Annotated in this window: 37 protein-coding genes and 2 pseudogenes; 12 read left to right on the top strand and 27 right to left on the bottom strand. The window is 67.9% G+C overall.

The window, feature by feature from the left end; all coding sequences use genetic code 11:
• Positions 1-646: pseudogene (locus tag N1F91_RS26945) on the top strand (hypothetical protein); the annotation flags it as partial.
• A 386-nt stretch (positions 647-1032) separates the two neighbouring features.
• Here N1F91_RS26945 and N1F91_RS26940 read toward each other — a convergent pair.
• From N1F91_RS26940 to N1F91_RS26910, 7 genes are all read right to left on the bottom strand, one after another.
• Entirely contained in the window at positions 1033-1380 is a 348-nt protein-coding gene (locus tag N1F91_RS26940; protein ID WP_289996760.1) for a DUF1491 family protein, read from the bottom strand.
• A gap of 86 nt (positions 1381-1466) precedes the next feature.
• Positions 1467-2186, bottom strand: a complete 720-nt coding sequence (locus tag N1F91_RS26935) for an SDR family NAD(P)-dependent oxidoreductase (RefSeq protein WP_354670567.1) — start codon at positions 2184-2186, stop codon at positions 1467-1469.
• Between the two features lie 63 nt (positions 2187-2249).
• Complete coding sequence (locus N1F91_RS26930; RefSeq protein WP_289996756.1) at positions 2250-2744, bottom strand: DUF427 domain-containing protein; 495 nt, start codon at positions 2742-2744, stop codon at positions 2250-2252.
• Positions 2741-3103, bottom strand: a complete 363-nt coding sequence (locus N1F91_RS26925) for a DUF393 domain-containing protein (RefSeq protein WP_289996755.1) — start codon at positions 3101-3103, stop codon at positions 2741-2743. Before N1F91_RS26925 ends, N1F91_RS26930 begins: the two co-directional genes overlap by 4 nt.
• Positions 3104-3294: 191 nt before the next feature.
• Entirely contained in the window at positions 3295-5058 is a 1764-nt protein-coding gene (locus N1F91_RS26920) for an iron ABC transporter permease (RefSeq protein WP_289996754.1), read from the bottom strand.
• Positions 5059-5086: 28 nt separating this feature from the next.
• On the bottom strand, positions 5087-6073 hold the full coding sequence (locus tag N1F91_RS26915; protein WP_289996753.1) for an ABC transporter substrate-binding protein: 987 nt from the start codon (positions 6071-6073) through the stop codon (positions 5087-5089).
• A gap of 200 nt (positions 6074-6273) precedes the next feature.
• A complete protein-coding gene (locus N1F91_RS26910) occupies positions 6274-6534 on the bottom strand; it encodes a type II toxin-antitoxin system RelB/DinJ family antitoxin (protein WP_289996751.1) in 261 nt (86 codons plus the stop codon).
• 251 nt (positions 6535-6785) lie between these two features.
• Here N1F91_RS26910 and N1F91_RS26905 point away from each other — a divergent pair, with 251 nt between their 5' ends.
• Entirely contained in the window at positions 6786-7061 is a 276-nt protein-coding gene (locus tag N1F91_RS26905; protein ID WP_289996762.1) for a type II toxin-antitoxin system YafQ family toxin, read from the top strand.
• Positions 7062-7176: 115 nt separating this feature from the next.
• On the opposite strand, the gene N1F91_RS26900 is transcribed toward N1F91_RS26905, so the two are convergent.
• From N1F91_RS26900 to N1F91_RS26890, 3 genes are all read right to left on the bottom strand, one after another.
• Positions 7177-10536, bottom strand: a complete 3360-nt coding sequence (locus N1F91_RS26900) for a caspase family protein (protein WP_289996749.1) — start codon at positions 10534-10536, stop codon at positions 7177-7179.
• 254 nt (positions 10537-10790) lie between these two features.
• A complete protein-coding gene (locus N1F91_RS26895) occupies positions 10791-11690 on the bottom strand; it encodes a peptidoglycan-binding protein (protein ID WP_289996746.1) in 900 nt (299 codons plus the stop codon).
• The gene (locus N1F91_RS26890; protein WP_289996744.1) at positions 11665-13455 is read right to left on the bottom strand and encodes a HAMP domain-containing sensor histidine kinase; all 1791 of its coding nucleotides are present in this window, start codon (positions 13453-13455) and stop codon (positions 11665-11667) included. The genes N1F91_RS26895 and N1F91_RS26890 overlap by 26 nt, the downstream gene beginning before the upstream one ends.
• 441 nt (positions 13456-13896) lie before the next feature.
• Between N1F91_RS26890 and N1F91_RS26885 the strand changes: the two genes are divergently transcribed.
• Both N1F91_RS26885 and N1F91_RS26880 read left to right on the top strand, forming a co-directional pair.
• A complete protein-coding gene (locus tag N1F91_RS26885; protein WP_289996743.1) occupies positions 13897-14199 on the top strand; it encodes a DUF5330 domain-containing protein in 303 nt (100 codons plus the stop codon).
• A gap of 197 nt (positions 14200-14396) precedes the next feature.
• Positions 14397-14825, top strand: coding sequence for a SufE family protein (locus tag N1F91_RS26880; RefSeq protein ID WP_289996742.1), 429 nt, complete (start codon positions 14397-14399; stop codon positions 14823-14825).
• Positions 14826-14942: 117 nt separating this feature from the next.
• Here the strand turns inward: N1F91_RS26880 and N1F91_RS26875 are convergent, their stop codons facing one another.
• Both N1F91_RS26875 and N1F91_RS26870 read right to left on the bottom strand, forming a co-directional pair.
• Positions 14943-15749, bottom strand: a complete 807-nt coding sequence (locus tag N1F91_RS26875) for a DUF6456 domain-containing protein (RefSeq protein ID WP_289996741.1) — start codon at positions 15747-15749, stop codon at positions 14943-14945.
• The gene (locus N1F91_RS26870) at positions 15746-16057 is read right to left on the bottom strand and encodes a helix-turn-helix domain-containing protein (protein ID WP_289996740.1); all 312 of its coding nucleotides are present in this window, start codon (positions 16055-16057) and stop codon (positions 15746-15748) included. The genes N1F91_RS26875 and N1F91_RS26870 overlap by 4 nt, the downstream gene beginning before the upstream one ends.
• A 424-nt stretch (positions 16058-16481) precedes the next feature.
• Between N1F91_RS26870 and N1F91_RS26865 the strand changes: the two are divergent.
• Positions 16482-16649, top strand: a pseudogene (locus N1F91_RS26865) (cytoplasmic protein); the annotation flags it as partial.
• 118 nt (positions 16650-16767) lie between these two features.
• Here the strand turns inward: N1F91_RS26865 and N1F91_RS26860 are convergent.
• From N1F91_RS26860 to N1F91_RS26820, 9 genes are all read right to left on the bottom strand, one after another.
• Positions 16768-17196 carry a MucR family transcriptional regulator gene (locus N1F91_RS26860; RefSeq protein ID WP_289996738.1) on the bottom strand — a complete coding sequence of 143 codons (429 nt, stop codon included), beginning with the start codon at positions 17194-17196 and terminating at the stop codon, positions 16768-16770.
• A gap of 299 nt (positions 17197-17495) precedes the next feature.
• A complete protein-coding gene (gene mnhG / locus N1F91_RS26855) occupies positions 17496-17846 on the bottom strand; it encodes a monovalent cation/H(+) antiporter subunit G (protein WP_289996737.1) in 351 nt (116 codons plus the stop codon).
• Positions 17843-18184, bottom strand: a complete 342-nt coding sequence (locus N1F91_RS26850; RefSeq protein ID WP_289996736.1) for a cation:proton antiporter — start codon at positions 18182-18184, stop codon at positions 17843-17845. The genes mnhG and N1F91_RS26850 overlap by 4 nt, the downstream gene beginning before the upstream one ends.
• Positions 18181-18654: a Na+/H+ antiporter subunit E gene (locus N1F91_RS26845; protein ID WP_289996733.1), complete on the bottom strand. Its 474-nt coding sequence runs from the start codon at positions 18652-18654 to the stop codon at positions 18181-18183. Before N1F91_RS26845 ends, N1F91_RS26850 begins: the two co-directional genes overlap by 4 nt.
• Positions 18651-20219 (bottom strand): Na+/H+ antiporter subunit D, encoded by a 1569-nt coding sequence (locus N1F91_RS26840; RefSeq protein ID WP_289996731.1) that lies wholly within the window; start codon positions 20217-20219, stop codon positions 18651-18653. Before N1F91_RS26840 ends, N1F91_RS26845 begins: the two co-directional genes overlap by 4 nt.
• Before the next feature lie 7 nt (positions 20220-20226).
• Positions 20227-20604: a Na+/H+ antiporter subunit C gene (locus N1F91_RS26835; protein WP_289996729.1), complete on the bottom strand. Its 378-nt coding sequence runs from the start codon at positions 20602-20604 to the stop codon at positions 20227-20229.
• Entirely contained in the window at positions 20604-21023 is a 420-nt protein-coding gene (locus tag N1F91_RS26830; RefSeq protein WP_289996728.1) for a Na+/H+ antiporter subunit B, read from the bottom strand. The genes N1F91_RS26835 and N1F91_RS26830 overlap by 1 nt, the downstream gene beginning before the upstream one ends.
• 1 nt (position 21024) lies before the next feature.
• The gene (locus N1F91_RS26825) at positions 21025-23370 is read right to left on the bottom strand and encodes a putative monovalent cation/H+ antiporter subunit A (RefSeq protein ID WP_289996727.1); all 2346 of its coding nucleotides are present in this window, start codon (positions 23368-23370) and stop codon (positions 21025-21027) included.
• 223 nt (positions 23371-23593) lie between these two features.
• Positions 23594-23962, bottom strand: a complete 369-nt coding sequence (locus N1F91_RS26820; protein WP_289996725.1) for an SH3 domain-containing protein — start codon at positions 23960-23962, stop codon at positions 23594-23596.
• Positions 23963-24069: 107 nt separating this feature from the next.
• On the opposite strand from N1F91_RS26820, the gene N1F91_RS26815 reads away from it, so the two are divergent.
• Positions 24070-26187, top strand: a complete 2118-nt coding sequence (locus N1F91_RS26815; RefSeq protein ID WP_289996724.1) for a S9 family peptidase — start codon at positions 24070-24072, stop codon at positions 26185-26187.
• 259 nt (positions 26188-26446) lie between these two features.
• Here N1F91_RS26815 and N1F91_RS26810 read toward each other — a convergent pair whose 3' ends face one another.
• The 5 genes from N1F91_RS26810 to N1F91_RS26790 form a co-directional block, all read right to left on the bottom strand.
• On the bottom strand, positions 26447-26674 hold the full coding sequence (locus tag N1F91_RS26810; RefSeq protein WP_289996761.1) for a DUF433 domain-containing protein: 228 nt from the start codon (positions 26672-26674) through the stop codon (positions 26447-26449).
• Between the two features lie 137 nt (positions 26675-26811).
• A complete protein-coding gene (locus N1F91_RS26805) occupies positions 26812-27735 on the bottom strand; it encodes a cytochrome c (RefSeq protein WP_289996723.1) in 924 nt (307 codons plus the stop codon).
• Positions 27736-27748: 13 nt separating this feature from the next.
• Positions 27749-28183, bottom strand: coding sequence for a cytochrome c (locus N1F91_RS26800; protein WP_289996720.1), 435 nt, complete (start codon positions 28181-28183; stop codon positions 27749-27751).
• A gap of 197 nt (positions 28184-28380) precedes the next feature.
• Positions 28381-28980, bottom strand: coding sequence for a superoxide dismutase (locus tag N1F91_RS26795; protein ID WP_289996719.1), 600 nt, complete (start codon positions 28978-28980; stop codon positions 28381-28383).
• Between the two features lie 108 nt (positions 28981-29088).
• On the bottom strand, positions 29089-29964 hold the full coding sequence (locus tag N1F91_RS26790) for a branched-chain amino acid aminotransferase (RefSeq protein ID WP_289996717.1): 876 nt from the start codon (positions 29962-29964) through the stop codon (positions 29089-29091).
• A gap of 146 nt (positions 29965-30110) precedes the next feature.
• Between N1F91_RS26790 and N1F91_RS26785 the strand changes: the two genes are divergently transcribed.
• From N1F91_RS26785 to N1F91_RS26770, 4 genes are all read left to right on the top strand, one after another.
• The gene (locus N1F91_RS26785; protein ID WP_289996716.1) at positions 30111-30773 is read left to right on the top strand and encodes a haloacid dehalogenase type II; all 663 of its coding nucleotides are present in this window, start codon (positions 30111-30113) and stop codon (positions 30771-30773) included.
• A 96-nt stretch (positions 30774-30869) separates the two neighbouring features.
• The gene (locus N1F91_RS26780) at positions 30870-31571 is read left to right on the top strand and encodes a L,D-transpeptidase (RefSeq protein ID WP_289996713.1); all 702 of its coding nucleotides are present in this window, start codon (positions 30870-30872) and stop codon (positions 31569-31571) included.
• Between the two features lie 149 nt (positions 31572-31720).
• Positions 31721-32734 (top strand): nucleotidyltransferase domain-containing protein, encoded by a 1014-nt coding sequence (locus N1F91_RS26775; protein ID WP_289996711.1) that lies wholly within the window; start codon positions 31721-31723, stop codon positions 32732-32734.
• Positions 32735-33428: 694 nt separating this feature from the next.
• Positions 33429-34064: a hypothetical protein gene (locus tag N1F91_RS26770; RefSeq protein WP_289996710.1), complete on the top strand. Its 636-nt coding sequence runs from the start codon at positions 33429-33431 to the stop codon at positions 34062-34064.
• 5 nt (positions 34065-34069) lie between these two features.
• Here N1F91_RS26770 and N1F91_RS26765 read toward each other — a convergent pair whose 3' ends face one another.
• Positions 34070-35770 (bottom strand): helicase HerA-like C-terminal domain-containing protein, encoded by a 1701-nt coding sequence (locus N1F91_RS26765; RefSeq protein WP_289996708.1) that lies wholly within the window; start codon positions 35768-35770, stop codon positions 34070-34072.
• Positions 35771-36452: 682 nt separating this feature from the next.
• Between N1F91_RS26765 and N1F91_RS26760 the strand changes: the two genes are divergently transcribed.
• Together N1F91_RS26760 and scpA are read left to right on the top strand one after the other, a co-directional pair.
• Positions 36453-37892, top strand: coding sequence for a methylmalonyl-CoA mutase family protein (locus tag N1F91_RS26760; protein ID WP_289996706.1), 1440 nt, complete (start codon positions 36453-36455; stop codon positions 37890-37892).
• Entirely contained in the window at positions 37889-40009 is a 2121-nt protein-coding gene (gene scpA, locus N1F91_RS26755) for a methylmalonyl-CoA mutase (protein WP_289996705.1), read from the top strand. The genes N1F91_RS26760 and scpA overlap by 4 nt, the downstream gene beginning before the upstream one ends.
• The last annotated feature ends 1229 nt before the right edge of the window (positions 40010-41238 follow it).

Genomic DNA, 41238 nt, shown 5'->3' with positions numbered 1-41238 from the left:
TGCGGCACCGGTCGCGCCGGCGCATGCCGCAGGCCCCGTCGCCGCGTCCGCGGGCGCCGGCGCGTCCCCTGCCCCGGCCGCATCCGGCCAGGCCGCGGGCGAGCCCGCGACCGGCTCTGCTGCGGGCCTGGTGCCGGACGCCGTGCGTGACGCCGCCGAGGCCGTCCGCCGCGACCTGCGCGCGATCATGGCCGGCCAGCGGCCGCGGCGGACGTCGACCGTCCGCTCCGCCGAGCGGCTGGCGCACGAGGACGACTATCAGCGGCTGAAGGCGACACTGCTCTCAGGCAGCGCGCTGACATTCCGCGAGGCGCTGGCGCAGGCGCTCGGCATCGGCGCCGAGACTGCCCGCTCGATTGCCGCCTCGCGCAGCTACGACGACATGATCGCCGCCTTCCGCCACATCGACCTGTCGGAGGAGGAAGCCTTCCTGCTCGTCTGCGCCGCCTGCCCGGAACGGTTCTCGCGCACCAGCGCCATCCGCCTGTTCCTCGAGCGCTACCGCGCCTTCCCGGCCGCCGCCGCCACCGGCATCGTGCTGGCCTGGCGCACCGACCGCCTCTCGCCCCGCTCGACCCCCTCCCGCGCCACCGGCCAGGCCTCCATCCACCCGCTCCCGCCGCGCGGCGACATCAGGGCGTCGTAGGCGCGGCCCGGGCACCCGATCCGGTTCATGCACGGCGCATCGACGCCGCCCCTGCCCGAGGAGCGGACGGGCGGCAACGCTGCGGCCGGGCGGATTCCTTCACGCGGACTTTGGCGTCGTCGGACAGGAAGGCTCGCCGCTTGTCGTCACCAACACGAGCGCCGCGACACCCATCCAGCTTGGTATCCTCTCCCCCGGGCAGGGGGAGAGGTGTCGTCGCGAAGCGATGACGGAGAGGGGGTGCTGCCTCGCGCCGCGCAGCGGCGGGAGGATGAGAGCAAACCGAGAGCGTTGGAAGAAGTGCCGAGAGTTCTGCACATTCCTCGGGAATGACGCAACCCGACGTCTCTCTTTCCCGGGCGTCGGCCCCGGCCCGTCCAAAGGCCTCAGGCCGCCACGATTTCCACCAGCTCTTCGGCGGGCGTCGCCGTGTCCAGTTCCACGAACCAGACGTCGCCGTCGAACCGCGCCTCGCGCTCGATGCGCCTCGCCAGCGCCTCGTCGTCCAGCCCCTCGGCCACGACCGAAAACCGACGGCCCGAACCACCCTCCTCGCCATAGCCCGACTGCGGCGCCGGGCCGACCAGCTGGCCGAGCCCGTCGCGCCCGCGAAACACCAGGAACACCGCCCCCGCCTCCGCCGCCCCCTTGCGCATCACCGCCGCGAACCCGCCTGCGTTGAACACGCGGCGCGTCAGCGCGGAGACGAAGAAATCGGAGGTCAGGCGTGGCACGGCAGGTCTGGCTCGCGTGGAAGGGTCGAGGCCGTTGTAGCGGGCGGGCGGGGATGGGGGAAGGCGGCGACCGAAAGAGCGATCCGCTACGGCGTTATCCTGGACCCGTCCCAGGCCAGGATGCTGCCGCTTTCCGCCGCACTCAGGTCGGCGATGACGTCGAGCAGGTGCTTTGCCGCGATGTCGGGCAAAAAGCGCCTGTCGGCCGGCACGCCTCGGAGGAACGGCTGGCTGAGGTCGGTCGCGACGGTGCCGGGATGCAGCGCGACGCAGGCGGCCTGCGGATGAGTCCGCGCCAGTTCGACGGCGAGCGTCTTCACGATCATGTTGAGCGCCGCCTTCGAGGCGCGGTAGCCGTACCAGCCGCCCAGCCGATTGTCGCCGATGCTCCCGACCCTGGCGGACAGGGCGGCGAACACGGATGGGCGGTCGCTGCGCAGAAGCGGCAGGAAGTGCTTGGCGACCAGCGCCGGCCCGGTCGCATTGATCGCGAAATACCGCTCGAACGATGCGGCCGAGAGCTGGCGATGGCTCTTCTCGGGCGCGATCCTGTCGGCGTGCAGCAGCCCGGTCGCGACGAGCACGAGGTCGAGCGGCCCCTCGGCGCGCAGGGCCGCAGCCGCATCGGCGATGCTGGTCTCGTCCTCGATGTCGATGATCCCGGCCGCAAGCCGCGCATCCGCCGCCACGCCGCGGCGCGACAGGGCATGGACCCTGGTGCCGCGGTCGGCCAGCGCCACCGCAAGCGCGCCGCCGATGCCGCCGGACGCACCGACGACGACCGCCCGTTCCAGACGCATCGCCATGGTCATGCGTCCCGCACCGGATGAGCGGAGGATCCCCGGCGACGACGCTCGACCGTCATCGGGTCACCATCCCATGGTCCCAGGCCCGCCCTTGAACGGGCCGACGACCCGGCTGGTGATCCATCCGCCGTAGAAACGGCCGGCCTGGGGCGTCACCGTCTCGCCGTCCACGCTGCACCGGTCGAACGGCCCGGCATAGAAGGCGACGTGGTCGCGCAGGAGCGCAAAGGCCGGCGTCGGGCTGGGGTAGCTCCAGCCGACCCTCGGCAGCACGATGTCTCCCGCCACCACGTCCCAGTAGACGGCGGCGCCCTTCCACTCGCAGAGCGAGGTTCCTTCCGCCCTGCGAAGCACGCCGGGCGCGATGTCGGCCGGCGGGATGTAGTAGGATGGCGGGTGGCTGGTCTCGAGCGTCCGCACGGCCGACCGGGTGTCGGCGATCCGTCGCCCGCCATGCTCGATGACGATGTGGCAGGGGCTCGGCTCGGCGATGGCCGGGCGAGGATAGGCCCACACGCTTTCCTGGCCGGGACCGACCGGTTCGCCCCTGCGCATCATGCAGCCTCCGGCGAGCGGGCCAGGCGCTGCAGCCTCGGTCGAACGCGCAGGAAGGCCACGTAACACCGCTCCATGAGGGCCAGCACCAGCGGGATGCGTGCCAGAAGGCCGATGGGACGCAAAAGCGGGATCGCCCGCCACATGGCCGCGAAGGCCCCGGCACCCGACAGCAGCACGCCGTTCTCGCGAGCGTGAAACCGGGCGAGCAGTTCGCCGCGGTCGACGGGGCAGTCGACGGCGTCGGATGCCGCGACGTCTATGAACTCGATCGCACCCCGGCGGTCGAGGCGCTTCATCAGCCTGATCTCGCGCGTGCAGAGCGGGCAGGAACCGTCGAACCAGATGGTGAGCGTGTGCATGACATGGATATGGGGCACCGTTCCCGAACGTCACCGCCTCAGAACGTCGCACGTCGCACGGCCGCCCCGTGCAGGCATCCGCAGTGGCGAATGCGGGCGGCCGGCAAGCGTTTCGACCCCGGGATGTCGCGAACCGTCCGAGGGAAGCTCCGGTCCCGCGCCGCGGGCACACGCAACCCTCGTCCCCTCCCCTATCCGCCATCCTTCCCGCCACACAGCTGCCGCCACGGCAGTGCGTTTTCCGGAAAGTATCTGCTCGTCGCTTCCAGCAGCAGCATCAGCGCGGCGATGACGGCGGTCGCGACCACGGCGAGCGCGGCCGATTCCGCGCCGAGGCCGGCATCCTCGAGGTTGAGCAGCGCCACGCCCAGCGTCTCCGTGCCCGCCGACCAGAGCAGGGCCGAGATGGTGAGTTCGTTGAAGGCGAGCAGGAACACCATCAGGCCGCCGGCCACCACCGAGGGCAGGACGATCGGCAGGATGATGGTGGCGATGCGCTTGGCGATGCCCGCACCGTCCATCAGCGCCGCTTCCTCCACATCACGCTCCAGCGAGGCGACCGCCGCCAGCACCGGCTTCAGCGCGATGGCGAGGAAGGAGGCGAGATAGGCAAAGAGGATGATCCAGGCGGTGCCATAGATCGAGACGCCCACCAGTGGCAGCGGGTTGACGAAGAGCAGGATGCAGGCAATGGCCACGACGACGCCGGGCAGCGCATAGGGCATCTCCACCACCGGCAGGATCACCATGCGCGCGAAGGCCAGCCGCCGGTCGAGCGCGTAGGCTGCGAGCAGCGACAGCACCGCCAGGATCAGCGCGGCGCCGCCGGCATAGGTCAGCGAATTGGCGAAGGCGCGGCGGATCAGCGCCTGGCCCCACATCGTCTCGGTGTACTGCGCAAAGGTCAGCGTCTCCCAGGTCAGCGTCACGCCATAGGCGGGCACCAGCGACTTGGCGACGAGCGAGGCCAGCGGCAGGAGGATGGTCGCGGCGAAGACGAGCCACAGCAGCGCCTCTGCGGGCAGCGTGATCGCGCGGCGATGGACGAAGGGTTCCAGGCCGCGCTCCATGTCGGTGCGCACGGCGCGCCGCGCGGTCGCGACGGTCGAGGCCACGACGGCCACGCCGGCGATCAGCGCGATCAGCAGCGAGACCAGCGCGGCGTCGTTGATGGCGCCGCGGCCGAAGCTCGCCAGCTGCCGGTAGACGGTGGTCGGCAGCGTGGTGACGCCGACCGGCAGGCCGAGCAGCGCCGGAATGCCGAAATTGCCGACGCCGGCCACGAAAGCGAGCAGCACGGCCGACAGGATGTTGAGCCGGATGACGGGCAGGATCACCTGGCCGACGATCGCCAGCGGCCGGGCGCCGTCGAGCCTTGCCGCCTCGATCAGCGCCTGGGGCACGCGCACGAGGCCCGACGCCAGGATGATGGCGACGAGCGGCGCGTGGTGCAGGCCCATGACGAGGATGACGCCGGCAAAGCCCAGCATCGGATTGGCGGTGCCGGGCGGCGGGGCGAGCCCCACGGCATTGAGGATCGGCGAGGACGGGCCGGCCAGCGTCTTGAAGGCGAGCGCCGAGACCTGCGGCGCGACCATCAGCGAGAGCACGAACAGGAAGGCCAGCGCGCGCCGCGTCGGCAGCGCCATCGTCGCCAGCACCAGCGCCACCAGGCCGCCGAGCACCACCGCAAGCGCCGTCGAGCCTGCCGCGATGATCAGGCTGTTCACGGTCGCCCGGGTGACCGAAGGTCCGGTGAGAAGACCGATTGCGGCAGCCGGGTCTTCCCGGACGACGCTTGCGCCGACCGAGACGAGCTGGACGACCGGCAGCAGGCAGAAGACGAGGACCGCGACGACGACGAGGGCGGCCATGAAGCCGCCCTCGTTGTCGGACCAGAGGCGCGCCTCGCCGGAGGACGTGGCACGGCGGGACGCGAAAGGTCGAAATGTCACGTTGGTCTGACGCGCGGCGGCCCCGGGATCAGTTCTGGCCGAACATGCCGGCGAAGGTCGCCTTGTCGGCTTCGGCCGTCTCGAGAGCCTTCGCCGGATCGAGCGGCAGGATCTCGATGTCGGCCAGCGCGGGGAAGCCCGCCGGGGCGGCAACGTCGGGATGCGCCGGCATGTAGCCCTGCGCAGCGGCCATCTCCTGGCCCTCGCGCGAGACGAGGAAGTCGACGAACGCCTTTGCGGCCTCGGCATTCTTTGTGCCGGCCATGATGGCGACCGGCTCGGAAATCGCCGAGACGCCCTCGGCCGGGAAGACGAACTCCACCGGCGCGCCCTTGGCCTTCTCGCGGATCGGCAGGAACTCCACGATCATGCCGTAGAGCTTCTCGCCGCCGGCAACGGCCTGCAGCACGCCGCCATTGCCGCCCGACGCCTGCGCGCCGTTGGCGGCCAGCTGCTCGTAATAGTCCCAGCCCTGTTCCAGGTTGGCGACGATCGCCTGCGTGTGGATCAGCGCCGCGCCCGAGGTCAGCGGCGACGGCATCGCCACCTGGCCCTTGGCCTCCTCCTTCAGGAGATCGCTCCAGGACGTCGGCTTCATCGGGGCGCTGGTGTTGTAGACGATGCCGGTGGTGATCAGCTTGGTGGGAAACCACATCCGCTCCGGATCCTGGATCGCCGGGTCGTAGGCCGATACGTCGGCCTGCGGATAGGCCATCAGCCGGCCGGCTTTAGCCATGTCTTCCATCGTCACGCTGTCGGCGATCAGGAGCAGGTCGGCCGGCGAGGCACCGGCTTCCAGCTCGGCCTGCAGCCGCGCCATCAGCTTCGTCGTGCCGTCGCGCACGAAGGTGACCTTCACGTCCGGGTGCCTGGCCATGAAGGCGTCGATGGTCTGCTGGGCGTCGTTGTTCGGCTGGCTGGTGTAGAGGGTCAGGCTGCCTTCGAGCGCCAGGGCGCCGGTCGCCGCGCCGAGCAGGGCCGCGCCTGCCACGAAAGCCTTCAGAATCGTCTTCATCGCGTGCTCCTTGGAACCGGGGAAACTCGGCCCCGCCTAGTGAAGCTGTGTTACCACACTGTGACAGGCCCGATGGCGTGGTTCGCGTCGAACATGACGCGGGAGGACCTCGCAGCGCGCCGATCATCTGCTCTGGCTGCACAAAGCTCGAAGCCGCCGTGCGTTCGTCCCGAAATCAGTCGATGCGCGTGGTCGGGTCTTCAGTCGTCGTTGAGGTCGGCCAGCAAGTCGCCGAGCGTGTCGAACCGCTTTACGTCGCCCTCTTCTGTGGCGCGCATCGCCGCTTTCGTCTCGCGGTTGGGAGTCTTGACCTCGAAGGGAAGCGCTCCCTCGGCGGCGACACGCACGAGCATCATGCGAATGGCATCGGAAACGGACAGACCCATGCCGGCGAGAACGGCGGTCGCTTCCCTCTTCAGGTCCGGATCAATCCTGGCGCGGACGACTTCAGCAGCGGACATCGGCACACTCACGTTCGTTTTGGGCTACATTGTAGCTACACCGGATATGATGCGTCCTGCCTCTTCGGTCAAGCTCCTGAACCGCCTCCTCTGCCAGAGAGAAGAACTACGAGAGCTGAAATCACTCCGAAGTCAGACGCCCCCGAATCCGCGCGACCGACTGATTGACACAGATCCTTCAAATAGACTGATATCGTCGATGACAAACCGATCGTCGAAATCTCTCCTTCGACCGAAGGGGAGGCAAGATGATGCGCAGGATCGAGCGGACCAACCAGTTCAAGCGCGACTTCAAGCGCGAGAAGAAGTCAAATCCGCGACTGGACGACATGCTCGTCCCGGTCATTGAACTGCTTCTCAGGGACGAGCCGCTCCCCGAGCGCTTGCGGGATCATGGTCTCTCAGGCCCATGGTCAGGCTTCCGGGACTGCCATGTCAGACCCGATCTGGTACTGATCTACGCCAAATCCACGCCGGAAACGCTGACGCTGACGCGGCTGGGCTCGCACGCCGAGCTGTTCGACTGACGCAAAAAGTCCTGCTTGCGGCTCGCTCTGCCTGATGACGCACCGAAGGCGCATCATCCATCTCCACGTGCCGCGCTGCGGTACGACAAGGCAGCAGCGCCGCCCCGCCTTCCCCTCAATACAGCGGCACCGGCCCCACGAAGCCCGACTGGGCGATCCAGGGCGTCTGCTTGGCGTCGGTCGCCCGCACCACGTCGGCCTTCACCTGCGCATAGAGCTCGTCCAGTTCGACGACGCCGTTGCCGTCGAGGTCGCTGTCGGGGCGGGCAAGAGCGGCGACCACGGCGCCGGTGAAGGCACCGCCGCGCAGGACCGCACTTTCGTAGCTGAACTGGCGGCCCTTCGAGGCGGCGAGCACGGCGATCGGCCGGTCCTTGCGCAGCAGCGCGTCCACGGCGTCGTCGTTGCTCGGAGCGCCGGCCGCACCCGAATGGCAGGCGTCGAGGAACACCATGACGCGGCCGGGCAGCGCCGCCAGCCGGTCGGCGAGCGCGTCGAAGGACAGCGCGGTCGCCGCCAGGTCGGCGACGCGCGTTGTCCGGTGCGCGAGGTACAGCCGGCCGGTCTCGTCGGTCAGGCCGTGGCCGGCGATGTGCAGGAACAGCGTGTCCTGCGGCTGCATCCGCGCGGCGACGGCATCGAGCCGCGCAGCCAGCGCGGTCGCCAGGTCGGGATCGTCGGCCAGCACCTCGACCGCGACGTCGCCATAGCGGCCGGGCTTGTCGAACGCCGCGGCGAAGGCCTGCGCGTCGGCCACGGCGAAGCGGAGCGGCGAGATGCCGGGATCGTCGAAGCGGTCGGTGCCGACCGCAAGCACGAACAGGCGCCCGGTCGCCGGGCCGGCTGCCGGGGTCGTTGCCGGGCTGGCCGAGGCGGCTGCGCGCGGCAGTGTCACGGTCCGGCTGGAGAGGCCCTGGCGGTCGCTTGCCTGAAGGGCGAACCAGCGCGTCTCGGGCAGCGCCGGCAGGTCGACGTCCAGTTCGGCGCGGTCGCCCGAGAGCGGCGTCTGCGCGATCCGCATGCCGTCGCGGAAGACGGACAGGCCGGCGAGCCCGCCCGCGGCAGAGAGGCGCAGGCGGGCGCGGCTTCCCTCCTGCGACACCAGTTCCACCTGCGGCGGCCGGCCGATGGCCGGCGGCGCTGCGAGGGCTGCCCGCCGCCCGAGACGCGCCTCGACCAGGCGGTCGGTCTGCAGCGGCGCGGCCAGGTTCTGCAAAGAATAGAGCACCGGGTCGCCGGGAAACTTGACCTGGACGTAGCGTGCGCCCTCGGGCGTCGCCTGGTAGCGCAGGTCGGGATCCATCACCACCAGCTCGTCGTCGACATAGAGGCCCGACAGCGTCTGCGCGCCGTCGGCGAGCGCATAGACGTAGAAGCGGCCGTCGCGGTCGAGCTGCAGCACGTGCGCGCCATCCTCGAGCAGGCCGATCAGGTCGATGTCCTCGGCCGAGGAGGGCGAGCGGATGGTGGTGACCACGTCCATCGTCGCGGGATCAACAACGAGGATGCGCCGGTCGCGGCCGGCGATCGCCAGCCGGTTGGACGCAAGCGCCTGGACGATGAGCGGCGCCTCGGCAAAGAGCGGCAGGCTGCCCTTCAACGCCGGCTCGGCGTCGCCCGCCTCGTCGTCGAAGGCGTCGTCGGTGAGGAACAGGTACGGATGCCCCGACAGGAGTTCGGCACGCTGTCCGTCGCGGTCGTGGCGCAGGAACGTGACCAGCCCGTAGGCCGCCGACGAGGAGCCCAGGCGGCAGACGCGCTGGTAGACGATCGACACGCCGTCGGCAGCGGCCAGCGTCCAGACATAGGCCTCGGTGTCGATGCAGTTGTCGAGCCGCTCCTCCAGCAGCGCGGTCGCCTCGCGGGCGCAGAGCGTGCGCGCCTCGTCCAGCGTCAGCCGGCGCGCCACCATGGCGGGCATGGCCGCCCAGCAGTTCTGCGGCCGGGCGGCGAGCGCCCGCAGGTTTTCCATGATGGGCTCGCCGTCCTCGTCGTAATAGTCCAGCTCGTCCCAGGACGGATCGTCTTCCGGCAGGTCCAGCGCGTCGTACTGCTCGTCCGTCAGCGCCGGCACCAGCCGCGGCGGCTGGCGCAGCACCACGCCGAATTCGGCCAGACGCACCAGCGCGCGGCGCTGCGCGCCGATGCCGACGGTCTTCGACAGCGCCATGGCGCCGCGGGTCAGGCCGCTGCCGTCGTCGACCAGCGCCAGGGTCGGACCCGATCCCGCCCGGTCCTGGATGCGGTGGCTGGCGACCACCTCGCGCGGCTCGTCGTCTTCAGGATTGAACAGCACCCAGCTGCGGGCTTCCGACGCCGCGAGGTCCAGCGTCTCGACCAGCGCCGCACCGTCGAGCCCGAAGCCCGGCACCGCGGGCGGGCCGTCGGCGTCGAAATCATAGCGCTGATGCCGGGAGGGATCGACGAGGTCGACGAGGTCGTATGTGTCGCCGGTCGGGCCGTGGCCGAGCTTCATGGCACCGTCGGCCGCCCGCAGTTCCGCGACGCCGCCGTTCTGGAAGGTGCAGGCGCCGCAGCCATGGGCATTGGCGAAGGGCTCGCGGTCGTCGTGCAGCATCTGCTTGAAGGTCACCGCGCCCGCACCGACATGGCCGACGAACAGCAGGCTGTCGTTCCAGGCCCAGTGCAGCGCGTGGACGAAGCCGCTGCGCGATCCGCCGCCGCCGTCGAGTTCGAGCACCGGGCGCTCGGCATAGAGATCGACGACGATGAGGTCGCTGCGCAGATGCGAAACTCCCTCCTCCAGCTCGATCGTCGGGCCGACCGCATGGACGTAGCGCGAGCCGGGCGAGAAGTTCGGCTCGAAGCCCGGCCCCGCATGGACGAGCGCGCCGGTCTGCGCGTTCAGCACGCGAAACGATTCGGCCCGCACCTCGAGCAGAAACCGCCCGTCGTTCGACAGGATGGTCTCCTTCGGCTCCTCGACGTCGAACGGGTCCTGGACGATGATGCGCGGGCGCCCGGCCGCAAGCTCCAGCACCAGCGGATCGCCGGCGGCGATCGTCGGCTCGCCGGCCCATTTCAGGAACACGGGAACATAGGCGAGCGCCCAGTCGAGGGTGAAGCCACCCGTCATGTAGGGCAGGATGTCGAGCTTTCCCGCTCCGTGGTCGGCATCGTGCAGCGGGATGAAGACGCGCATGCGGTCGGCGGCGAAGTCGAGCCCGAAAGGTGCCGGAGCGCCCGGCTCCTGCGCCAGGAAGCCGCTGCCCTCGAACCGCACCTCGCGCGGCATCGAAAGCACCAGATAGCGCGCGCCGGGGCACGCATCGGGCGCAGCCCAGGGATCGGACCAGGCAATGGTCAGCGGCGCGCCGCTGGTCGGCGTGTCGGTGAGGATCTCGAACGGCGGTGTATCGGCCGACGGCATCCGGCAGGCGCTGGACTGCGCCTGGGCAGGGACCTGGGCCAGGACGGCGAATATCGCCAGCAGAGGTACAAGCATGCGCAGCATGAGATGACTTCGCTCCCGACGCGAATGGCGTCGAATAGACGTCGGCCGCGCGCTTCCTGTCAACCTGCCGGTACAGGCCGGCCGCGGGCAAGAAATGGCGGCAATTCCGCTGGAATTATGTCGGGGCGACAGGTCTTTCGACCGCGGCTGCACTTCCTGCGGCCTGTCTCCCGTCACGAGAGGGCCGCCTGCAAATCCGCGAATGCTTCGCCGACCGCGCCGATCCGCTCCTGCGGCCGGCGGGGCTCATGCCTTCAGTTCGTCAGGCCGATTTCCTGCATCTTTGCCAGAAGCCGGTCGTCCGGCTCGCCGGTCACCGGCAGGCGGAACAGCGACTGGAACTCGCGGATGGCGGCGCGGGTCTTCTCGCCCATCACCCCGTCGATCTCGATCCCTTCGTTGCCGAAGGCGCGCAGGCCGGCCTGCACCCGCACCACGTCGGTCTGGACGGCGGCGGCTGCGCGCACCTCCTGCAGCATCTCGGTCGCGGCGGCCGCATCGCGCGGACGCGGCAGCGGCGCGGCGACCGGAACGGCGGCATAGGCCTGCTCCGGCACGGTGGCGGCCGGCGCAGGCGCGGGCGCTTGCGCTTCGGGTGCGGCGCGATGCGGTGCGCGGTCGCCGCCGATGCCCAGCGCGTCGAGCAGCCGGTCGTCGATCTCGCCCGTTCCCTCCATGCCCAGCGTCTTCTGGTAGCCGGCGATGGCGGCGCGGGTCTGCGGACCCATCAGCCCGTCCACGGTGCCGCGGTAGAGGCCGAGGCCCTCCAGCGCGATCTGGACGCGCATGGTGCGCTCCTGCACCGGAGAAGGTGCTGCGGGGGCCGCCGCGGGCTGTTCCTGCACCGGCGGAACCGAGTTCGTCACTTCCGCCGAGGGCGGCTGCATCACCGGTTCGGGGCGTGCGACCGGCAGCGGCGCCGGCATTGTGGCCGGGCGCTCGACGACGAAGCGGGTCTCCATCAGCGGGCCGGGGTGGCGGTAGGGCTGGTTCCACAGCGCATTGGCCGAAACGTAGAACAGCACCACCAGGAAGGCGGTGGAGGAGCCGACGAGGACCGGATTCTCCGCGATCGCCGCGCCGGATGCCGCGGCGGCGCCACCGATCAGGCCGGCGATCGGAGACGGTTCACGCTGATTGCCGGATCGCTTCATCGGCTGACGTCCTCGGCTTTGCGGCTGGCGGGATGGCGACGATTTCGGCATCGAACAGGTCCTGATGTCTCGGCGGCGTGCGGATCGGCAGCGTGACGGTGACGAGCGTCCCCTCGCCCGGCGCGCTGTCGATGGTCAACGAGCCGTCCTGCAGCTCGACGAGGCCCTTGACCAGCGACAGGCCGAGGCCGGTGCCCTCGTACTGCCGGGTGTAGTCGTTGAGAACCTGCACGAAGGGGCGGCCGATGCGGGAGAGGTCTTCGGCGCTGATGCCGATGCCGGTATCGGCGACCGACAGCGTCACGCGGCGCGGGTCCCGGGTGGCGGTCACGGTCACGCGGCCGCCCTGCGGCGTGAACTTCACGGCATTGGACAGGAGGTTGATCAGGATCTGCTGGATGGCGCGCCGGTCGGCGAAAAGGTCGCCGGACGCCGCGTCGAGCACCCGCTCCAGCGTCACGCCCTTGGCCTTGGCCTGGCAGGAGACCATCGACAGCGAGGTCTCGACCGCGTCGGCGAAGCGGAAGTTCTCAGGCAGGATCGGATAGGTGCCGGACTCGATGCGCGCCACGTCGAGGATCGAGTTGACGATCGCCAGCAGATGCTCGCCCGATTCGCGCACCAGCCCGACATAGTCGCGCTGCCGGTCGTTGGCCAGCGGACCGGCCATGCCGCTCTCCAGCATGTCGGAGAAGCCGATGATGGCGTTCAGCGGGGTGCGCAGTTCGTGGCTGACCGTGGCGAGGAAGCGCGCCTTGCCCAGTTCGGCGCGGCGGTTGGCTTCCGCCAGCGCCTCGCGCAGGCCGGCCAGTTCTGCATTGTCGCGCAGGATCGCCACGAAGCCGGCATCGGCAGCGCCCTGCCCCATCAGGTCGAGCGCGAAGGCGCGGTAGCCGCCGTCGCGGCGCTGACCGTCGGCAGGCAGGCGCAGCCGCAGTTCGACGTGGCGATGCTCGACGCCGTCGCGCAGGTCGGCCAGCGCCGTCAACCAGGCGATCCGGTCGGAGACGTGGATGCGATCCATGAGGCCGGAGCCGAACAGGAATTCGGGCTCGAGCCGGAGCAGCGACCGGGCGCTGTCGGTGCAGTCGACGACCTCGCCGCCGCGCGCCAGCCGCAGCGTCACCGCCGGCATCAGCGTCTCGACGGACGCCAGCGGCGCTTCGGCAGGCACGGCCTCGACGTCGGCCGAGAAGGCCGCGCGGCGCAGCCACAGCGTCATGCCGTAGGCGATCGGCAGCAGCCAGTGCGCGCCGGTCGCGGGCTGGACGGTTTCGGGAAGAAGCAGCGACAGCACGACCGCGCCGGTCACCGCGGCGGCCATGGCGGCGAGCCCGGCACGCAGCGCTGCACGGCTGCGCAGCGCAAACCACGGCTCGAGAACCAGCGGCAGCCAGGCGAGGAAGAGCGGCGAGGCGACGCCACCGGCGAGATGGATGGTCATGGCCACCGGCGCGGTGGCGCAGGCAAGCAGCAGCGGCGCGGCGATGGCGCGCGATCCGGTCTGGGCGACGGTGACAGCGGCCGTCCAGCCGACGACGAAGACGATGCAGATGGCGGCGAGCGCGACGGCGAGATCGGTGCCGGGAAACAGCACCTGCGCGAAGGCGCCGCCCATGAGGATGGGTCCCGCGAGAGCGACCGCAACCAGGCGCCGCTGCCGCTCGCGCTCGCCGGCATCGGCGATCGACGGATGCACGAGCCGGGCGCAGGCCTGTCCAAGCCGCGAATACCCTTCGCTCGTTCCTGTCGGAAGCTTACTCAACACCACGCGCTCACTGACGTCCGTTCGACGGATCTTCGTTCCCCCAGAACCTCGCATTCCCGGTTTAATGAATGAATAAGGCAGGGCGTGACCGAGGCTCCGGAAACGGTGGAAAACGGCCACGGCTCCAACCCGCCTCCGCAAGCTTCGGTTGATGGTTAACGAACGGTATCCGCGGGCCGAGGCGAAACGGGTCCGCGCCGGGCGGCCGCAGGGAGTGGTTTTCCTGCAATTCCAGCAGGATGGCTGGTAAAGACGCGGTTCACGCGATGCCGCGGATTTGCATCGAATGGAAAGCACTGCCCGATCGCTCGGATTTGCATTCAATTTGAGGAAAACTTCGCCGCGCGCTGCAATCGGACGTTGGGGCGTGCGATATAGGAAGGCAGGAAGAGCCTGCGGCCTGACGGTGCGGGCCAGGGAATGACGGGACGTGAGGCGATGGGTTTCCTGATCCGGACGAGCTTCTGGTTTTCACTGGTTCTCCTGTTCCTGCCGATCGCGCCGGAAGAGGGTACCGATACGGTCAGCCCGCTTGCGGCGCTGGTGGCGGCGCGCGATGCGATCGGCGACGTCAGCGGCATGTGCGAGCGCGAACCGCAGGTCTGCGAGACCGGCCGCGCCGCCCTGGCCACCATCGGCGTCAGGGCGCGCGAGAGCGCCCGCATGGCCTACCAGATGCTCGAAGACGAGCCCGTCGAAAGCGATTCCATCACAACCGGCGGGGTCAAGCCCGCACAGTGACGCCGCTTGCCGGCCTGCTGCCCGGAGGCGGCCGGCTAAACTCTGATCGACTGCCATGACAATGGCGCGCCGCATGCATGGGCCTCGTGCATGCGGCGTTTTTTCCATTCGATGCAAAGGTTCGAAATCGTCGGCCGAGCGGTTCAACAGTCCCGCTTTCCGCTCTATATGCGGATCAACAGGGACGAAGACACATCATGGCCGCCGACATCCAGTCCATCATCGACGACTTCGCCTTCATCGACGACTGGGAGGACCGCTACCGCTACGTGATCGACCTCGGTCGCGACCTGCCGCCCTTCCCCGAGAGCGACCGCACCGAGGAGAACCGGGTGCCCGGCTGCGTCAGCCAGGTCTGGCTGACGACGCGGCGCGGCAGCGGCGACGATCCGGTCGTCGAGTTCACCGGCGATTCCGATGCCCACATCGTGCGCGGCCTCGTGGCGCTGATGCTGGCCCTCTATTCCGGCCGCAAGGCCAGCGACATCGTCGCCACCGACGCCGAGGGCGTGCTGGCAGGGCTCGGGCTCGACGAGCACCTGACGCCGCAGCGCTCCAACGGTCTGCGGTCGATGGTCAAGCGCATCCGCCACGATGCCCGCATGGCGCTGGCCGACCCCGCCTGAGGCCGGCCGCCGTCCCGGGCCTGTCTCCCGGAGCGGGCGGACCGGTTCCGGGAGACAGGCGGGATCGCAAGGTGCCGGCGGCACGGTCCCGACGAATAGCGATCCCCGTTGCCTGCGTCAGGTCCGCGCGGTCTTCGGCCGGTAGTCCCTGGCGCCCCAGTGGAGGATGCGGCCGGCCTGGCGCCTCGGCTGGGGCTCATAGTGGCGGGCGAGCGCCGACAGCGCGGCGCGGAGCATCACCTTGGCCGAGCGCACCGGCCATCCGCGCTCCAGTTCCACCGTCTCCAGGCCTTTCAGGAAGCAGCAGACGTCGACCAGCAGGCCGCCAAGCTCGGGGCCGACCGCCTCGATGGCGCGGTCGACGCGGTCGCGCGCCGCCAGGGCCGAGTCCGTCAGGTCCACCGAACTGCCCCCCCGACCTCCCGATCCGCCACCGCCCAGTGCGGCCCAGTTGACGCCCAGCCGCGGCATCAGCAGGCCGCGGCCATAATCGCTGCGGAAGCGCTCTCCGGCGTGAAACAGCTCGTCGTCGAGAAAGCGCCGGCCATCCCGGTCGCGGAGGCGGGAAAGCTTGGCCAGCGGCGATTCCGCCAGGTTCACCGCCACCGCCTGCTGTCCCTCCTCGGTCTCCACGATCGCGGTCCCCACCTCCCCATGCGGGAGCAGGAAGGGCCGCTCGGCGCCCCGAAACCGGACATAGGCAGCGCGGCCCGTTTCCGTGAGCTGGAGCAAGCCATTGCCCGCGCGCTGCAGGAGGCCCGCCGCGGCCATCGTTTCCAGCGCCGAACCCTCCACCTGGATCGCGCCGAGGCGCTCCGACCGAAGCCGGACCCGCCCGCGCAGGGTCGCCTCCTCGACATAAGCATCGCCGCCCGCCAGGAAGCGCAGGATCCGAAGCCGTACCTTGTCCGTCGCGCGTTTCATCGGCGGTGCTCCAAGCCGCGGAGTGCAGCGCCCGCGACGCGCTCCGTCAGGGCAACGATGGCATCGAAGTCGGCGTCGTCACGCATGTCCTCGATCAGGTGGCAGGCATGCAGCACCGTGGTGCGCTCGCGGGCGAAACCGCGTCCCACCTCGGACATCGACAGCCCCATGACCACGTGGCTCACATACATGGCGATCTGCCGCACCCGCGAGACGCTCGTGGAGGTCCGTCCCGCCTGGCGCAGTTCGCGGCCGCTGACGTTGAACAGCGCCGCGGTGATGTCGATGACGCAGTCGCACACGAACACCGCCCGCTCCGTCGATCGCGGCGACAGCGGCGCGCGTCGGTGCTCCCTCTCCTGAGGCGGGTGGCCGGGTGGTGCCACAGTGGGTCTGTGAAGGATCTGGCTGGCATTTGACGATGGCACGGAACATTTCCCCCTGGTGATAGGAATATGTTCCTCTTATAGCGGCAGCCCCGCAAGGTGTGAACAAAAGCGCAACACCTGAATCCGCACTTTTCTTCTACGTCATTGATTCTTCGACCAGATTTAAAGTGGCTGCAGATTTTTCACAGGGATTCTGTCCCCACCCCCGTGACCCGCACCCATCATGCGGCCTCCAGTTCACGCACCGGAGGCCCCCGTAACGACATTTGCAGAAGACGCGAGAAACCACCGCGAGCGCAAGGCGCTCGAAGCCAGGAACGCCGCCATCCGCGCCGCCTTCTTCCTGACGACCGGCGTCGAGATCGGGGCCGCGCTGGCAATGGCCGGCGAGGCGCGGGCGGCGCTGCGGCAGCGGCTCGAGCGCCTGATCGAGCGCGAGCGTCTGCGCGGCGCGGCGCGCCACTGGAGCTACGACCTCAACCGGCACATCGCGCTGAAACAGGCGCTCGACCAGTTCGGCGACGGCGAAAAGCCGGGCGGCGCCGACCCCGCCCGCCCCGGGCGCAGACGAAAAGACGGCGGCACCGGGAGGCGCCGCCGTCAAACCCGGAAAGAACCGTCAGGTCAGGTCAGCGCGCCGTCTTGCGCTTGCGACCGAGGCCCATCTTCTTGGCAAGCTGCGAACGCGCTGCTGCATAGTTCGGTGCGACCATCGGGTAGGTCGCGTCGAGGCCCCACTTCTCGCGATACTGATCCGGCGTGAGGCCGTAATGGGTCATCAGGTGCCGCTTCAGCGACTTGAACTTCTTGCCGTCCTCGAGACAGATGATGAAGTCGTCATGGACGGACTTCTTCGGGCTGACCGCGGGCTTGGGCTTCTCGGCAGGCGCCATTTCGGTCGCCGTGCCGACCCGGCCGAGCGCGGCGTGGATGTCGGCGATCAGGTTCGGCAGTTCGGAAACGGGAACGGGATTGTTGCTGACATAAGCGGCAACAACGTCGGCGGTCAGCTCGATGAGCATGTTGCCTTGAGTCAGGTTCGACTCGGAAATTTCCATATCGGTCAGGCCCCAGTGAGTTGGCTAGTGGATTGAAGTCGGCGTTCTAAGCACCGCTGCGTTTGAGAACCGCGAATACGTCGCTGCACGACTCGCCATTCGTTCTGATAAATGAGCCCGCATAGTCTTCAAGTCAATTCTGTTTTCGGAAAATTACGAAAAAATAATGTAACAAATCGGTTTAGTGGTTTGTGAACCATCTGAACTGCAACCGCCGCGAGACAACCAGAGCATCCAAAAATATTATCAGAAGGATTTGTATCGTGATCAGCGCGCCATCTGGTCCGGCCACATTCGGTTCATTCGTCTTTGTGTGCTGCACGCGGCGGCATCTCGTCGTGGACTGATCCTTCCCAGAGAGGATAGCCCGCGGCATAGGCGGCTTTCGCCAGAAGATGGGCCGAGATCGGCGCCGTCAGAAGAAAGAAGATGACGCCGGCGAGCGCGCGCGAGGCGACGGCGGTGTCGTCGGTATAGACGGCGACGGCGATCAGCATGACGCAGGCGCCCAGCGTTCCGGCCTTCGAGGCCGCGTGCATGCGGGTGTAGAACTCCGGCAGCCGCAGCAGGCCCACGGATGCAACCAGGGCGAATGCGGCGCCGATCACGATCAGGATTCCGGTCAGGTAGTTGGTGATGACGTGCGTCACAGCTTCACCTCCGGGTTGCTTGGCGCGGTCTCGCCCTCGGCCGCGTTCTTCTCGCGATAGCTGCCGCGGCTGAGCACGAAGCGGGCGAACGCCACGGTCGCCAGGAAGCCGACGAGGCCGAGCGCGATGGCGACGTCGATGTAGAGCGTGATGCCGGTGCGGATGCCGATGACGGCGATGAAGCCGAGCGCGACGGCGACCAGCATGTCCAGCGCCACGATCCGGTCGGGCAGCGTTGGGCCGCGCACGACGCGGTAGACCGTCACCAGGAAGGACAGGCACAGCAGGCCGAGCGCGACGGTCACCGCACCGCCAAGGAAGGTTTCGCTGCCGCTCACCGGAAGGCCTCCATGATCTTGCGCTCGAAGCCGGTGGCGATGTCCATGCGCGCCTGGTCGGGATCGGAGCAGTCGAGCGCATGGATGTAGAGGAATCGCCGGTCGTCCGAGACGTCGACCGACAGCGTGCCCGGCGTCAGCGTGATCAGATTGGCGAGCAGGGTGATCTCGAAGTCGCGGTCGACCTTCAGCGGATAGGCGAAGATGCCGGGCTTGAGCTTCATGTCGGGCGTCACCACCAGCACGGCGACGCGCCAGGAGGACAGGACGAGCTCGTAGACGAACAGGATCGCCAGCGACAGCACGCGGCGGGCACGGGCGAAGTAGCCCAGCGATCCCACCTGCTCGCGGATCAAATAGAGCGCGCCGGCACCGAGCGCATAGCCGAACAGGAAATTGACGAAGGTGGCCGAACCGGTCATCACCATCCAGGCCAGCGCGAGGATGATATTGGCGAGATAGAGCGTCATGATCCACCTTGCGCTGAAAACACCGAGCCGATGTAGGATCCGGGGTCGGCAAGGCCCGCCGCCGCCGTTTCCGCGATGCGCAGGAACGGCTCGGGCCAAAGGCCGATCCAGACAGCGGGGACGAGAAGCACGAGCACGGTGCCATAGCCGGCAATCGGGTCGATCGGCCGGGTGTCGGCCGGCGTCGCCAGGGCCTGCTGCGGGCGCCAGAACGACAGGGCGAAGACACGGCCGAGCACGATGGTGGTGAGCACGCTCGACAGCAGGATCGCGCCGGTCAGCCACCACGCCTGGCCTTCGATCGCCGCCTTCACCAGCATGACCTTCGGCCAGAGCCCGGACAGCGGCGGCAGGCCGGCCGCGGCCAGCATCAGGGCCAGCATCATGGCCGCCAGAAGCGGATGCGACCGGTAGAGCCCGCCGAGCTCATGCAGCGAGAAGCTGCCGCCCGCCTCGCGCATCAGGCCGGCGAGAAGGTAGAGCGCGGTCATGATCAGGATCGAGTGGATGGCGTAGAGCACGGTGCCCGACAGCGCCAGCGGCGAGCCGATCGCCAGCCCGGCCAGCATGGTGCCGATGCCGGAGATGACGACGAAGCCGATGGTGCGCCTGATGTCGGTCTGCGCCAGCGCGCCGAGCACGCCGAGCACCATCGTCAGGACGGCCACCACCGCGATGACGTCCGACAGCACCGCGCGCTCGACGGGAAAGAGCGTGGTGAAGGTGCGCAGCAGCGCATAGACGCCGACCTTGGTCAGCAGGCCGCCGAACATCGCCGACGTGACGATCCGCGGCGTGTGGTACGACGCCGGCAGCCAGAAATTCAGCGGGAACGCCGCCGCCTTCATGCCGAAGGCGAGCAGATAGAGCGTGGCGATCGTCATCAGCGGGCCGCTCTCGCGAAGTCCATCGGCCTTGCGCGCGATGTCGGCCATGTTGAGCGTGCCGAAGACGCCGTAGAGATAACCGGTGGTTATCAGGAACACCGTCGTGGCGATCAGGTTGAGCACGGCATACTTCACGGCGCCGTCGATCTGGCGCCGCTCCGAGCCCAGGATCAAGAGGCCGAAGGACGAGATCACGAAAACCTCGAACCAGACGTAGAGGTTGAAGATGTCGCCGGTCAGGAAGGCGCCGTTCACGCCAGCGATCATCAAAAGCAGGAACGGATAGAAGCCGTAGCGCCGGCCGGTGGCGTTGATGTCGCGCAGGGCGAAGACGGCCGCCGCCGTGGTGGCGAAGGTGGCGGTGGTGGCGAAGGCCGCGCCCAGCATGTCGGCCTGGAACGTGATGCCGTAGGGCGGCAGCCAGCGGCCCATCGTCATCACCTGCGTCCCCTCGCCCATCACCCGCCACAGGAGGACGAGACAGGCGGCGAAGGTCGCGGCTAGCACGGCGAAGGCGACCGCGGCATGCAGCCGCGTCCGGTGCCGCACCATCAGGAGCAGCGCGCCGCCGAGGATCGGCAGCGCCACCGGCGCGATCACGGCCCAGTCGATCAGGCTCGTCACGCCCAGGACGAAGGCGGCGCTGGTGTCCACCGGCACGGAGGTTTCGGCTGCCATGGTTGCCTCAGTATCCCAGGGGCGGAAGGCCTTCGCCCTCCGGCTCGGCGATGCGCATCTCGTCGGTGTTGTCGGTGCCGAGCTCCTGATAGGCGCGGTAGGCCAGCACCAAAAGGAAGGCGAAGAAGGAGAAGGAGATGACGATGGCGGTGAGGATCAGCGCCTGCGGCAGCGGGTTGGCCGTCACCCCGTCGAGCGCGGTCCTGCCTTCGGCGATGATCGGCGGAACCTCCCGCAGCACGCGGCCGGCGGTGAAGATGGTCATGTTGACGGCATTGCCGAAGATGGCGATGCCGAGCAGCACGCGGATGATGTGCTTCGACAGCATCATGTAGATCGAGACGGCGTAGAACAGCCCGACGAGCCCGGTGAGCGCGGTCTCCATCAGTCCTCCTCCCTTTCCTCGAGAGCGAGCGCGATCGAGGTGATCGCGCCGACGACGACGAAGTAGACGCCGAAGTCGAAGAACATGACCGAGGAGAGGTCGATGGTGACGCCGGGCAGGTAGACCTTGGTCCACAGCCCCGTCAGGAACGGTACACCCATCGCGAGCGACAGCAGTCCCGCCGCCGCCGACAGGAAGAGGCCGAAGCCGGCGATCGCCATCGGGTGGAAGTACATCGCCCGGCGCACCGGCGCCACGCCGCAGGCGATGCCGTAGATCGCGAAGGCGGAAGCCGCGATCAGGCCGCCGATGAAGCCGCCGCCCGGTTCGTTGTGGCCGCGCAGCAGCACGAAGACCGAGAACAGCACCATGAGGCTGGCGAGGTAGGGTGCCGCGGTTCTGAAGATGACGGTCTGCATGTCAGGACGCCGCCTCCGGCTGTTTGGACGTCCGGGGAACCCGGATGCGGATCAGGGCGAGGATGGCGAGCCCCGTGATCATCACCACCGCGATCTCGCCCAGCGTGTCGAGGCCGCGGAAGTCGACGATGATGACGTTGACGATGTTGCGGCCATGCGCGATCACGTAGGAATAGGTGCTGAAGAACTCCGACAGCGTGGCGTCGAAGGGGATCTGCGTCACCTTCAGCAGGAGCAGCGCGAAGCCCAGCCCGCAGGCGCCGGCGATCGTCATGTCCAGCAGTTTCTCCGGCGTCGGGCGATGGTCGCTCGGATGCAGCCGCAGCCGCGTCATCACGAGCGCCAGGATCACGACCGACAGCGTCTCTACCATGAACTGCGTGAACGACAGGTCCGGCGCGCCGAGCAGAAGGAACAGCAGCGCCACCGCGAAGCCCTGGATGCCCAGCGACACGATCGCCGTCAGCCGGTCGGCCGCATACACCACCGCGCCGAGGCCGATGATGGCGATGGCGAAGACCGTCCATTCGTAGAAGGTGAGATCGGGGACCGACGGCATCGAAGGCAGTTCGTCGAACACCAGCATCGGCGTCCAGACCGCGATCGCGATCATGACGAAGGTCACGACCATGTAGACCTCGAGGCGGCCGTTCTGGATGACGCCCGTCACCGCATCGGCCAGCCGGATCAGGCCGCGGATGACCTGGTCGAAGCCGCGGTCGGGACCCCAGCCTATGGCGGCAAGCACGCCGGCCATGGCGTCGCGCGCCCGGTCGAGCAGCAGGTAGATGGCGATTCCGAGGGCGATGGTGACGAGCGAGAGCAGCAGCGCCAGGCTCGCATGCGGCACGACGGAAATGTAGATCTCCACCGGTGCGCCGGCAACGGCCGCCGCCATCGGCTCGGACACATAGTGGTGCGAGACGCCGGAGAAGACCGCCGCCACGAGACCGACGACGGCGAGCGTCAGCGGTCCGAGCCAGAGCAGCACCGGCCCTTCATGCGCGTGCTTGGGCGTCTCGACGGCCGCGCCGAGGAAGGGCTTCAGCGCCACGGCGAAGCCGATCACCAGCATCAGCGCATTGCCGACGATGGCGACGACGGTGAAGACGCCGTTCCAGCCGCCCGAGAAGTTCAGCGCCGCATAGATCTCCTCCTTGGCGAGGAAGCCGAAGAAAGGCGGCAGCCCGCCCATCGACAGTGCGGCCAGAAGCGCGGCGGCGAAGGTGATCGGCATGGCCGAACGCAGTCCGCCGAGGCGGCGCACGTCGCGGGTGCCGGCCTCGTGGTCGATCAGGCCCGCCACCATGAACAGCGCGCCCTTGAACATCGAATGCGCCACCAGATAGAGCACCGCCGCCTCGATCGCGATCTCGGAGCCGAAGCCGGTCAGCATGACCAGCAGGCCGAGCGAGGCGACCGTCGTATAGGCCAGCATCAGCTTGAGATCGGTCTGGCGGATGGCGAGCAGCGTGCCGACGATGAGCGTCGTGCCACCGAAGACCGGCAGGATCGTCTCCCACCACACAGTCTCCCCCAGCACCGGGTTGAGGCGCATCAGCAGGTAGACGCCGGCCTTCACCATGGTGGCGGAGTGGAGATAGGCCGAGACGGGCGTCGGCGCCTCCATGGCGTTGGGCAGCCAGAAATGGAACGGGAACTGCGCCGACTTGGTGAAGGCACCGCCGAGAACCAGCACGAGCGCCAGCAGGTAGAAGGGCGCCGCTCGCAGCGCGTCGCCTGTGGCGAGCAGGCCCGACAGCGTTCCCTGCCCCGTCGCGGCCCAGATCACCAGCAGCCCCGCGAGCAGCGACAGGCCACCCAGCCCCGTCACGACCAGCGCCTGGATTGCCGCGCGCCGCGACGCCTCGCGGGCGTGGTCGAAGCCGATCAGCAGGAAGGACGTGATCGAGGTCAGTTCCCAGAACACGAACAGCATCATGAAGGAGTCCGACAGGACCAGGCCCTGCATGGCGCCCATGAACATCAGGATGAAGGAGAAGAAGCGGCCCTGCTGCTCGTGCCCCTTCAGGTAGCCGCCGGCATAGAGGACGATCAGCGTGCCGATGCCGGAGATCAGCAGCGCGAAGGTCAGCGACAGACCGTCGATGAACCAGGCGAAATCGACGCCGAGGCTCGGGATCCAGGAATATCCGCCCGTCACCGTCCTGCCGTCGGCGACGTCGCCGAGATAACCGAAGAAATGGACGACCAGGAACAGCGGCGCCAGCGCCAGCACCCAGGCCGCGTTGTGCTTGAAGACGCGGGTCAGCGCGGGGGCAATCGCGGCGGCCAGGAACGGCAGGATCAGCGCAAGAAATGTAACCGACTGCGATCCGTCCGCCATCCAGAAGTCCCGTCCCCGCCATTGCTTGGGTCACGTCGTGCGTGCCGGGGGACAGATAGCGACTCGGTCTTGGCCCCGCAAGCAATTGCCGCAAGGTCGCGACATTTGTGCAAGCGGAACCGTCCCGAAACACGCCGCGCCGACGCCTTCGGTCGCGCATCGCGGCGCGGCACGCCGGCGCGGATGATCACGGACCGGACGGACGAGATCATCCGCGCAGCTTTCAGTGCGGGACGATGTACTTGCCGTAGACCCAGCCGGTGGCGAAACTGCCGTTCTGGGCCGGATCATGCCAGACCTCGCACCAGCGATGGCGCACGGCCTGCGCCTTTTTCCAGTCGGGCTGGCCGGCGACGTCGTCGAGGCTGAGCCCGCCGGTGCAGCGGCCGGTCATCTGCAGCACCGTCCCGTTCGGATAGGCCGACTGGATCTGCGAGGTGCTCGCCGGATACTTGCGCACGTTGAGCACGTCGCCCCAGGCGACGTTGGCGACCTCCCAGGCATGGAAGACGGAGGCCTGCGCGCTGGCGGCGAGGCCGGCGGTCATGGCGAGGGCGGCGAAGGCGGAGGCGAGGCGAAGCTGCGGTTTCATCGGCGTTTCTCTCCCAAAGCATTTGAACAGGCCCGGAGAATGACATAGCTGACGTGAACAGCCGCCCACCGATCCGTTCATTTCCCATTCAAGCAGGCGCCGCGCCCATGGCCAAGACGATTTCCTTTCCCGCCATCCCCGCCCCGACTGCCGAAAGGCGGCCGGTGCACGACACGCATCACGGCGTGACCCGCACCGACGACTACGCCTGGCTCCGGGCGGACAACTGGCAGGACGTGTTTCGTGATCCGGCCGTGCTCGACCCGGCGATCCGGGCGCATCTCGATGCGGAAAACGCCTACCAGCAGGCGATGCTCGCCGATCTCGAGCCGCTGCGGAAGGTGCTGTTTGCCGAGATGAAGGGGCGCATCAAGGAGGATGATTCCTCCGTGCCGATGAAGGACGGCCCCTTCGCCTACGGTTCCGCCTACGTCATCGGCGGCGAGCAGCCGCGCTACGTCCGTACGCCGCGCGACGGCGGGACGGAGGAGATGCTGCTCGACGGCGACGCGGAGGCTTCGGGCAAGGCCTATTTCCGGATCGGCGGCACCGACCATTCGAGCGACCATGCCCGCCTCCTCTGGGCCTATGACGACAAGGGCTCGGAATTCTACACCCTGAAGGTCCGCGACATCGCTTCGGGAGCCGACCTGCCCGACATCGTGCGCGACACCGGCGGCGGCGGAGTCTGGACGGCACCGAACGACGGCTTCTTCTACACCCATGTCGACGCCAACCACCGGCCTTCGAAAATCCTGTTCCACGCGCTCGGCGACGACGCGGCCGCCGACCGGCTGGTCTACGAGGAGACCGATGCCGGCTTCTTCATGAATGTCGGCGGCACCCGCACGAACGACTGGATCCTGATCTCGATCAACGACCACGAGACGTCCGAATACCGGCTCATCCCCGCCGCCGACCCGGCGGCCGAGCCGGTCGTCGTGCGGCCGCGCGAGCTCGGCGTGCAGTACGATCTCGAGGAAGGCGGCGACGTCTTCTTCATCCTGACCAATCTCGATGGCGCCAAGGACTTCAAGGTCATGACCGCGCCGGCCGCCGATCCGCGGCCCGAGAACTGGACCGACCTCGTGCCGCACGAGCCCGGCCGGCTGATCCTCGCGGTCATGGCCTTCCGCGACCACCTGATCCGGCTGGAGCGCAAGGACGGCCTGCCGCGCATCGTCGTGCGCGAGCGCGCCACCGGCGACGAGCATTCGATTTTCTTCGACGAGGAGGCCTATTCGCTCGGGCTGATCGGCTCGCTCGAATACGACACCACCGTCTTCCGCTTCACCTATTCCTCGATGACGACGCCCTCGCAGGTCTACGACTACGACATGGCGACGCGCAGCCGCACGCTCCTGAAGACGCAGGAGGTGCCGTCCGGCCACGACGCCGACCACTACGTGACGCGCCGCCTGATGGCGCCGTCGCATGACGGCGAACACGTGCCGGTGTCGCTGCTCTACCACCGCGACACGCCGCTCGACGGCTCGGCGCCCTGCCTCCTCTACGGCTACGGCTCCTACGGCATCGCCATCCCGGCCGCCTTCAACACCAACTGCCTGTCGCTCGCCGACCGCGGCTTCGTCTACGCCATCGCCCACACCCGCGGCGGCAAGGACAAGGGCTTCTCCTGGTACGAGGAGGGCAAGCGCGAGCGCAAGACGAACACCTTCCACGATTTCATCGCGGTCGCCCGCCACCTCGTCGCCGAAGGCTTCACCGCGCACGACCGCATCGTCGCGCAGGGCGGTTCGGCCGGCGGCATGCTCATGGGCGCCGTCGCCAACATGGCGCCGGAGGCCTTCGGCGCGATCGTGGCGGAAGTGCCATTCGTCGACGTCTTGACGACGATGCTCGACGAGACTTTGCCGCTCACCCCGCCGGAATGGCCCGAATGGGGCAATCCGATCGCATCGGTGGCCGACTACGCGACGATCGCCGGCTATTCGCCCTACGACAATGTCGGCGCGAAGGACTATCCGCCGATCCTCGCCGTCTCGGGCCTGACCGACCCGCGCGTCACCTACTGGGAGCCGGCCAAATGGGTGGCGAAGCTGCGCGCGCTGAAGACCGGCGACAGCCCGGTTCTCTTCCGCATCAACATGGAAGCCGGCCACGCCGGCGCGTCGGGCCGCTTCTCGCGCCTGGAAGAAATCGCCTACACCTACGCCTTCGCGCTGAAGATGGCGGACAAGGCGGATGTTCCGCCGGCGAACTGACCGGGCGGCGATCGCGGCTTGGTCCGCGACCGTCCGACGATGCCACCGATCATTGACCGCTCGGCGAATGAGCGGTCCGCGTTTGCTCGTTCTGACCGATTGGCAATTGCGACATCGACCACACGTCATCCTCGGGCTTGTCCCGAGGATCTGTCGACTCTGGAACTCTGGGCATATCCGGTATTCCGGCGTTACGGGCAGACCCTGCGGAGCCTCCAAACGGGGGCAGATCCTCGGGACAAGCCCGAGGATGACGGCGTCACGCCGCAGTGACGATCCGCCTTTCGCGATCCGCGGCATAGGCCAGCGCGGCGCGAATGTCCTCACGCGTCAGGTCCGGATAATCGGCTAGGATTTCCTCGTCAGACATCCCCACGGCGAGCCAGCCGAGAATGTCGGCGACCGCGATGCGCATTCCGCGAATGCAGGCGCGCCCTCCCCGCTTTCCGGGCTCCTGGGTGATGATGGATCGGTAATCGGTCTCCATCATAAAGATCTACCACAATGGAGCCCGGGGGGCGAATGCCGTTTCGAGAAGGGTCGGCAAGTGCCCTTATCGGGCGCTCGTTTTTTCCCCGCCTCCGCAGATCCACCTCAAGTCCACTGATCTGTCCGTGCCTTTTCCTACCGCGCCGGATACCCGTTCGGATGGCCGGGAATCGCCTTCACGTAGGCAGCGATCGCAGCCCGGTCCTCGGCCGGCAGCATGGCCATGTTCTTCTGCACGTCGACCATCGAGCCGCCGACCGAATCGAAATCGGGGGTGAAGCCGCTTTCGAGGTAATAGGCGATGTCGGCGGCCGACCAGGACAGGCCGTCGGGCGTGATGTTGGGAACCACCCCCTCGCCTTCGGCCGCCACGGCGCCGGACAGCCATTCGCCCGTCTTCAGTCCGCCGGAGACGTCGCGCGGCGTGTGGCATTCGCCGCAATGGCCGGGACCCTCGACGAGGTACTGGCCGCGCAGCACCTCCGCCGTGGCGCCTTCGATCGAGACGACCGGTGCCGGATCGAGATTGACCAGCTTCCACAGGCCGATGCCGCGGCGGATGTTGAAGGGAAAGCCGAGCCGCGTCGGCTCCGCCCTGCCTTCGACCGCCGGAACCGTCTTCAGGAAGGCGAAGAGGTCGGCCACGTCGTCGCGCGTCATGCGCGCGTAGGAGGTGTAGGGGAAGGCCGGGTAATAGTGCCGTCCGTCCGGCGACACGCCGCGCTGCATCGCATTGGCGAATTCGCCGATGTTCCAGGCGCCGATGCCGTCGGTCGGGTGGGAGGATATGTTGGGCGCGATGAAGGCGCCGAAGCCGGTCTTCAGCTGCAGTCCGCCCGGAAGCGCCAGGCGAGCCTCGCCCTCGGCGCCCGGCGCCGCATGGCAGGAGGCGCAGCCGCCCGCCCAGAAGATGCGCTCGCCCTCGGCGGCGTTGCCCGGCGGGAAGGCAGCGACGACTTCCGCCGGAAGAACCCGGGGCGCGGTGAGCCACCAGAAGGCGAGCGCGGACGCGCCGGCAAGGACGGCTGCAGATAGGGCCAGCTTGCCGGCAAGTCTCATTCGAAGGCTGTCCTCAGCTCTTCTTGGCGCGATAGGTCTGGTGGCAGGCGCCGCAATTGCCGCCGATCACGCCGAGAGCCGCACCCACGGCGGCCTGATCGGCCGGCGGGTTGGCGGCGACGCCGGCCACGTCGGCCTTGAACTTCGCGACCTTCGCCTCGAAGTCGGCCATGTTCTCCCAGATCGCCGGAAGCGCTTCCGTGCCCTCGCCCGAGCCGGCCGGGAACATCGCGGCGACGTCGAACTTCATGGCGTTGGCGCTGAGCTGCTCGATGGCCGCGTTGACGACGGCGGCGTCATAGGGCTTCTCGCCCTTGGCGATCGGACCGAGCTGGCCGAGCGCGCCCCCGAACCCCTTCATCATCGCCTCGCGGTCCTCGACGGGGCCGGCGATCGACGCCGTCACGGCGAAAGTCAGCGCCGCCGCGGCGAGTAGAAACTTCTTCATGATGTCCTCCGGATGCCTTGCTTGGGAAAGGGCCTTGCTGGGTTGGCAGAACCTGCGACGCCGACAATGGCAAACTTCCCGTTCACGCGCGTTCACGCTCGCGTGATGGCAGCGGCGCCCGCTGCGACACACCGTCAACGAAAGACGCCCCGACCAAGGTCGGGGCGCGATAGACTTCCGTCGGAGCGAGACAGGGATCAGGAGGCCTTTTCGAAGCACTCCAGGACGTAGTCCCAGTTGATCAGGTTGTCGACGAAGGCCTCGAGATACTTCGGCCGGGCGTTGCGGTAGTCGATGTAGTAGGAATGCTCCCACACGTCGACGCCGAGGATCGGGGTCGCGCCGTGCACCAGCGGGTTCTCGCCGTTCGGGGTCTTGGAAATCTCCAGCTTGCCGTTCTTGACCGAGAGCCAGGCCCAGCCCGAGCCGAACTGCGTCGTGCCGGCGGCGATGAAGTCGGCCTTGAACTTGTCGTAGCCGCCGAGATCCGAATCGACCGCCTTCTGCAGCGCGCCCGGCAGGGCCTTGCCGCCGCCGCCCTTCTTCATCCACTTCCAGAAGTGGATGTGGTTGTAGTGCTGGCCGGCATTGTTGAAGAGGCCGGCATTCTTGCCGTAGGACTGCTTGACGATCTCCTCGAGCGACAGCCCGTCCATGCCTGCCTCGGCGGCCAGCTTGTTGCCGTTGTCGACATAGGCCTTGTGGTGCTTGTCGTGATGATACTCGAGCGTCTCCTTCGACATGAAGGGCTGCAGTGCCTCGTAATCGTAGGGAAGTTCGGGAAGTTCGAAAGCCATGGTGGATCTCCTTTGGGAGGCTGCGGATCGGGTGAAAGGGTCGGTGTTCATATAGGACAGGCGACTGCGCGAATCGAGACGCCGCGCGCGCCGGTGCCGGTTTTCGCCTCAGGCGGAGTGGCCATGCGCCCAGTCCCAGTAGAGCGCGCGCGCCTTCTTTGCCACGGGTCCGGGCTGGAGCGTCCGGTCCTCGATCTGGAGAACGGGCACCACCTTGGAATGGTTGCCGGTCGAGAAGATCTCGTCGGCGCCGAGGAAGTCCGCCACCGTCAGGCTCTTTTCCACCACCGCCTGGCCGGCCTCGCGCAGCAGGCCGATGGTGCGGGACCGGGTGATGCCCGACAGGAAGGTGCCGTTGGCCACCGGCGTGAAGGCGACGCCGTCCTTGACCATGAAGATGTTGGACGAGCCGGTCTCGGCCACGTTGCCCAGCATGTCGAGCACCAGCGCGTTGTCGAAGCCGCGCGACCGCGCCTCGAGGATCGCCCGGCCGTTGTTGGGATAGAGGCAGCCCGCCTTGGCGTTGGTCGGCATCGTCTCGATGGTCGGGCGGCGGAACGGCGAGACCGTCACCGAAAAGCCCGACGGCGCGATCATCGGCGATTCATAGAGGCACAGGCAGAAGCGCGTCGAGGCGGGATCGGCCGGCACGCCCATGTAGCCGCCGTGTTCGGCCCAGTACATCGGGCGGATGTAGACGGCCGTGTTGCCGTCGAACTTCTTCAGACCGTCCAGCGTCAGGCCGACGATCTCGTCCGGAATCATCGTCGGCTGCAGGCCAAGCGCCAGCGCCGAGGCGTTGACGCGGGCGGCGTGCAGGTCGAGGTCGGGCGCGACGTTCTCGAACCAGCGCGCGCCGTCGAAGACGTTCGAGCCCAGCCACATCACGTGGCTGCGCGGGCCCACCAGCGCCACGTTGCCCTCGTGCCAGTCCCCATCGACATAGGTCCAGGTGAGGGATTGTGCTTTCGTGTCGACCGCCATGGTGCATCCGCCTTTCTTTGCGGCCTATGGATAGCGGCTCGTCCCCATGCGTCAATTGTCCATGCCGCGATTTTCTTGCGCCAGCGCGGCGCTTGACCGGTGCTGCGCGATCGGATCAAGTCTTGCCGCGACCGACGGGACCTTCCATGCGCCACTCCGCCTATGTCTTCGATGCCTACGGCACGCTGTTCGACGTCCATGCCGCCGTGCGCCGCCACGCCGAGGCGATCGGCCCGGACGGGCAGCTGCTGTCGGAGATTTGGCGTGCCAAGCAGCTCGAATATTCCTGGGTGCGCACGCTGATGGGCTCCTACCAGGATTTCTGGCAGCTCACCCAGCAGGCGCTCGACTTCGCCTTTGCCCGGGTGCCGTCGGCCGATCGCTCGCTGCGTCAGACCCTGCTCGACGCCTACTGGCGTCTCGACTGCTATCCGGAGGTGCCCGCCGTGCTGAAGGCGCTGAAGGCCGACGGCGCGAGGCTCGCCATCCTCTCCAACGGTTCGCCCGCCATGCTGGAGGCCGCCGTGAAGTCGGCCGGACTCGACCTCGTGCTGGACGATGTCTTCTCGGTCGATGCCGTCCGGAAATTCAAGACCGACCCGTCCGTTTACGACATTGTTACCACCGCGTTACGGGTGTACCCGAACGCCGTCTCCTTCCAGTCCTCGAACCGCTGGGACGTTGCGGGCGCTGCGAAATTCGGCTTCCGCACGGTCTGGATCAACCGGTCGGGCCAGCCGGACGAGTATCTCGATCACCCGCCTTCGGTGATCCTGCCGTCGCTCGGAGGCTTGCCGAACCTCGGCTGATCGGGAATACCGCAACCTTGACGCTGGTGCGGCGGAAATCGGGCAACCCTTCCCGTGCATGGGCGTTATGCGGCTTCAAGAGGGTGACATATCTCCATGACCGGACGTTCGACTTCCACCGGCGGCGTTTCGCGGCGCTTCCTGCTGACGGCGGGCGCGCTCGGCGCCGGCCAGCTGGTTCTCTCCGCCTGCACCACGTCGCGGCCGATGCCGCAGCTGCCGCGCTTCGGCGAAGAGAGGGGCGGCGGCTTCGACCATGCCGAGATCTACGCCGCGCGCAGCGATGGCGGCTTCCTCGTTCCGGCCGTGCCTTATCAGCAGATCCCGTCGCGCTTCCTGCGCCAGTACGTCTCCGACCCGACCGGCGAGGCGCCGGGCACGGTCGTCGTCGACACGTCGAAGCACTTTCTCTACCTCGTCCAGCCGGGCGGCCGGGCGCTGCGCTACGGCGTCGGTCTCGGCCGCGCCGGCTTCGAATGGTCCGGCCGCGCCGTCATCCAGTGGAAGCGCGCCTGGCCGACCTGGACCCCGCCCGAAGAGATGATCGCCCGCCAGCCCGAGCTCGCCAAGTACAGCGCCGACAATGGCGGCATGCGCCCCGGCCTCGACAACCCGCTCGGCGCCCGCGCGCTCTACATCTTCAAGGACGATGTCGACACCCTCTACCGCGTCCACGGCTCGCCCGAATGGTGGTCGATCGGCAAGTCGGTCTCGTCGGGCTGCGTGCGCATGGTCAACCAGGACGTCATGGACCTGTTCAACAGGGTGCCGAACAAGACGCCGATCCTGGTGCGGTAGGCGGGCGGCACGCGGAGTCGGTCGCGAGAACGGCGGTTCCAACAGTACGGGCGGCCTGGTGACTCGACTGTTGGAACTTTTCCAGCCCAGCCGATCATGGTAAGTTCCAACAGTTCGGATCGAATCCGGGCTCAACTGTTGGAACCGTCGTGGACTTCGTCGAACTCGCTGCCGACCAGAGCCGGGAAACCATCAACACCCGCCAGCGCTACCAGGCGTGGCGCAATGCGGTCGAGCGCGAGCACGGCTTTCGCGGATCGATGGTGTGGGAGACGTCCAAGGGGCATGACTACCTGTTCCGCGCCTCCTATGCCGACGACGGCAAGCGCCGGCAGAAGTCACTGGGCCGACGCTCGCCGGAGACCGAGGCCCTCAAGTCGACCTTCGAAAACGAACGCGCCTCCGCCACTGCCAGCCGCAAGCGGCTCGACGAAGCGCTTGCCCGTCAGGCAGCGGTCAATCGCGCGCTGGGCATGGGCCGCGTCCCCCTGATCGCCGCCCGCATCCTGCGCCTGCTCGACCAGCGCGGATTTCTCGGCAAGGGCCTGCGGGTCGTCGGCACCAACGCGCTCTATGCCTACGAGGCCGCTGCCGGCGTCTTCCTCGATCCAGGCATCACGGCCACCGGCGACCTCGACCTTTTGTTCGACGCCCGCCGCGGCCTGAACCTCGTCGGCGACGCCGCACTCTCGCAGGACGGACTCGTCGACCTCCTGCGGCGTATCGACCGCTCCTTCCGCAAGAGCCGCCAGGGCTTTCGGGCCGAGAACGACGAGGGCTATCTCGTCGACCTGATCACCCCGATGCGCCGCCCGCCCTGGGCCCTGCCCTCCTCCCCGACCGGACCCGGCGCGCTCGAAGCCGCCGAAATCGAAGGCCTGTCCTGGCTCGAAAACGCCCCTGCCTTCGAGCAGATCGCGCTCGACGAGCGCGGCGCTCCCGTGCGCCTCGTCACGGTCGATCCCCGCGTCTTTGCAATCCACAAGCACTGGATCGCGAACCGCCCCGACCGCGACCCCCTGAAACGTCGCCGCGACGCCGAGCAGGCCCGGACAGTCGCTGCCCTGACGCGACGCTATCTCGGCCATCTGGCGTTCGAGGCGTCGGACCTGCTGATGCTTCCGCGCGGGGTGGTGGAGGAGGCGATGGCGGGGATTGGATAGGCCTTGGACGTCATGCGGCTTTCGGTTGCAAAAGCAGCGGTTCCAACAGTCCGGGCGGATTCGCGACTTCACTGTTGGAACTGGGAACTGCTGAGCCGCGCAAGAGCGCGCGAGCGCTCCGTCCCGGTCGAAGAGACCTCATGAAATGCACAATGACCGGCCTCCTGCGCAGAGCGTAGTGGCGGGGATCCGGGTACCGGAACCCGGAGAGCAACGATTAGGGCACACAGCGAAGTCCGTACGCAAAGCTACCCAATTCAGACGTCAAGGATGCCTTTGCAGCGGCGCCTTAAGGGCCGTTGCTGACGGTGGAGCTGAAGACCAAAGATGCGAGCGCACCGGGCGTTCGCGTGACAAATCGACAGCTATCGATTGCTCGAAAACTTGAGCCAACTTTGTGCTGCCGCTCTTTAGATCGGTTCTGGCAGGTCGCGGTACGATAGTGTACCTTTACGCCATCAAGCAAGACTGCCAGAGCGAGCAAAGCGGACAGCTTGCGGAGCGCATCAGAATCATATCCCGTGCGCGACATGGTGAGAAAAATCCCGGATAAAATCGCAGCCTACGAGTTGCTGCACAGAAGCAAAGAACCTAGAGAGCGCCCTTCGCTCATATCGGTTGAAAGAACATTCGACACTTTCGTTGAAAATTTGGTGGAATAAAGATTTCTGATTTTCTTGATTTCAAGTGGAAGATGCCACTTAATGCCGACTATTTCTTCAAGGATTATAACGTAATTGCTGAACTAAAAACATTTGAAGGTGTATTTTCTGGACCTGAAGCAATGCGCTCTCTGTCGCAGGCTTGCGTAGATGCGGGATGTTCCGCAAGCGATCTGGCGGGGTACGTCTTCAGGGGGGAAGCGCTTCCGGAGCGGGCAAATAATCTTATCCTTCGGCGCTTTCGACGAGCAATCGAGCAGCGCATAAAGAAAGCACGAAAACAGTTGCGGCAGTCTAAGTCCGCATTTGGAAAAAAGGATACACAATCATTAATTATTATTGCGATGGACCAACCGCCGTTATTCGGTCATGACAATATGCTGGCTATGATTGCAAGATTAATGGGGGACAATTATTCTGATGAGCATACAGATGGTGTCATCTATATGAATCCAAATGTCCCAACCCAACTGCGCGCGGATGGTATGGAATTCTCCGGTTGGTTCCCATTTTACAGAGACGACGATGTGAACGAGAGGCTGAGCGGGTTCGTTAATCTACTTGGAAATCGCTGGCTTACATATTATGCCGGGCAAATCGGGGAAGTGCATCCGATACTGGAGTTGGATTCGTCGGAAGATATGTTCGCGGTCTTGGGAGGCCGATAGAACCCCTACCTCTTCAAACTCCCCAATATCCCCCGGATCAGCGCCCGCCCCAGCGAGCTGCCCACCGAGCGCACCACCGACTTGACGGCGGCCTCCGCCACGGTCTGGCGGTTCGACGTCCTCGGGCGCGGGGCGGACGACTTACTGCGCGTGCCACTCGAACCCGACCCGCTCGAGCCCGTCCGGTTCGAGGTGGTGCGGCTCGCCGGGCGCCGCTTGCGGTAGTCTTCCTCGAATTCCTCGTCGCGACGGCCCTTGCCGTCGAAGTCGGGCAGCGTCCAGCGGTCGCCCGCGCGGCCATCGTCGCGCGCCTCGTCCTGGCGGCGGTCGTCGCGCTCGCCACCCCATGGCCCGCGCGCCCGGCCGTCGTCGCGCCCCGCCTCCCGCTCGGCCGCATCGGCCGCCTCCGCCCCCCGCTTCTGCAGGATCTCGAAGGCCGATTCGCGGTCGATTGTCCTGTCGTACTGCCCGGCCACCGGGCTCAGCGCCTGGATCTGCGTGCGCTCCGCATCGGTGATCGGCCCGAGCCTGGAGGCCGGCGGGCGAATCAGCGTGCGCTGGACGACCGAGGGCACGCCCTTGGCCTCCAGCGTCGAGACCAGCGCCTCGCCGACGCCGAGCTGGGTGATGGCCTCGGCGCAGTCGAAGTCGGGGTTGGCGCGGAAGGTCTCGGCCGAGGCCTTCACCGCCTTCTGCTCGCGCGGGGTGTAGGCGCGCAGCGCATGCTGGATGCGGTTGCCGAGCTGCGCCAGCACCGTGTCGGGCACGTCGAGCGGGTTCTGGGTAACGAAGTAGACGCCCACACCCTTGGAGCGGATCAGCCGCACCACCTGCTCCACCCGGTCGACCAGGATCTTCGGCGCCTCGTCGAAGAGCAGATGCGCCTCGTCGAAGAAGAAGACGAGCTTCGGCCGCTCCGGATCGCCCACCTCCGGCAGCGCCTCGAACAGTTCCGACATCAGCCAGAGCAGGAAGGTCGCGTAGAGCCGCGGGTTCATCATCAGTCTGTCGGCGGCGAGCACGCTGATCGCGCCGCGGCCGTCGCGCGTGGTGCGCATCAGGTCGGCGATGGCGAGCGCCGGCTCGCCGAAGAAATTCGCCCCGCCCTGCTGTTCCAGGATCAGCAGCGAGCGCTGGATGGCGCCGACCGAGGTCTTGGAGACGTTGCCGTAGAGCTTGGAGATCTCCGCCGCCCGGTCGGCGACGTGCGCCAGCATCGCCTGCAGATCCTTCAGGTCGAGGAGCAGAAGCCCGTCCTCGTCGGCGATGCGGAAGGCGATGTTGAGCACGCCCTCCTGCGCCTCCGACAGGTTCATCAGCCGTGCGAGAAGCAGCGGCCCCATCTCCGACACCGTGGCGCGGATCGGATGGCCCTTCTCGCCGAACAGGTCCCAGAAGATCACCGGAAATTCCTGGAAGTCGTAGGGATCGAGCTTCACCTGCGCCGCGCGCTTGACCAGAAAATCCTTGGGCTCGCCGATCGCCGCGATGCCCGACAGGTCGCCCTTCACGTCGGCGCAGAACACTGGCACGCCGGCATTGGAGAATTCCTCGGCCAGCACCTGCAGCGTCACCGTCTTGCCGGTGCCGGTCGCGCCCGTCACCAGCCCGTGGCGGTTGCCGTATCTGAGCAGCAGCGTCTCGGATTTCTGGTAGGAATCGTCCGGCGTCCGGCTCGCGCCGAGAAACAGGCTGTCGTCGCTCATCTGGCGCTCCCCTCCGTGGTCCCGCCTGCGGCGGGTCGTCCCGGTCAGGTATAATGGCACCGATGCCGCGCTACAACGGCACGCTCGGAGGGCCTTGCGTCCGCCCGCTTCACCGTTGCGGCGCTTCAGCATTGCCGGGCGTCCCCCATTCCTTCGTCATCCCGGGCGAAGCCGGAGCGAAGCGGAGGCGCAGACCCGGGATCCATGCCTCGGCCGATGTCGAAAGGTGAAACGACGAAGAAAGGCGGCAGGCGGCGGCAAACTCCCGCGCCATCGCGCTTGCCCGTGGTGCCGAGGCATGGATCCCGGATACGTCGTCCTTCGCTCCGCTCGGACGTCGTTCCGGGATGACGAAGGCGGAGGGCGCGCGCGGGCATGGCGGGGGGGTGCCGCGACCTCGACGGTCCTCTCGTCCTTCCCGCAGCTATGGCGCCGGCAGTCCACGACCGCCCTCACACCGGCCGTGCACGATCCTTGCGAAAGTCGCAGTTGCGGTCGGCACCCGCGCGGCCTAATCCGGCCGGCGGGGGAGCGCGAGGAGAGGAGCGGCAGGTGTGGCGCAGATGCGTCGGGTTCGGTGCGATGCACAAGGCGGCGCATCCGCTTTGTTGCGGCGCCCGCTGTTGCCCTTTACTCTGGCGAGGAAGCGGCCCGTCCACGGCCGCACGGATGCGGACACACGATGACACCTGATCTACTCAGCCAAGCGGATTTCCCGCCGGTCGACGAGGCGCTCTGGCGCGCAATGGCGGCCAAGGCGCTGCGCGGTGCCGATTTCGAGACGACGCTGGTGTCGCGCACCGACGACGGCATCCGCGTCGAGCCGCTGCATGCCCGTTCGCAGGAACCGCAGCCGATCTCGCGGGTCGACAAGCATGCCGGCTGGCGCATCGTCCAGCGCGTCGACGATCCCGATCCGGTGCGTGCGCGGGCGCAGGCGCTGGAGGACGTGAAGAACGGCGCCGACGGGCTGTCGATCGTCTTCGAGGGCGCGCCCAACGCCTTCGGCTACGGCCTGCCCGCCACCCAGGAGGCGCTGGCCGCCACGCTCGACGACGTGCCGCTCGGCCGGCTGGACCTGCGCGTCGATACGCATCCGACGAGCCGCATCACCGCCGAGTGGCTGGTGGCCTACCTGTCCGCCCGGCGCGCCGACCCCGCCCGCATGCATCTCTCCTTCGGCATCGATCCCTCGGCGATCTTTGCCGGCACCGGCCGCATGCGCATGTCGATCGAGGCCCTGAAGGCCTCGCTGCCGCAGTCGCTCGCCCATTTCTTCGCGCTCGGCGTGCCCGGCGTCCTGCTCGAGGCCGACGGCCGCGTCTGCCACAATGCCGGCGCAACCGAGGCGCAGGAACTCGCCTTCATGCTGTCGTCGGCGCTGTCGCATCTGCGCATGTTCCAGGCCGCCCGCCAGCCGCTGGTCTATGCGGCACCCCATATCGGCTTCGCCACGGCGGCCAGCCAGGACCAGTTCGTCACCATCGCCAAGATGCGGGCGCTGCGGCGGCTGTGGTCGCGCGTGCAGGAAGTCTGCTCGGTCGAGCCGTCGCTTGCCATGATCCATGCCGAGACCTCGTGGCGGATGATGACGCGCCGCGATCCCGAGACCAACATCCTGCGCTCCACCATCGCCGTCTTCGCCGCCGCCGTCGGCGGCGCGGATTCGATCTCGGTGCTGCCGCACACGCTGACCCACGGCCTGCCGGACGAGTTCGCCCGCCGCGTCGCCCGCAACACGCAACTGGTGCTTTCGCGCGAGGCCCATGTCGGCTTCGTCAACGATCCCGCCGCCGGCTCGGGCGGCATCGCCCACCTCACCGAGGCGCTCTGCGAGGCCGCTTGGGAGGAGTTCAAGACCATCGAGCAGGAGGGCGGCATCCTCGAGAGCCTCGCCGCCGGGCGCTACCAGGCACGCGTGGTCGAAGCCCGCGATGCGCGGGTGGCCCGCTACCGGTCGGGCGAGCGCCGCATCGTCGGCACCACCATCTTCCCGCTGGCGCAGGAGCGCCCGGTCGCCACGCTTCCCGCCGAGACGCGCGAGGGGCCGAAAGAGGGCGGCGCCTTCTGCGAAAGGCTCGCCGCCACCCGCATCGACGAGAGCTTGGGAGAGCCGGCATGATCCCCGATTTCGCCGCCATAGACTGGTCGAAGCCCGCGCGCGGCAAGTTGAGCCGCGACGACCTCTGGGAGACGCCCGAAGGCATCGACATCAAGCGCGTGTACGGCGAGGCCGACATCGAGGGCCTGCCCTTCCTCGACACGGTGCCGGGCGCGGCCCCGTTCCTGCGCGGCCCCTACCCCACCATGTACGTCCAGCAGCCCTGGACCATCCGGCAATATGCCGGCTTCTCGACGGCCGAGGAATCCAACGCCTTCTACCGGCGCAACCTGGCCAGCGGCCAGAAGGGCCTGTCGGTCGCCTTCGACCTCGCCACCCATCGCGGCTATGATTCGGACCATCCGCGCGTGGCGGGCGACGTCGGCATGGCCGGCGTCGCGATCGATTCCATCCTCGACATGCGCCAGCTCTTCGACGGCATCCCGCTCGGCGAGATGACCGTGTCGATGACCATGAACGGCGCCGTGCTGCCGATCATGGCGCTCTACGTCGTGGCGGCCGAGGAACAGGGCGTTTCGCAGAAGGACCTCGCCGGGACCATCCAGAACGACATCCTCAAGGAGTTCATGGTCCGCAACACCTACATCTACCCGCCGAAGCCCTCGATGCGGATCATCTCCGACATCTTCGCCTACACCTCGCGCGAGATGCCGAAGTTCAACTCCATCTCGATTTCCGGCTACCACATCCAGGAGGCAGGGGCGACGGTCGACCTCGAGCTCGCCTACACCATCGCCGACGGCATCGAATATGTGCGCGCCGGCATCGCGGCCGGCCTCGACGTCGACGCCTTCGCGCCGCGCCTCTCCTTCTTCTGGAACGCCGGCATGAACTTCTTCATGGAGCTCGCCAAGCAGCGCGCCGGCCGCCTGCTCTGGGCCGCCCTGATGAAGAAGAACTTCGCGCCGAAGAGCGACAAGTCGCTGGCGCTGCGTGCCCACACCCAGACGTCCGGCTGGTCGCTCACCGCCCAGGACCCCTACAACAACATAACCCGCACCATGATCGAGGCGATGGCGGCCACGCAGGGCGGCACCCAGTCGCTGCACACCAACGCCTTCGACGAGGCGCTGGCGCTGCCGACCGACCACTCCGCCCGCATCGCCCGCAACACCCAGATCATCCTGCAGCAGGAATCCGGCACCACCCGCCTCATCGACCCCTGGGGCGGCTCGGCCTTCGTCGAGCGGCTGACCTACGATCTCGCCGCCCGCGCGCTGTCGCACATCGAGGAGGTGGAAGCGCTGGGCGGCATGGCCGCCGCCATCGAGAAGGGCATCCCCAAGCTGCGCATCGAAGAGGCCTCGGCCCGCACCCAGGCGCGCATCGACGCCGGGCGCCAGGCGCTGATCGGCGTCAACGCCTTCCAGCCGGGCAGCGAGATCGAGGTCGACGTGCTCAAGGTCGACAACGCTCAGGTGCGCGCGCGCCAGCTCTCCAAGCTGCAGCAGCTCAAGGGCACGCGCGACGTGGCGGCCGTCGAAGGCGCGCTGTCGGCGCTCACGGAGGCAGCCGCCAGCGGCGGCAACCTGCTCGAATTCGCCATCCGCGCCGCCCGCGCCAAGGCCACCGTCGGCGAGATCTCTCTGGCGCTGGAGAAGGTCTTCGGCCGCCATGTCGCGACCGTCCAGACGATTTCCGGCGTCTACCGCGCCGAGGCCGGCGACATCCCCGCCATCCCGCGCGTGCAGGAGAAGGTCGAGGCGTTCCGCGACAAGACCGGCGCCGCACCGCGCATTCTCGTCGCCAAGATGGGCCAGGACGGCCACGACCGCGGCCAGAAGGTCATCGCCACGGCCTTCGCCGATCTCGGCTTCGACGTCACCGTCGGCGCCATGTTCCAGACGCCCGAGGAGATCGCGAAGCTCGCCGTCGAGCACGACGTCCACATCGTCGGCGCCTCCTCGCTCGCCGCCGGCCACCTGACCCTGATCCCCGAACTCAGGGAAGCCCTCGCCCGCCTGTCCCGCGAGGACATCATGATCGTCGCCGGCGGCGTCATCCCGCCCGACGATTTCGACGCCGTCCTCGCCGCCGGCGCCACCGCCATCTTCCCGCCCGGCACGGTGATCCCGGAAGCGGCGGAAAAGCTCATGGACGCGCTGCTGGAGGGGTGATTTGCCCCCCGGCAGCGTGTGTCGTATTCTCGGCACACAGGCGAAGCGTGACGCCGGGGGACGTCAGGCTCCCTCCTGCCGACGTCTCGGAATGGCTTCCGGATCCGGACGCCTTCGCTGCGCTCGGCACCTTCGCCCACTGTGTGGGGCTGGAGGACGGACGGAAGCGCTGCGGCCTCTTGTCCTCCACCCCACGAAGTGGGGGCGGAGGTGGCGTCGCGAAGCGACGACGGAGGGGGGGACGGCGGCGACCGGAGCGAGGCGGCGGCGCGTGCCTCGTCGTGGACCGGATCGCGGGCATGGATGGCGAGGCGTGGATCCCGGATACGTCGTCCTTCGCTCCGCGTCGGACGCCGTTCCAGGATGACGAAGGCGGGGGTGAGGACGCCGTGCGAGAGCGGAGGCAGTCTCTGTGCCGGCGGACATACCCGCGTCATTCCGGATACGAACCGCGCGGAGCGTCTGTCCGGAATCCATTCCGTGACGCCGGGGAGCGTCAGGCTCCCTCCTGCCGACGTCTCGGAATGGCTTCCGGATCCGGACGCTTTCGCTCCGCTCGGCACCTCCGCCCACTGTGTGGGAATGGAGGACGGACGGGAGCGCTGCGGCCGCTTGTCCTCCACCCCACGCAGTGGGGGCGGAGGTGGCGTCGCGCAGCGACGACGGAGGGGGGGACGGCGGCGACCGGAGCGAGGCGGCGGCGCGTGCCTCGTCGTGGACCGGATCGCGGGCATGGATGGCGAGGCGTGGATCCCGGATACGTCGTCCTTCGCTCCGCGTCGGACGCCGTTCCGGGATGACGAAGGCGGGGGTGAGGACGCCGTGCGAGAGCGGAGGCAGTCTCGGTGCCGGCGGACATACCCGCGTCACTCCGGATACGAACCGCGCGGAGCGCGGAGCGTCTGTCCGGAATCCATTCCATGACGCCTGGGGATGTCAGGCTCCTTCCTGCCGACGTCTCGGAATGGATTCCGGATCCGGACGCCTTCGCTGAGCTGCGGCACCTCCGCCCACTGTGTGGGGTTGGAGGACGGACGGAAGCGCTGCGGCCTCTTGTCCTCCACCCCACGAAGTGGGGGCGGAGGTGGCGTCGCGAAGCGACGACGGAGGGGGGGGACTCCCCACCGTTTAGCAAGAGGTTTTCTGGGTTGCCCGGGAGGGGTCGAAGGAGGTTCCGGCTTTCAGCATGGCGCAGGCGACGTTGAGGAGGCGGTCGGCGACGGAGCGCA

Source organism: Aquibium sp. ELW1220, from assembly GCF_030398385.1.
In the GTDB taxonomy this organism is placed as follows: domain Bacteria; phylum Pseudomonadota; class Alphaproteobacteria; order Rhizobiales; family Rhizobiaceae; genus Aquibium.
This window is presented reverse-complemented; position numbering and strand designations above follow the sequence as displayed.

What these genes read in the sequence shown, in the direction of transcription:
- N1F91_RS26765 (WP_289996708.1), bottom strand. Translation starts at nt 35,770, where the DNA reads ATGAGCGACGACAGCCTGTTTCTCGGCGCGAGCCGGACGCCGGACGAT.
- N1F91_RS26885 (WP_289996743.1), top strand. Translation starts at nt 13,897, where the DNA reads ATGGGTTTCCTGATCCGGACGAGCTTCTGGTTTTCACTGGTTCTCCTG.
- N1F91_RS26805 (WP_289996723.1), bottom strand. Translation starts at nt 27,735, where the DNA reads ATGAGACTTGCCGGCAAGCTGGCCCTATCTGCAGCCGTCCTTGCCGGC.
- N1F91_RS26845 (WP_289996733.1), bottom strand. Translation starts at nt 18,654, where the DNA reads ATGACGCTCTATCTCGCCAATATCATCCTCGCGCTGGCCTGGATGGTG.
- N1F91_RS26760 (WP_289996706.1), top strand. Translation starts at nt 36,453, where the DNA reads ATGACACCTGATCTACTCAGCCAAGCGGATTTCCCGCCGGTCGACGAG.
- N1F91_RS26880 (WP_289996742.1), top strand. Translation starts at nt 14,397, where the DNA reads ATGGCCGCCGACATCCAGTCCATCATCGACGACTTCGCCTTCATCGAC.
- N1F91_RS26895 (WP_289996746.1), bottom strand. Translation starts at nt 11,690, where the DNA reads ATGAAGCGATCCGGCAATCAGCGTGAACCGTCTCCGATCGCCGGCCTG.
- N1F91_RS26910 (WP_289996751.1), bottom strand. Translation starts at nt 6,534, where the DNA reads ATGTCCGCTGCTGAAGTCGTCCGCGCCAGGATTGATCCGGACCTGAAG.
- N1F91_RS26825 (WP_289996727.1), bottom strand. Translation starts at nt 23,370, where the DNA reads ATGGCGGACGGATCGCAGTCGGTTACATTTCTTGCGCTGATCCTGCCG.
- N1F91_RS26795 (WP_289996719.1), bottom strand. Translation starts at nt 28,980, where the DNA reads ATGGCTTTCGAACTTCCCGAACTTCCCTACGATTACGAGGCACTGCAG.
- N1F91_RS26840 (WP_289996731.1), bottom strand. Translation starts at nt 20,219, where the DNA reads ATGGCAGCCGAAACCTCCGTGCCGGTGGACACCAGCGCCGCCTTCGTC.
- N1F91_RS26790 (WP_289996717.1), bottom strand. Translation starts at nt 29,964, where the DNA reads ATGGCGGTCGACACGAAAGCACAATCCCTCACCTGGACCTATGTCGAT.
- N1F91_RS26835 (WP_289996729.1), bottom strand. Translation starts at nt 20,604, where the DNA reads ATGGAGACCGCGCTCACCGGGCTCGTCGGGCTGTTCTACGCCGTCTCG.
- N1F91_RS26860 (WP_289996738.1), bottom strand. Translation starts at nt 17,196, where the DNA reads ATGGAAATTTCCGAGTCGAACCTGACTCAAGGCAACATGCTCATCGAG.
- N1F91_RS26820 (WP_289996725.1), bottom strand. Translation starts at nt 23,962, where the DNA reads ATGAAACCGCAGCTTCGCCTCGCCTCCGCCTTCGCCGCCCTCGCCATG.
- N1F91_RS26900 (WP_289996749.1), bottom strand. Translation starts at nt 10,536, where the DNA reads ATGCTGCGCATGCTTGTACCTCTGCTGGCGATATTCGCCGTCCTGGCC.
- N1F91_RS26875 (WP_289996741.1), bottom strand. Translation starts at nt 15,749, where the DNA reads ATGAAACGCGCGACGGACAAGGTACGGCTTCGGATCCTGCGCTTCCTG.
- N1F91_RS26930 (WP_289996756.1), bottom strand. Translation starts at nt 2,744, where the DNA reads ATGATGCGCAGGGGCGAACCGGTCGGTCCCGGCCAGGAAAGCGTGTGG.
- N1F91_RS26815 (WP_289996724.1), top strand. Translation starts at nt 24,070, where the DNA reads ATGGCCAAGACGATTTCCTTTCCCGCCATCCCCGCCCCGACTGCCGAA.
- N1F91_RS26810 (WP_289996761.1), bottom strand. Translation starts at nt 26,674, where the DNA reads ATGGAGACCGATTACCGATCCATCATCACCCAGGAGCCCGGAAAGCGG.
- N1F91_RS26770 (WP_289996710.1), top strand. Translation starts at nt 33,429, where the DNA reads ATGCCACTTAATGCCGACTATTTCTTCAAGGATTATAACGTAATTGCT.
- N1F91_RS26925 (WP_289996755.1), bottom strand. Translation starts at nt 3,103, where the DNA reads ATGCACACGCTCACCATCTGGTTCGACGGTTCCTGCCCGCTCTGCACG.
- scpA (WP_289996705.1), top strand. Translation starts at nt 37,889, where the DNA reads ATGATCCCCGATTTCGCCGCCATAGACTGGTCGAAGCCCGCGCGCGGC.
- N1F91_RS26800 (WP_289996720.1), bottom strand. Translation starts at nt 28,183, where the DNA reads ATGAAGAAGTTTCTACTCGCCGCGGCGGCGCTGACTTTCGCCGTGACG.
- N1F91_RS26830 (WP_289996728.1), bottom strand. Translation starts at nt 21,023, where the DNA reads ATGCAGACCGTCATCTTCAGAACCGCGGCACCCTACCTCGCCAGCCTC.
- N1F91_RS26905 (WP_289996762.1), top strand. Translation starts at nt 6,786, where the DNA reads ATGCGCAGGATCGAGCGGACCAACCAGTTCAAGCGCGACTTCAAGCGC.
- N1F91_RS26780 (WP_289996713.1), top strand. Translation starts at nt 30,870, where the DNA reads ATGACCGGACGTTCGACTTCCACCGGCGGCGTTTCGCGGCGCTTCCTG.
- N1F91_RS26935 (WP_354670567.1), bottom strand. Translation starts at nt 2,186, where the DNA reads ATGGCGATGCGTCTGGAACGGGCGGTCGTCGTCGGTGCGTCCGGCGGC.
- N1F91_RS26785 (WP_289996716.1), top strand. Translation starts at nt 30,111, where the DNA reads ATGCGCCACTCCGCCTATGTCTTCGATGCCTACGGCACGCTGTTCGAC.
- N1F91_RS26915 (WP_289996753.1), bottom strand. Translation starts at nt 6,073, where the DNA reads ATGAAGACGATTCTGAAGGCTTTCGTGGCAGGCGCGGCCCTGCTCGGC.